This is a genomic window from Streptomyces sp. NRRL F-6492 (assembly GCF_001280125.1).
Lineage (GTDB): Bacteria > Actinomycetota > Actinomycetes > Streptomycetales > Streptomycetaceae > Streptomyces.
The window spans coordinates 54,247-108,171 of sequence record NZ_LGEG01000211.1; the positions used below are offsets into that span (position 1 = coordinate 54,247).

A 53,925-nucleotide genomic window follows, 5' to 3' on the forward strand; every position below is an offset into this window, starting at 1 on the left:
GAAGCACTGGGAGAGGGTGATGTCCATGTCCTCGACGCTACGGCGGGGACCCGGGACTCCGCTTCTCCGATCCTGACCGTTCGGGAAGGGACCCGGCCGTCATCCGTTCCTGACGGGCCGGGTGAGGACCTTCGCGACGCACGCGGGGATCTCGGCGCCCTCCTCGTGGTCACGGGCCCGGTAGGCGCTCGGCGTCTCCCCGACCAGCTCGGTGAAGCGCGAGCTGAACGACCCGAGCGAGGTGCACCCCACCTCGAAGCAGACCTCGGTCACGCTCAGGTCGCCCCGCCGCAGCAGGGCCTTGGCCCGCTCGACGCGGCGGGTCATCAGATAGCCGTACGGCGTCTCCCCGAAGGCGGCGCGGAAGCTCCGCGCGAAGTGCCCGGTCGACATCAGGGCCACCTTCGCCAGCGCCGGGACGTCCAGCGGCGACGCGTAGTCGCGGTCCATGGTGTCGCGTGCGCGCCGCAGCCGCACCAGGTCCTCCAGGTTCACCTTTCCAGCATGGCACGGCACGGGGGCCGCGGGCCCGGCCTTTCCCGCCGCGTACGGCGCCGACGTGACCGCACAACAACGGAGCCGGCGGCGGAACCTCCCGCCCCTTCCGCTCCTCTTCCTGGACGTCGACGGCCCTCTCATCCCCTTCGGAGGGCCGTCGACGCGCTCCCCGGAGGGCTACCCGACCTACCTCCCACCCGCCGGACGGCCGGACGAGGGCATGGACCCGTTCCTCGCGCGGGTCGACCCCGGGCTCGGGCCGCGCCCGGCGGCGACGGGGTGCGAGCTGGTGTGGGCGACGACGTGGATGGACGACGCCAACGCGTACGTCGTGCCCTGGCTCGGCCTGCCGGAGCTGCCGGTGGTGTGCCGGCCGGACGAGACCGACGAGGACGTGGCCGAGCGCGCGCGCACGGGCCTCCACTGGAAGACCCGCCCCTCGTCGCCCTGGCCGCCGGCCGGCCTTTCGTCCGGGTGGGCGACGAGATCACCGGGGCCGACCGGGCCTGGGTGGCCGCCCACCACTCCGGCCGGGCCCTGCCGCACCGCGTCGACCCCCGGGACGGCCTCACGGACGCGGACTTCGGGGCCCTGGCGGAGTGGCTGGACGGCCTCGCGCGACGGGTGCGCCGCGTTTCGGCGCGGGACGACCCGGGCGAGGACCGGCAGGTGGTCGCTGCCGGTGGCGGGCAGGGCGCGGATCCGGCCGACGGCCGCCGAGCGGGCCATGACCTGGTCGATGCGGGCCACCGGGAAGGCGGCGGGGAAGCTGAGGGCGAGACCGCGCCCGGCCACGTCCATCCGCGAGGTCAGCGGGTCGAGACCGCGGTCCTCGACGGTGCCGTTGAGGTCGCCGAGCAGGATCACCGTCTCCGTCGCCTCGGCGGCGACGGCGTCCCCGAGCCGCCGGGCGCTCTCGTCGCGCCGGGAGGACGCCAGACCGCCCGCCCCGATCCGCACCGAGGGCAGGTGCGCGACGTACACCGCGACGTCGCCGCCCGGCGCGCGGGCCACGGCCCGCAGCCCGCGCTCCCAGGGCCCCGTGATCCCCCGGGGCCTGATGTCCACCGGTCGCGCCCCCGTGAGCGGATGCCTCGACCAGAGCCCGACCGTGCCGTGGACGACGTGGTACGGGTACTCCGGCGCGAGCGTCTCCTCGTAGACGGACAGCGCCGGGGGCACCAGCTCCTCCAGGGCGACGAGGTCGGGCCCGGCGGCGGCCAGCGCGCGGGCGGTGCCCGCCGGGTCGGGGTTCTCGTCGCTCACGTTGTGCTGGACGACGACCAGCCCGTACGAGCCGCTCCCCGGCCCCTCCCCGGGCAGGAGCGGCCCGCCGAACGCGTGTGCCCAGGCCGCCGCCGGCAGGAGGAGCGCCGCCAGTGCGATGCCGGAGCGGCGCAGCAGCGCGAGCCCGAGCAGCACCACGACCACCAGGCCGAGCCAGGGCAGGAAGGACGCGAGGAGGCTCCCGGGGGGACCGGGCACGGCCCGGTGGAACAGCAGCAGGCCGGCGGTCGCCACCGCGCACCCGCCGATCACCCGCCCGGGCCTCCGGGCCTTCCCCCACCGCACCGCGGCCTCCGGTGTGCACACGCCTTCGGAGCGGCCCCCCGCTCCCCGTCGTTCCGCCCCGCCGGACCGCCCGGTCCGGCGGATCGCCCTCTCCTCCGCGGGCCCGCACGAGTATAGGAACGCGAACCGGCCCGTACGCGCCCGGGTGTGGACACGGGGGTGACTTTTGCAAGCGGTCGCTTGCAATAGTTAGCACGGGCTGGCATGGTCGGAGCATGGCATCGCTCAACGTCGGCAATCTCGGTGACTACCTCCGCGAGCAGCGGAGGACCGCGCAGCTGTCGCTGCGGCAGCTCGCCGAGGCCGCCGGGGTGTCGAACCCGTACCTGAGCCAGATCGAGCGGGGGCTGCGCAAGCCCAGCGCCGAGGTGCTGCAGCAGGTCGCGAAGGCGCTGCGGATCTCCGCCGAGACGCTCTACGTACGGGCGGGGATCCTCGACGAGAAGGAGCGGGAGGAGCTGGAGACGCGCGCCGTCATCCTGGCCGATCCCTCGATCAACGAGCGGCAGAAGCAGGTGCTGCTCCAGATCTACGACTCGTTCCGCAAGGAGAACACCGCCGAGGCCGAGGCCGCGGCCGCCTCCGGGCCCGCCCCGGCGCCCGCGCCCGTGCCCGATGCCGACGAACCGCCTTCGAGCTAGTACGTACGCCACATCCGGGAGGACCACCAGCATGGCCATCATCGACGAACTGCGTACCCCCCTCTACTTCGCCGCCGGCACCGCCGACCTCGCCGTGCGGCAGGCCCGGAAGGTTCCCGGCCTGATCGAGCAGATCGCCGCCGAGGCGCCCGCGCGCATCGAGGCCGTCCGGAAGACCGACCCGAAGGTCGTGCAGGAGAAGGTGACGACCCAGGCCAAGGAGGCCCAGGCCACCGCCCGGACGAAGTTCGCCGAGGTCGTCGAGGTCCTCGACACCGACCTCAAGAAGCTCGGCGAGACCGCCCAGGATCTCGCCCTGCGCGGGGTCGGCGTCGCCGCCGAGTACGCGGTCAAGGCGCGCGAGAAGTACGAGGAGGTCGCCGCCCACGGCGAGGAGACCGTCCGCGCCTGGCGCGGCGAGGCCGCCGAGGAGATCACCGAGATCGCCATCGCCGTCGAGCCCGACCCGGAGCCGAAGGCCGCCGAGACCTCCGAGACCGTCGGAACGGTCGAGGTCACCGACGCCCCCGGGGCCGGGAAGCCGTCCGCCAGGAAGACCACCGCCCGCAAGGCGCCCGCCAAGAAGGCGCCGGTCACCGCCGAGAAGGAGTAGGGGCGGGCCCCGTACGGGTGCACGGAGCGCCGTACCGGGTACCGTGACCGTGAGGCGCTCTCTCCCATCCCACTAGGCGGTGCTCAGCATGTTGCGCGCGGGATTCGATTCCCTCCTTAACCTGGTGATGTTCCTGGTCTTCACCGGCTTCGCCGTCGCCGCGCTCGTCTTCGCCGCCATGGCGCGCGAGGACGCCTACCGTGCCGCGGACAAGCAGACGAAGAAGTTCTGGCTGATCGTCCTGGGCGTCAACCTCGTCCTGAACCTGCTCCTGCCGATGCTGTTCCTGCAGATCGCCGGAGTGATCGCCGCCATCGTCTTCATGGTGGACGTGCGCCCCGCGCTCGCGCAGGTCTCGGGCGGCGGCCGCGGCCCCCGGGGCGGCGGCTCCAGCAGCGACGGACCGTACGGCCCCTACAACGGCGGCCGGTAGCGGACCGGGAGCGACGAGCGGGCGGAGACGGGGTCCGGGGTCATCCCCGGGCCCTGTCCCTTTCCAGGGCCAGGACGGCCACGTCGTCCGTCAGTTCGCCGCCGTTCAGGGACCGGACCTCCGTCACGGCCGCCTCCAGGAGCTCCTCGCCCCGCAGGCCCCCGGCCAGCTTCCGGTTCATCATCGCGACCATCCCCTCCTGGCCGAGGCGCGGCGAACCGGGCCCGGCCGAGCGGCCCTCGATCAGCCCGTCCGTGTACATGAGCAGGCTCCACGCCGCGCCCAGCTCCACCTGCCGGCGCGGCCAGCGTGCGCGCGGCAGCAGGCCGAGGGCCGGGCCGCCGTCCTCGTACGGGAGGAGCCGCGCGGCCCGGCCCTGCCGGGCGATCAGGGGCGAGGGGTGTCCGGCCAGGCACAGGCCCGCCCGGCGTCCGTCGGGCGCGATGTCGACCGTGCAGAGGGTCGCGAAGATCTCCTCGCTCTCCCGCTCGTGCTCCAGGACCTGCTGCATCGTCGAGAGCAGCTCGTCCCCGCACAGGCCCGCGAAGGTCAGGGCCCGCCAGGCGATCCGCAGCTCGACCCCGAGTGCCGCCTCGTCCGGGCCGTGGCCGCAGACGTCGCCGATCATGGCGTGGACCGTGCCGTCGGGGGTGCGGACGACGTCGTAGAAGTCGCCGCCGAGCAGCGCGCGGGACCGGCCGGGCCGGTAGTGGGCCGCGAACCGCAGGTCGGAGCCCTCCAGGAGCGGCGTCGGGAGCAGCCCGCGCTCCAGCCGGGCGTTCTCCTGGGCCCGCAGCCGGGACTCGGCCAGCTTCACCTGCACGGCGTCGGCCCGCTTGCGCTCCACCGCGTACCGGATGGCCCGGCTGAGCAGCCGCCCGTCGAGCTCCTCGCGGAAGAGGTGGTCCTGGGCCCCGACCCGCACCGCCTCGGCGGCCAGCTCCGCGTCGGCCGAGGCGGCGAGCGCGAGGACGGCGTGGCGGGGGGCGAGGCGCAGGATGTGCCGGAGCGGGGCGAGCGGGTCGTCCCCGGCGGCGGCCCGGGGGCCGGGCAGCGAGAGGTCGACGAGGACGCAGTGGACGTCGTCGGTGAGGAGCCGCTCGGCCTCGGTGAGGTTGCGGGCGGTACGGATGCGGACCCGGGTGCCGGCGGCGTCCGCCGCGTCGAGGAGTTCGGGCACGGCGAGGGCGCCCGCCGGGTCGTCCTCGACGACCAGGAGGGTCAGATCGGTGCGGTCGGTGCCTGTGACTGTGCCTGTCATAGCGGTGGCGTCCATGGCGGTGGCGTCCGTATCGGTGGCGTCCGTATCGGTGGCGTCGCCGGGGCCCGAGGCGGCAGAGACGTTTCTCTGACGCGGTGCGGATACGGGCATCGGTCCGGTTTTCCTTCCCTCCCCCCGGAGGCGGGCGGGGCGCCGGGTGGCACTCCGCCCGTCCCGGACCATAGCGGTAGGGCGGTGCGCAGCGGAATGGTGATCAGCTGTGAGTGCGCGCGTCGCGGTTGGCATATGCCGCGGAAGGGGAGGTACTCGCCCCCGTACGGCCCGTGGGGCGGGCCCGGGGGCAATGAGAAAGGTCACGCGGGCGGGGGCGGAGGCCCCGGTGACCGGACGTTTCTCCGTCACGTCGGGGGAGGCCCCGGAGCCCTGGGGGAGGGGTGGGTCACAGGGGCAGGGGCCCCTGGTTTCCCGGTCGCGCCGACGGACCGGCCGGGCCCGTCGACCGGCCGGGCTCACCGATCGGCCGGGCTCACCGGCCGACTGGGCTTACCGGCCGACTGGGCTTACCGGCCGACTGGGCTTACCGGCCGACTGGGCTTACCGACGGTCCGGGCTTACGGACGGTCCGGGCTCACCGGTCGGCCGGGCTCACCCATCGTCCCGGCCTCACCGATCGGCCGGGCTCACCGCTCCCGCCGGGCGGACGACGCCCAGGATCTCCATCGAGCCCGCGCCCGCGAGGGTGATGTTCCGCCCCGGACGCGGCGCGTGCACCATCATCCCGTCCCCGACGTACATCCCGATGTGGCTCGCGTCCTTGAAGTAGACGATCAGGTCGCCCGGCCGCATGTCCTTGACGTCCACGCGCGGCAGCAGCCGCCACTGCTCCTGCGAGGTGCGCGGGATCCCGAGGCCGGCCGCGCTCCAGGCGCTCTGGGTCAGGCCGGAGCAGTCGAACGAGTCGGGGCCCTCGTCGCCCCAGCCGTACGGCTTGCCGATCTGGGCCGTCGCGAACGCGACCGCCTTCAGGCCCTCCGCGGTCGCCTCCGCCTTCGACCCGGCGAGGGCGCCGGCGCGGAGCCAGGTCTTCTGGGCCTCCTTCTGCGCCAGTTCCTCCAGGCGGCGCAGCCGCTCCCGCTCCTCGGCGGCGAGCTCGGACTCCAGCTTCCTGGCCGCGTCGATCTTGGCGTTGATCTCCTTCTTCGCCTTGGCCTGGCGGACGCGGTTGGCCTCCAGCCTGGTCCAGTGGTCGCTCGCCTCCTTGGCGTAGACGTCCAGCGAGGCCTGGGTGCGGGTCATCTCGGCGAGGAGGTCCTTGGTGGCCTTCGCGCCGTCCTTGATGCGTCCCGCGGCGTCGAGGAAGAGCTGCGGATCGTTGGTGAGGATGAGCTGCGCGCCTTCGGGGAGCCCGCCGTTGCGGTACTGGGAGCGGGCGGCGACGCCGGCCTTGAGCTTGAGGCCCTCGATCTTCTCGCGGCCCTCCGTGAGCATCCGGTTGACCCGGACGATCTCGGCGGACTGCTCCTTGGCCTTCTCCTCGGCGAGGTTGTACGCGTCGGTGGCGCGGGCGGCCTGCCGGTACAGGCCGTCCATCTCCGCGCGCACCTCCTCCAGGCTCCTCTTCGGCGGCGGAGGCGGCAGCGGGGCGGCGGAGGCCTGGAGGGTCAGCGCGGGGGAGGCCAGCACGGCCAGGGCGCAGATCACGGTGATCGCGGCGGCACGGCGGCGTCGGTTCACGAGCTCCCCCTACTGGTGACCCACAACTGATTTACCGTCAGTAACCCGGCGGTGGCCTGGCGATAGTGCCATGCGAAACCGGGAAGTAACAAGGGAGAGCGAGGCCCGTCGGACGTGTTCCCCCTCTAGGTGACGTGTGGGGCGGGAGAGGCGTTCCCCGCGAGGGGGGAATTCACCGGGAGTCGGGAAGAAAGGGAGGGAAGCGACCGCTCGACCGCGAAGCACCCACTCCGGCCCCCGGCCCCCCGGCCGCCGCCGCCCGGTCACCCGCGGGGCGCCAACGCCTCCCACCGCACCGTCACTTCCCCCTGGCGCCACCGCCGCGGACCGTCCGTCAGGGGCCAGTCCGCCGCCAGGTCGCGCACGGAGCGGATCCAGCGCTGGCGCGCGCCGAGCGAGGCGTACGGGGCGGCCGCGGCCCACGCCCGGTCGAAGTCCCGCAGGAAGGCGTGCACCGGCTCGCCCGGCACGTTCCGGTGGATCAGCGCCTTCGGCAGCCGTTCCGCCAGGTCCGACGGCCGGTCGAGCGAGCCGAGCCGGGTCGCGAAGGTCACCGTGCGGGGCCCGTCCGGGCCGAGCGCCACCCACACGTGCCGGCGCCCGATCTCGTCGCAGGTGCCCTCCACGAGCAGCCCGTCCGGGGCGAGCCGCCCGCACAGACGCTCCCAGACGGCCGCGACCTGCTCCTCGTCGTACTGGCGCAGCACGTTCGCCGCCCGGACCAGGGCGACCCGGCCGGGCACCGGCACCTCGAAGCCGCCGTGCACGAAGGAGAGCCCCTCGTGCTCGTACGGCCGGGCGGCCTCGACCCGGGCGGGCTCGATCTCGACGCCGTACAGCCGGGTGCGGGGGTCGGCGGTGCGCAGCCGGGCGAGCAGCTCGACGGCGGTCCAGGGGGCGGCCCCGTACCCGAGGTCGACGGCGAGGGGCGGGCCGGGGGAGCGGCGCAGGGCGGCCCCGTGGACGGCGGCGATCCAGCGGTCCATGCGGCGCAGCCGGTTGGGGTTGGTGGTCCCGCGGGTCGGGGTGCCGACGGGGCGGGTGGTGCGCGGGGCCATGCCAAGAGCGTACGGGGTACGGGGGGAGGGGCCGGGCGGCCCGGAGAGCGCGGGCACGCGGGGAGCCCGGCTCCTCCGCTCCTCCGGCTCCTCCGGCCGCTCCGGCTCCTCCGGCGGCGAACCCAGCAGCGAGCCTCCGGTCACGGCCCCCGCCCGCGAACCCCGGACCCCGAGCCCCGGCGACGAACATCCCGCAACGACCCCCGCCCGCGAACCCCGCCCAAGGCCCTCCTCCTTCCCCTCCCCCGGCAATGAATTGGCAAAGCGCCCCCGCCCCCGGAAATGAAAGGGCTCATTCCGGTGTTGTCGCCGCCGGAGGACGTGCCACGCCCTCCGGACCGCCATGCCCGACCCAGCTCAGCCCGGAAGCCGGCAGACCGCGGGCCCAGGTCCGCGACCACGGACCGGCGCCCCGGCCCCGGCCCGAGGGCCCCCGAGCGGAAGGACCGCCGACGTGAGCCAGTACGTGTCCCGGTTCGCCGGTGCCCGGCACCGGCACCCGGCGCCGGCCCGGCTCCGGCTTCCCGGCCGGGCCCGCACCCCCCGCCGCGTGGCCATGCTCAGCGTCCACACCTCGCCGCTGCACCAGCCGGGCACCGGCGACGCGGGCGGCATGAACGTCTACATCGTCGAGCTGGCCAAGCGGCTCGCCGCCATCGACATCGAGGTGGAGATCTTCACCCGGGCCACCACCGGCGGCCTGCCCCCGGTGGTCGAGCTGACCCCGGGCGTGCTCGTGCGGCACGTCGACGCCGGTCCGTACGAGGGTCTGGCCAAGGAGGAGCTGCCGGCGCAGCTCTGCGCCTTCACGCACGGCGTGATGCAGGCGTGGGCGGGCCACCGCCCCGGCCACTACGACCTCGTCCACTCCCACTACTGGCTCTCCGGCCACGTCGGCTGGCTCGCCGCCGAACGCTGGGGAGTCCCGCTCGTCCACGCCATGCACACCATGGCGAAGGTCAAGAACGCCTCGCTCGCCGAGGGCGACACCCCCGAGCCCGCCGCCCGGGTGATCGGCGAGACCCAGATCGTCTCCGCCGCCGACCGGCTGATCGCCAACACGGCCGAGGAGGCCGACGAGCTCGCCCGCTTCTACGACGCGGACCCCGGCAAGGTCGCGGTCGTCCACCCGGGCGTCAACCTCGACCGCTTCCGTCCCGCCGACGGCCGCGCCGCCGCCCGCGCCCGGCTCGGCCTGCCCCCGGACGCCTTCGTACCGGTCTTCGCCGGCCGCATACAGCCGCTGAAGGCCCCGGACATCCTGCTCCGGGCGGCCGCCCGGCTCCTGGACCGGGACCCGTCCCTGCGCTCCCGCATGGTCGTCCCGGTGGTCGGCGGCCCGAGCGGCAGCGGCCTGGCCAGGCCGGAGGGGCTCCAGAAGCTCGCCGCCCGGCTCGGCATCGCGGACATCGTGCGCTTCCACCCGCCGGTGGAGCAGGACCGGCTCGCCGACTGGTTCCGCGCGGCCAGCGTCCTCGTCATGCCCTCGTACAGCGAGTCCTTCGGCCTGGTCGCCATAGAGGCGCAGGCGGCCGGCACCCCGGTCGTCGCGGCGGCGGTGGGCGGTCTGCCCGTGGCCGTACGGGACGGCGTGACCGGCTTCCTCGTGCAGGGCCACGACCCGGCGGACTACGCGCGGGCGCTCGGCCGCTTCGTGGCCGACCCGTCGCTTTCGGTCCGGATGGGCGAGGCGGCGGCGGCGCACGCCGGGTCGTTCGGCTGGGAGACGGCCGCCTCGGCCACGGCGGACGTCTACACGGCCGCCCTGCACGACCACAGGCTGCGCGACCACCGGCGTCGCGTACGCTCCCACCATGGCTGAGGACAGGACCGCCGAGGGCGTCCGGCAGATCATCGAGTCCACCTTCGACGAGGCGGAACTGGAGTGGGAGTCCCCCGAGCCGGGCTCCTACGTCGTCAAGCTCCCGGGCACGCGCAAGCTCTTCACGACGCTCTCCCTCCGCGCGGGCCGCCACTCCCTCTCCCTCAACGCCTTCGTCGTCCGCCACCCGGACGAGAACGAGGCGGGCGTCCACCGCTGGCTCCTCGAACGCAACCTGAAGCTGTACGGGGTGGGTTACGCGATCGACGGCCTCGGCGACGTCTACCTCACCGGCAAGCTCCCGCTCGCCGCCGTCACGCCCGAGGAGCTGGACCGGCTGCTCGGCTCGGTCCTGGAGGCGGCGGACGGCGACTTCAACACGCTCCTGGAGCTGGGCTTCGCGACGTCGATCCGGCGCGAGTACGAGTGGCGGGTCTCGCGGGGCGAGTCGACCCGGAACCTGGACGCGTTCAAGAACCTGCTGGAGAAGACGCCGACGAAGCCGACGGACTGAGCGCGGCCTCCCGTCCCTCCCGCGTTTCTCGGACCCCTCGCACTTCCCGTCCCACCCGGCCTTCCCGTTCCTCCCGGTACCGTCCCGGCGTGACCCCGAACTCGCGCCGGAACGCGTGCGAGAGCGCGTACGGCGTGCCGTAGCCGACGCGGCGGGCGACGGCGGCCAGCGGGTCCGTGCCGTTCCGGAGCAGCGCGGCGGCGCGGGTCAGCCGCCACCAGGTGAGGTACGTCATCGGGGCCCGGCCGACGCGGGCGGTGAAGCGGCGGACCAGGGTGGCGCGGGAGACGCCCGCCTCGGCCGCGAGCCGGTCGACGGTCCAGGGCGCGGCCGGGTCGGCGTGCAGCGCGCGCAGCGCGGCGGCGGCCACCGGGTCGCCGAGGGCCGCCGGCCAGATCCCGTCCGCGCTCCCGGCCATCCAGGACCGGACCATGTAGACGAGCAGCAGGTCGAGCAGGCTGGGCAGCGCGATGCCGGACCCGGGCCGCTCGCCCTCCGGCCCGCCCAGTTCACCGGCCAGCAGGCCGACGGCGGCGCGGAGTTCGGGGTGGGCGCCGTCGCGGTCCGGCAGGTGGACGAGGGAGGGGAGCTCCGCCAGGAGCGGGTGCGCGTGGCTGCGGTCGAGCCGGTACTTGCCGCAGAGCATCACCACCCCGGTCTCCCCCGGCCGGGGCGCGGGCACGGTCCCCCTCGCCGGGCCCTCGCCGCCCCAGCGGGCGAAGGGCTCGGCCCGCGCGACGGTCTCCGCGTCGGCGGGCGAGTCGGCGATCACGTGGCCGGTGCCGTGCGGGAGCAGCACGGCGTCCCCCGGCCCGAGTCCGACCGGGTCGCCGCCGTCGGGCAGCAGCCAGCAGGTGCCGTCGAGGACGACGTGGAACCCGGCGCCGTCGTACGGTTCGAGCCGCGCGCACCAGCGCCCGCCCGCCCGCACTTGGTGGGAGAAGGGCCGCCCGACGCGTACGGCCGAGATCGCGTCGCTCACCACGTCCATGGCGGCACCGTACCGCCGACTCCGCGTGAGCCGTACGCGTATCCACGGGAGCCACGGGAGCATTGAACGGCTCATCGGCGCCTCCCTAGGGTCGATGACATGAGCGACGAGACGAACGACGAGACGAACGGCGAGACGAACGACGGTACGAACGACGGCGTCGGCGGCATCGGCGGCGTCGGCGGCGAGAGCGCACAGCGCATGGTCCTGGGGGACGTCGAGGTCGTCCGGGTCGTGGAGTGGCGGGGTCCGTTCGGGCCCGCCCGCGACCTCGTGCCGGGGGCCGGGCCCGGCCTGTGGGAGGACAACCGGGAGTTGCTGGTGCCGGACCACTGGAATCCGGACGACGGCAGCGCGCAGATGGCGCTGCAGAGCTGGGTGCTGCGCAGCGGGGGCCTGACCGTGCTGGTCGACACGGGGGTGGGCGACGGGCGCGAGCGCCCGGAGGCGCCGCTCTTCCACCGGCGGCGGGACGACTTCCTCGGGAGCCTGGAGCGGGCGGGCGTACGGCCCGAGGACGTGGACGTGGTCGTGAACACCCACCTCCACGCGGACCACGTCGGCTGGAACACCCGGCCCGGCGACGCGCCCGGCGCGTGGGTGCCGACGTTCCCCAACGCCCGGTACCTCCTCCCGGCCGCCGACGACGCCCACTTCGGCCCGGAGAACGCGTACGGCGGCGGTCTGCGCGCGCAGGACCGGCTCGTGTACGAGGACAGCGTCGCGCCCGTGCGCCGCGAGGGCCGGACGGTGCTGTGGGACGGGGAGCACCGCATCGACGGGAACCTGACGCTGGAGTCGGCGCCCGGCCACACCCCCGGGTCGTCGGTGCTGCGCCTGGAGTCGGGGGGAGACCGGGCGGTCTTCGTCGGGGACCTCGTCCACAGCCCCGTACAGCTTCTCGACCCCTCGCACGGCAGCTGCTTCTGCATGGACCCGGCGCGGGCGGAGGCGAGCCGCCGCCGGATCCTCGAACGGGCGGCGGACCGGCGGGAACTGGTCGTGCCCGCGCACTTCGGCGGCGCGGGCGCGGCCGAAGTGCGCGGGGAGGGCGGGGGCTTCGTCCTGAAGAACTGGGCGCGGTGGACGGGGCGGTGAGGGTCAGGCGCTGACGGAGGAGCCCTCGGCGTCCTCGCCCTTCACGACGACGGGCGCGGGGGCGGGGGACGGCACGGGACCGGGGACGGGAACGGGCGGGGGCACGACGGCCCCGGTCTCCTCGTCCTCGGCGAGGGCCTTCCGCAGCCGGGTGGCGTAGCCGGCGGCGGCGAGGACGCCGATCACGGCCGTGGCCGCCCACAGGACGTCGGGGCCGGGCCCGCCGACGACCGCGCCGGCGAGGACCGGGGCGACGAAGCCGGCGACGGCCCAGGACATGCCCATCACGCCCTGGTAGCGGCCCCGGGCGTGCTCGGGGGCGAGGCGGGCGGTGGCGGCGGCGTTCGTCGGGACGTGGATCATCTCGCCGACGGTCCAGACGACCACGGTCGCGGCGAAGGCGACGGAGGAGCCGGCGAGGGCGGTGGCGCCGGTGCCGAGGGCGAAGAGGAGGGAGGAGAGGGCGAGGAGCAGGACGGGGGAGCGCTTGTCGGTGAGCCTGTTGACGAGGAGCTGGAAGCCGACGATGACGACGCCGTTGACGGCGATGACGACGCCGTAGGAGGAGGGGGAGAGCCCCTGGTCGGCCATGGTCAGGGGGAGCCCGATCCAAGGGGCGGTGAACACGAGGCAGACGAGGAGGTTGAGCAGCACGAGCGTCCGGAAGGGCGCGTCGCGCAGCACGGTGAGCGTGCTGACCTTCTCCTCGGCGACGGGCTTCCCCTCCTCCCGGGGCCGCCGCTCGGGCCGGGTCTCGGGGAGCCGCAGGAAGACGATGAGGGCGCACAGGACGGTGGCGACGGCGTCGACGACGAAGAGGGTGCGGTAGCCGAGGAAGGCCGCGGCGCCGCCGCCGATGGAGGCGATGGCGAAGCCGAGGTTGAGGGCCCAGTAGTTGAGGGCGTAGGCCCGGCGCACGTCGTGGGCGGGGACCATGTCGGCGATGGTGGCGTTGATGGGGGGCCGGACGGCCTGCATGGCGACGCCCATCAGCAGGACGACGACGGCGATGCCCCAGGCGCTGGTGACGAGGGCGAGGGCCCCGGCGCAGGCGGCGCCCGCGAGGTGCATGGTGACCATGGTGGGGCGGCGGCCCCAGCGGTCGGTGAGCACGCCGCCGAGCGGGGAGCCGGCGACGCCGCCGAGGCCGTGGAGGGCGACGACGAGCCCGGCGAACCAGGCGGAGTGCCCGAGTTCCAGGGTCAGGTAGAGGGAGAGGAAGGTGAGGACGAAGGCGCCGGTCCGGTTGACGAGGGTGGAGAGCCAGAGCCACCAGAAGCCGGGCGGGAGGCCGGAGACCGTCTCACGGGCTGATCGTCTGAGCGTACTGATGGACATGCGTGACCGACCCCTAGCTGATGTAAGCCCCTGTGTAGCCAGTCGTAACTTACGCATCTCTCATGCCGGACACCACTCAATTGACGACGCGCGTCAATCGTCGGAGGTCGATTAGGCTCGTACGCATGGCCGACGCACCGTACAAGCTGATCCTCCTCCGCCACGGCGAGAGCGAGTGGAACGAGAAGAATCTGTTCACCGGATGGGTGGACGTGAACCTCACCGCGAAGGGCGAGAAGGAGGCGACGCGCGGCGGCGAGCTGCTCAAGGACGCCGGCCTGCTGCCCGACGTGCTGCACACCTCCCTCCAGAAGCGCGCCATCCGCACGGCGCAGCTCGCGCTCGAGTCCGCGGACCGCCACTGGATCCCGGTGAACCGCTCCTGGCGCCTGAACGAGCGCCACTACGGTGCCCTCCAGGGCAAGGACAAGGCGCAGACGCTCGCCGAGTTCGGCGAGGAGCAGTTCATGCTGTGGCGCCGCTCGTACGACACCCCGCCGCCGCCGCTGTCCGACGACAGCGAGTACTCGCAGGCCCACGACGCCCGCTACCAGACGATCCCGCCGGAGCTGCGCCCGCGCACGGAGTGCCTCAAGGACGTCGTCGAGCGGATGCTCCCGTACTGGTACGACAACATCGTCCCGGACCTCCTCGCCGGCCGCACGGTCCTGGTCGCCGCCCACGGCAACAGCCTCCGCGCCCTGGTCAAGCACCTGGACGGCATCTCGGACGCCGACATCGCGGGCCTCAACATCCCGACCGGCATCCCCCTGTCCTACGAACTCGACGAGGACTTCAAGCCCCTCAACCCGGGCGGCACCTACCTCGACCCGGAGGCGGCGGCCGCGGCGATCGAGGCCGTGAAGAACCAGGGCAAGAAGAAGTAGCCCACGCGATCACGCCCCCCGCCCGCTTTCTCTCCGCAGGCGGGGGGCTGATTCGTTCCGCCGGCGGCAGAACGCCGACCGGAGCATGCCGGGGGTGTCCCCCTGGATCAGGACTCCAGGGAAGTCGCGGCCCGGCAGGCGCACGACAGCGTCGTTGCCGCCATCGGTGAACAGCTCGGCCTCTACCCGTTCCACCGAATCCGCCGCGCTGATCCACAGAGCGCGCGTGAACGCGGGTGAACAGTCTCGTACACCGGCTCCCACCGCACCAACGGACCGCGTTCCCGAAGAGGACGGAACGAGGCGTCGACCGTACGCGGGCGACACGTGCCGGGCAGCCGTACGAAAAGGTTCGGCAGGCCCTTGCCCCGGCCCTGGAGGAGGAAGGCGCTCGCCCGGGGGCGCCGCAGGTGGTCGACGAGCCGGCACGACGGATCTCCGAGGAGACCAACCGCTGATACGTCCCGCTGGTCGCCGGCTACCACCAGGTCGGTGACCGGAGTTCAGTCATCGAACACGTTCAGGAACTTGGTGGACGCCCACCGGAACTCCTCGTCGTCGTCGCGCGACTCCAGCAAGCCGGCTTCCACAAGCGCCAAGAGGGTGGCGTGGAGAGCTCGCCCGGCCGGATTGTCTACCCAGAAGATCCTCTTGCTCTTCGAGAAGGGGACGTCGGCCGTGAGCACACCGAGGCTCAACCCCAGCTCGTATGCCGCCTGGTCCCAGTCGGTCCAGTCCTCCAGCGCTTCCGAGAAGACCATGTCAGTCACTCACCCTTTCCTCGTCACGGTTCCATTCGGGTCCAGAGGTCGCTCGTCGGACCGTGGGTAACTCCCGGACCCATCGGCATCGATCATGGAACAGGTTCGCGCGGTGACTCCCGGAGCCGTCGACGAACGACTCCCATTCCGGCGGGCAAGGCCGGCCGTGGAACCGCGTGGTGCGCGGCGGCGTCCGTCCAGGCGTCGACGCGATCATGGACCCGACGGAGGACCCGCCCATGCCGGCAACAGCCGCCCGCTACCTGTACCTCGCGCGGCACGGCGAGGCCTCGCCGGACGAGAGCGCGCTGTCGGATAAGGGCCGCCGCCAGGCCGTCCTGCTCGGGGAGCGGCTCCGGGGGGCGCCGCTCACGGCGATCCACCACGGGCCGCTCGCGCGCGCGGAGCAGACGGCGCGGCTGGTCCGCGAGCAGCTCGACGGCGTGCCCCTGCGGCCTTCCGCACCGGCCGGCGACTACATCCCCCACCTGCCGAGCCGCGAGGAGCTGCCGCCGGAATCGGCCGACGCCATGCTCGGTCACCTCGCCCGGTTCCCGGCCGAGGAACGCGAACAGGGCCCCGGTCTGGCCCGGGAGGCCCTCGCGCTGTTCACGGGACCCGTCGCCGGCGACGAGCCGCGCCACGAACTCGTCGTCACCCACAACTTCCTCGTCGGCTGGCTCGTCCGGGCCGCCCTCGACGCCCCGGAGTGGCGCTGGATGGGCATCAACCAGGCCAACGCCGCGCTCACCGTCATCCGTTACGCGCCCGGCCGGGCCCCGTCCGTCCTCCTCTTCAACGACACCGGCCACCTCCCCGCCGACCTCCGGTGGACCGGCTTCCCGCCCGAACTCCACATCTGAGGGCCGTTCGGGAGCGGCGGTCGGCGTACGCGCGGACGTGTGAACCGCACGACGGATCCGTACGCCCCCGCTGACGTCCGGATCATGAGCAGCGCGTCCAGTACCGCACTCCGCCCGGAGAAGGTCACCCCGGCCGACGTCGGCGCCGCCCTCGGCCTGCGCGTCCACCCCCACCAGGAGCGGAACGTCCCGCCCGTCGCGCGCTCCCTCGCCGAGGCCCACGCCTTCGGGGAGGCCGCCTGGCCGCGGCTGATCCTCGACGGGGACCGGCTCGTCGGGTTCCTCATGGCCTTCCTCGACCTCCAGTGGAGCGAGGAGGACCCCGGCGACCGTCGCGGCGGCCTCCGGCGGCCCAACGTGCTCGACCTCCGGTAAAGCCGCCGGTGGGGAAGGGGTGCGGATCGCCGCACCCCTTCCCCGTACGCACGCGCCCGTACGCGTCAGCCCGAGCAGCCCCCGCACTGGCACGGCGCACCCGACTGGCAGCCGCAGCCGCAGCCCGAGCCGCAGCCGCAGGCGCCGAGGACGGGCAGCAGGACCGCCGCGCGCGGCGGCTCCGTCCCGGATTCGGTCGTCATCGGGGAATCGGCCATGGGGGTCCCTCCCTTTCGAGGCGCGGATCGCCTCCCCCCATTGCATGCCCACCCGGACCGGCGCATCAACGGCGCACCGGAGCCCGCACCCCCGTGCGCCCCCCGGAGAGGGCCTACGCCCCCTCCACCGGCGCGTCCGCCGCCTGGAGCTCGTCCGCGTGCTCGCCCGTCACCAGGTAGACCACCCGCTTCGCCACCGACACCGCGTGGTCCGCGAACCGCTCGTAGTACCGGCCGAGCAGCGTCACGTCCACCGCCGTCTCGATGCCGTGCTTCCACCGGTCGTCCATCAGGTGCCGGAACAGCGTCCGGTGCAGCAGGTCCATCTCGTCGTCGTCCTGCTCCAGCTGGAGCGCCAGGTCGACGTCCTTCGTGATGATGACCTCCGCCGCCTTCGCCATCAGGCGCTGCGCCAGCTGACCCATCTCCAGGATGGTCGCGTGCAGGTCCCGCGGCACCGCCGACTCCGGGAACCGCAGCCGCGCCAGCTTCGCCACGTGCTGCGCCAGGTCGCCCGAGCGCTCCAGGTCGGCGCTCATCCGCAGCGAGGTCACCACGATCCGCAGGTCCGTCGCCACCGGCTGCTGGCGGGCGAGCAGGGCTATGGCCCGCGCCTCCAGGTCGTGCTGGAGGTCGTCGACCTTCTGGTCCGCCGCGATCACGGTCTCCGCGAGCTTCAGGTCCGCGTCGAGCATCGCCGTCGTGGCGCGCCCGATCGCCGACCCGACGAGCCGGGCCATCTCGACCAGGCTCTCTCCGATCGAGTCCAGTTCCTCGTGGTACGCGTCCCGCATGGATGTCCCTCTCTACGCAAAGCTGCAAAGCTCCGGAGGCTCTGGGGGCTCCGGAGGCCCCGGGGTACGGGTGGGGTCCGAACCCCACGCTCCCACGTTCGGCTCCCTACGCGTCCGGTTCCACCCCCTCGTGTGAACCGCCCCCGTCCCCCAGGTGAACTCTGGGCGACGCACGCCACCGCGCCCGCCGGGGCAAGTGAACCGGCCGCATCTCCACGGTGAACTCTGGGCGACGACTGTTCGAGCAGCCACTCGGACGGCTGGGAGAGTGTCCGGAAGCCCGCATAACCTTGAGGCATGGACGTGAACGCGGCGGTCGCCGCATTGGCAGCGATCGCCGGCGTGTGCACCGGCGTGATCGCCATGCTGGCGTTCCGCTGGAGCGAACGCGACCAGACGCGACCCACCCGTACCTCGCTGCACACCGACGCCGTGCTCCCGCCCGGCGTCGACACCGTGCTGTCCGTACTGCGCTCCTCCGCGGTCGTCCTCGACGAGAGCGACTCCGTGGTGAAGGCCAGCTCGGCGGCGTACGCGCTCGGTCTGGTCCGCGGCGGCAAACTGGCCGTCGAGCCCATGCTCAACATGGCCCGCGACACCCGCAGGGACGGGGAGATACGGCAGGTCGAACTGGACCTGCCCCGGCGCGGCACCGGACGCGGCGAGGCCCTCGCCGTCTCCGCCCGGGTCGCCCCCCTCGGCTCCCGGCTCGTACTGCTCCTGGTCGAGGACCTCACCGAGGCCCGGCGCATCGAGGCGGTGCGAAGGGACTTCGTCGCCAACGTGAGCCACGAGCTCAAGACGCCCACGGGCGCGCTCTCCCTGCTCTCCGAGGCGGTCATGGACGCCTCGGACGACCCCGAGGCGGTCACCCGCTTCGCCGGCCGGATGCAGATCGAGGCGACCCGTCTCACCAACCTCGTACAGGAGCTGATCGACCTCTCCCGCGTGCAGAACGACGACCCGCTGGAGGACTCCGAGCCGGTGTCCGTGGACGAGCTGGTCGCCGAGGCGATCGACCGCTCCCGGCACACCGCCACCACCAAGCAGATCACGATGGTCTCCGGGGGCGCCGCCGACCTGCGGGTCTGGGGGAGCCGCGGCCAGCTCGCCGCCGCCCTCGGCAACCTCGTCGAGAACGCCGTCAACTACTCACCCGCCCACACCCGCGTCGGCATCGCGGCCCGCAAGATCGCCGCGCCCGGCGGCGACCTCATCGAGATAGCCGTCACCGACCAGGGCATCGGCATCCCCGACAAGGACAAGGAGCGCGTCTTCGAGCGCTTCTACCGCGTCGACCCCGCCCGCTCCCGTGCCACCGGCGGCACGGGCCTGGGCCTCGCCATCGTGAAGCACGTGGCCGCCTCGCACGGCGGGGAGGTCACCGTCTGGAGCACCGAGGGTCAGGGCTCCACCTTCACCCTGCGGCTGCCCGAGGCGGGCTCCGCACGGGACCGCCGGCCCGCCTCTCCCACCCCCGATCTCATGACCGAACCGCTTCCCGCCCCGGAGGTCCTTCCGTGACCCGAGTGCTCGTCGTCGAGGATGAGGAATCCTTCAGCGACGCCCTGTCGTACATGCTCCGCAAAGAGGGCTTCGAGGTCGCCGTCGCGGCGACCGGGCCCGACGGCCTCGACGAGTTCGAGCGCAACGGAGCCGACCTCGTCCTCCTCGACCTGATGCTTCCGGGCCTTCCCGGTACCGAGGTGTGCCGCCAGCTGCGCGGCCGCTCGAACGTCCCGGTGATCATGGTGACCGCCAAGGACAGCGAGATCGACAAGGTCGTCGGCCTGGAGATAGGGGCCGACGACTACGTGACCAAGCCCTTCTCCTCGCGGGAGCTGGTCGCCCGCATCCGCGCGGTGCTCCGCCGCAGGGGGGAGCCGGAGGAGGTCACCCCGGCGGCCCTGGAGGCCGGCCCGGTCCGCATGGACGTCGACCGGCACGTGGTGACGGTCTCCGGCGGCAAGGTCGACCTGCCCCTGAAGGAGTTCGACCTCCTGGAGATGCTGCTGCGCAACGCGGGCCGCGTCCTGACCCGCATGCAGCTCATCGACCGCGTCTGGGGCGCGGACTACGTGGGCGACACCAAGACCCTCGACGTCCACGTCAAGCGCCTCCGCGCCAAGATCGAACCGGACCCGGGCGCGCCGCGCTACCTGGTGACGGTCCGGGGCCTGGGCTACAAGTTCGAGCCGTAGGCCGTCGAGCGGGCGGCCCGGCGGGGCCGGACGGAGTCCGGCGCGGCGCCCCGAGGCCCGTGAGGTCCCCCGGGGGCCGAGCGGTGCGGGGGGCGCACGCGGAACGGTGCTCGAACCGGACCCGGGCGCGCCGCGCCACCTGGTGACGGTCCGGGGCCCGGCCCGCAGGTTCGAGCCGTGGGAACCGCCGTGCGGACACGGGAAAGGGGCGCCCCCACCGGGGGGCGCCCCTTTCCCGTGCGTACGAGGGTCAGTGACCGGCCTCGTGGCTCGCCTCGCCCGACGGGGCCTCGGCGTCGCCGCCGTGCTCGGCGCCGTGCTCGGCCTCGCCCGACGGCGTCGCCGAGGCGGTCGGCGTGGCGCCCGGGGGAGCGGGGACGACCTCCGGGCCGAACTCCGTGAAGTAGCTCTTCGCGGGGACGACGAAGGCCTCCAAGCCCACCTCGCCGGTCTTGCTCAGCTTGAAGACGACCTGCTGCGCGTCGCCGAGACGGGCGGACTCGGTGCCGTTCTCGATCACGGCGGTGGCGTTGCCCGCGCCGCCGATGACGACGGAGCCGCCGGCCGGGACGGTGACCGCGCCGGTGCCGCCGGCCGGCGTCAGCTTCACGCTGGCACTCGAACCCGGCAGGGTGATGGCGTCGAGGGTCTGCGGCTGGGAGCCGTTGTTGAAGACCGTGGCCGAGACGGCGGCCGGGCCCTTGACGCCGATCTCGGGCTGCGTGATGACCACGGCGTTCTGGATCTTGACGTCGTCCACCGTGACGGCGGCGTTGTCGGGCCGGACGCCGAGCGTCTGCGCGTCGTTGCCCGCGCCACAGGCGGACAGCGCGGCGATGGAGAACACGATGGCAGTAGCGGCGAGGGCGCCGCGTCGAAGGCTGCGGCTCACGGCGGCGGCATCTCCTAGGACGTACGGACGGGCTTGGGTGTCAAAGGCCAACCAAAGGCGTGTCAGCGCGCTTAGGTTACCGAGCCGCACTCTCCGTCCCGCACCCGACCCGCCCCTAACCGGCCGCGCCCGTCTCCCGCCTTTCCGGGGGCGCTCCCGGGGGCGCTCCCCGCGGCCCGACCGGGCCGCTCCCGGGGGCGGCTCCCCGGGGAGACCGGGCGTGGTCGCTCCGCGTGGCCGGATCGCGACCCATTGACCTGTTGTTCACATAACCGCCTTGATCAATTCGCGGGCCGCCGCGCATTCCCCGGAGCCGCCCCTCCGGGAAATCCCCGACCGGTGTCGGCCGATCTCGGCTGATCAATTTCGGGAATCGTCCCGTGATGCATCCGTACGAGTGACCGATCCTCGAACGGAGTACGTGAAGAAGGCCACTCCGAACCAGACAAAACGGGACATCGCACGCTCTTCGTGGAGGCCCGAGTAGGTGTAACGTGCGCGTTTCTCTCCGTCCGTACAGCCGCTCCGACCTGCGAATACCCCCTTCCGGAACCTCTCCGCAGCACGCCCGCGTCGCTGTTGTCAAGCCCTGAGATATGCCCTGACCTGCGAAAACGCCATTCAGAAGAAGCCGAATCCGTGTTACTCTGGATAGCCACGGAAGGGGTACCTGTCACATGACGTTCAAGGTTGGCGACACCGTGGTCTATCCCCATCACGGGGCCGCGCTGATCGAGGCCATCGAAACTCGCCAGATCAAAGGCGTGGACAAGACCTACTTGGTGCTCAAGGTCGCGCAGGGTGACCTGACGGTCCGCGTGCCGGCGGACAACGCGGAGTTCGTCGGGGTCCGCGACGTGGTCGGGCAGGACGGGCTGGACCGGGTCTTCGAGGTGCTGCGCGCGCCGTACGCCGAGGAGCCGACGAACTGGTCCCGTCGCTACAAGGCGAACCTGGAGAAGCTCGCCTCCGGCGACGTCATCAAGGTCGCCGAAGTGGTGCGCGACCTGTGGCGGCGCGAGCGCGAGCGGGGTCTCTCCGCAGGTGAGAAGCGCATGCTCGCCAAGGCCCGGCAGATCCTGGTCAGCGAGCTGGCCCTCGCGGAGAACACGAACGAGGACAAGGCCGAGGCTCTCCTCGACGAGGTCCTCGCGTCCTGAGCGTGTTCCGGCCACACCGGAGCGCGTTTCTGAAGTGAAGCGATGCCGCGGTGCCCGCTGGCGTGCTGTGATCCACACAGTGCTGTCGCCGGGCGCTGCGGCATGTCCGCGTACGGGCCACGTGCGCGGGCGCACGAAAGCCTCCCCGATCCGAACACCGACCCGGACCAGGATCCAGAACCAGGACCCGACGGGGGCGTCCCCGCGCGGAAATCCCCCGATCCGTCCGAACCCACCCGTGCCGGGCGGCGACACCTCGACCGTCGTCACGGAAAGGGCCCGGTCAAGGCGGTGCGTCCGGCACGGTGAGTGCCATACCCATGTCGGCCGCGGAAACAAACCTGCCGGAGTGCAACCGATGTCAGACGAAGCGCGTCCCAGTCGTACCGCCGTCGTGATCCCGGCGGCCGGACGGGGCGTACGCCTCGGCCCGGGCGCCCCCAAGGCGCTGCGCGCGCTGAACGGCACCCCCATGCTCGTCCACGCCGTCCGCGCGATGGCCGCCTCCCGCGCGGTCTCGCTCGTCGTCGTGGTCGCACCCCCCGAAGGCGCCGCCGAGGTCAAGAACCTCCTCGACGCCCACGCCCTCCCCGAGCGCACCGACTACCTGGTCGTGCCCGGCGGCGAGACCCGCCAGGAGTCCGTGCGCCTCGGCCTCGAAGCGCTCCCCGAGGGCGTCACCACCGTCCTCGTGCACGACGCGGCCCGCCCGCTGGTCCCCGTCGACACCGTGGACGCCGTCATCGAGGCCGTACGGGACGGGGCCGTCGCCGTCGTCCCCGCGCTGCCCGTGGCCGACACCGTCAAGGAGGTCGAGCCGGCCCAGGGGCCCGGCGACCCCGAGCAGGTCGTCGCCACCCCGGTCCGCGCCCGCCTCCGCGCGGTCCAGACCCCGCAGGGCTTCGACCACGACACCCTCGTGAACGCCCACGCCACCGTCGCCCTCGCCGGAGAGGGCGCCACCGACGACGCCGGCATGGTCGAGAGGCTCGGCGCGCCCGTCGTCGTCGTGCCCGGCCACGAAGAGGCCTTCAAGGTGACCCGCCCCCTCGACCTCGTCCTCGCCGAGGCCGTACTCGCCCGCAGGAGGGCCAACGATGGCTTCTGAGCCGAAGAACCTGCCCCGTACCGGGATCGGCACCGACGTCCACGCCTTCGAGAAGGGCCGCGAACTGTGGTGCGCGGGCCTCCTCTGGGACGCCGCCGAGAACGACGGCTACGGCCTCGCCGGGCACTCCGACGGCGACGTCGCCGCCCACGCCGCCTGCGACGCGCTCTTCTCCGCCGCCGGGATCGGCGACCTCGGCGCCCACTTCGGCACCTCGCGCCCCGAGTGGTCCGGCGCCTCCGGCGCCACCCTGCTCGCCGAGGCCGCCCGGATCGTCCGCGCCGAGGGGTACGAGATCGGCAACATCGCCGTCCAGGTCGTCGGCGTCCGCCCCAAGGTCGGCAAGCGGCGCGACGAGGCGCAGAAGGCGCTGAGCGAGGCGGCCGGCGCGCCCGTCTCCGTCTCCGGCACCACCACCGACGGCCTCGGCCTCACCGGCCGCGCCGAGGGCCTCGCCGCCCTGGCGACCGCCCTGGTCTACCCCGTACGGAAGTAGGGGCGGCGAAAAACGTGCCCCGTGGCCGGGAATAGGTCGCGGGGCACCACCACACGCCCACTACCCTGGAGGGGTGACTATTCGCCTGTACGACACCAGCGCCCGGCAGATCCGTGACTTCACCCCGCTCACGCCGGGCTGTGTCTCGATCTACCTCTGTGGCGCCACCGTCCAGGCGGCCCCGCACATCGGCCACATCCGGTCGGGGCTGAACTTCGACATCATGCGCCGCTGGTTCGAGTACCGCGGCTACGACGTCACGTTCGTCCGCAACGTCACCGACATCGACGACAAGATCATCACGAAGGCGGCCGAGCAGGGCCGCCCCTGGTGGTCCATCGGGTACGAGAACGAGCGCGCGTTCAACTCCGGCTACGACGCCCTCGGTTGCCTGCCGCCGACCTACGAGCCGCGCGCCACCGGGCACGTCCCCGAGATGATCGAGATGATGCGCGGGCTCATCGAGCGCGGCCACGCCTACGAGGCGGACGGCAGCGTCTACTTCGACGTGCGCTCCTTCCCGGGCTACCTGGAGCTGTCCAACCAGGACATCGACGACTTGCGCCAGCCCGACGAGGGCGTCTCCGGCAAGCGCGACCCGCGCGACTTCGCCATGTGGAAGGCGACCAAGCCGGGCGAGCCCGACTGGGAGACCCCCTGGGGCCGCGGCCGTCCCGGCTGGCACCTGGAGTGCTCGGCGATGGCCCACAAGTACCTGGGCGCCGCCTTCGACGTCCACGGCGGCGGTCTCGACCTGATCTTCCCGCACCACGAGAACGAGATCGCCCAGGCCAAGGCCTTCGGCGACGAGTTCGCGCGGTACTGGGTGCACAACGCCTGGGTCACCATGAGCGGCGAGAAGATGTCGAAGTCGCTCGGCAACAGCGTGCTGGTGTCCGAGATGGTGAAGAACTGGCGGCCCATCGTCCTGCGCTACTACCTGGGCACCCCGCACTACCGCTCGATGATCGAGTACAGCGAGGAGTCCCTGCGCGAGGCCGAGTCGGCGTTCGCCCGCATCGAGGGCTTCGTCCAGCGCGCCACCGAGAAGGCCGGGGCGCCCGTCGCCCCCGCCGCCGAGGTGCCGCCGGCCTTCGCCGAGGCCATGGACGACGACCTGGGCGTGCCGCACGCGCTCGCGATCATCCACACCACCGTCCGCCAGGGCAACAGCGCCCTCGCCGCGGACGACAAGGACGAGGCCATCGCCCGCCTCGCCGAGGTCCGCGCCATGCTCGGCGTCCTCGGCCTGGACCCCCTCGACCCGCACTGGGCCGAGGAGTCCGGCGGCGGCGAGGAGCTCCACGGCGTCGTCGACACCCTCGTACGGCTCGTGCTCCAGCAGCGCGAGTCGGCGCGCGAGCGGAAGGACTGGGCGACCGCGGACGCGATCCGCGACCAGCTCAACCAGTCCGGCCTCGCCATCGAGGACAGCCCCGACGGCCCCCGCTGGACGCTGGGCAACCGTTAGAAGACGTGCCGCTCGGACCTCCGGGCGGCACACTTCAGTTACAGACTTCGTACGTCAGCAGAGGAAACAGGTAGTCATGGCCGGGAACAGCCAGCGCAGGAACCGCCGCACGTCGAACAAGAAGGGTGCGACGGTCGGCAGCGGTGGCCAGCGGCGCAAGGGCCTCGAAGGCAAGGGCCCCACGCCCAGGGCCGAGGACCGCAAGGGCCACAAGGCGTTCCGCGTCTCCAACGCGATGGCCCGGCAGGCGGCCAAGCGCAAGCCCGTCGCCCGCCGCGGCGGCAAGGGCCAGTCCGAGATGGTCGTCGGCCGCAACCCGGTCTTCGAGGCCCTGCGCGACGGCGTGCCCGCCACGACCCTGTACGTCCAGCAGTTCATCGACAACGACGAGCGCGTGCGCGAGGCCCTGAACCTCGCCACCGGCCGCGGCAACATCCACATCATGGAGGCGCCGCGCCCCGAGCTGGACCGCATGACGAACGGCCTGAACCACCAGGGCCTCGTCCTCCAGGTCCCGCCGTACGAGTACGCGCACCCCGAGGACCTGGCCGCCGCCGCGTTCGACGACCACGAGGACCCGCTGATCGTCGCCCTCGACGGCGTCACCGACCCGCGCAACCTCGGCGCCGTCGTCCGCTCCGTCTCCGCCTTCGGCGGCCACGGCGTCGTCGTCCCCGAGCGGCGCGCCGCCGGCATGACCGCCGGCGCCTGGAAGACCTCGGCCGGCACCGCCGCCCGCACCCCGGTCGCCCGCGCCACCAACCTGACCCGCTGTCTGGAGCAGTACCAGAAGGCCGGCGTCACGGTCGTCGGCCTCGCCGCCGACGGCGACCGCGAGGTCCACGAGCTGGAGGAGCTGGGCGGCCCGGTCGTCATCGTCGTCGGCTCCGAGGGCAAGGGACTGTCCCGGCTCGTCGGCGAGACCTGCGACTTCCTCGTCCGCATCCCGATGCCGGGCGGCGCCGAGTCGCTCAACGCCGGTGTCGCCGCCGGCGTCGTGCTCTACGAGGCGGCCCGCCGCCGCATGGCCTGACACCGGCCGGAGCGGTACCCCGGCCCCTGCCGTGGCGTGATCTTGACGGGTCTCGGACATTTGCGGACCGTCAAGGCAGTGTCCTAAACCCAGATCACTCGGTTAGATGAGTGTGGACACCAGAACGCCCCGGCCGGGGTTCGACGATCAGCCCGCGCTGAGCATGGTCAAGGTGGATTCCGATCCCGCCCAGGTGATCGTGAACCACGCCAGCTTCCGTGTGCGGCTCGCGCCGGCCCCGCAGCCGAGGTTCGCCGCCGGCGCCCGTACCGCAGCCCTGTCCGGAGCCGGCGCCCGAGCGGGCGGCGGTCCGCGCCGGCGCCCCGTCGTGTGGACCGGGAAGTCCACGCCGGGCGCGACCGGCCTCCTCCAGGCCGTGCGCGAGTCCTCCGTCGCCACCCTCGACCCCGTCGGCGGCCCCGACGCGGGCGCCACCCAGGCGATCCCGCGCGTCGGCGACACCATGCCCACCCCCGTGGTGCCCGCCGGCGCCGCGCCGCTGCTGCCGCCGATGCGGCGCGCCGAGGGCGCCTACGACGACCTGTACGAGCCGCGGCCCGAGCCGGAGGACGCGTACGGGGACGAGGAGGCGCGGCCCGGCCGGGCCGAGCGGCGGCACGGACAGGACTCCGTCCGGCACGCCTACTACCCCGGCCGCCGGATGAACCTCGGCGTCGTCCTCCTCCCGCTCCGCGTCTTCCTCGGCCTCATCTCCGTCTACGCGGGCATGGGCAAGCTCTGCGACCCCGTCTACTTCGACGGCGGCGAGCGCGGCTCCATGGTGAAGTGGCTCAACTCCCTCCACCCCTGGGCCCTCGCCGAACCGCTGCGCGACTTCGCCCTCCAGCACCCCGTCGGCGCGGGCCTGACCGTCGCCTTCCTCCAGGTCGTCGTCGGCGTCCTCACGATCCTCGGCCTCTGGCAGCGCGTCGCCGCCGTCGTCGGCGCCCTGCTCTCCGCCGCGCTGCTGCTCACCGTCAGCTGGAAGAGCGTCCCGGTCTACGACTCCGCCGACATCATCTACCTGGCCGCCTGGTCGCCGCTGATCATCGCGGGCGCCCCCGTCTACTCGATCGACGGCCGCCTCGCCGGGGAGGCCTGGCGCACCCTCGGCCCCCGCGCCGACCTCCTGGACCTGCGCCGCCGGGTGCTGCGCCGCGGCACCCTCCTCGCCGCCGTCGTCGTCGGCCTCACCCTCCTCGTCGGCTCCGTCCTCGGCGGCGCGGTCCGCTCCACCGAGATGGTCACCGTGCCGGGCCCCAACGACGACCCGATCAACCACCTCCCCGGCCGCCCGCTCCAGGAGCCGATCGGCGACGCCCCCTCCCGGCCGGCGTCCACCCCGCCCGGCCCCGCCGCGACCACCGGGGCGACGACCGAGGCCCCGGCGAAGAGCGAGCGGACCCGGGAGGCGACGGAGCGCCCGACCGAGCCGACCCGCGAGTCCACCCGCACGCGGGAGCAGCGCCCGACCGCCACGCAGGGCACCGGCACCGGGACCGGCGGCTCCGGCAGCCGTACGCCCACCCGGTCGGACCCGGAGCCCCCGCCGTCCACCAGCGACACCCCGAGCGGCACGGGCGGCACGTCGAGCGGCGGCTCCACGGGCTCGACCGGCTCGACCGGCACCCCGTCGGAGAGCGGTTCGACGACGAGCGGCGGCGGGGACGGCGGCGCCCGGAACCCGATCGGCGGCCTGCTGGGCTGAGACCGCGTCCGTACGGACGGGAAAGGGCGGCACCGCTTCGTGCGGTGCCGCCCTTCTCCGTGTGCCGGGCTTCTCCGTGTGCCGGGGCCCTCCGGGGGTGTCAGGCCCTCTGGGCGGCGAGCTCCTTGGCGGCCTCGGTGAGGTCCTTGGCGGTGTCGATGGCCCGCCAGTACGCCCCCTGGGGCAGCGGGAAGCCGGCCAGGCGCTGCTCGCGGGCGAGCCGGGGGAAGGTGGTCCGCTCGTGGTCGCCGAGGTCGGGGAGCAGCTCGGTGAAGTCGGCGGAGAAGACGTACACGCCGGCGTTGATGAGGAACGGCGACGGCGGCGCCTCGATGAAGTCGGTGATGTGCCCGAAGGTGTCGGTCTCGACGGCGCCCCACGGGATGCGGGGGCGGGCCAGGGCGAGGGTGGCGAGGGCGTCGCGCTCGGCGTGGAAGGCGGCCATCTCGCGCAGCGAGAAGCGGGTCCAGATGTCGCCGTTGGTGGCGTACCAGGGCTCGTCGGGCGAGGGCAGGCGCGCGGCGGCGTACTTGAGGCCGCCGCCGCGCCCCAGGGGCTCGGTCTCGACGACCGTGGTCACCTGGAGGGGGAGGTCGGCGGTTCCGAGCCACTCCTGGAGCACTTCGGCGAGGTGGCCGCAGGAGACGACGGCGTGGGTGACGCCCTCGGCGGCCAGCCAGGAAAGCTGATGGCCGATGATCGGGGTCCCGGTGCCCGGGATCTCGACCATCGGCTTGGGGCGGTCGTCGGTGTAGGGGCGCAGCCGCGAGCCCTGGCCGCCCGCCAGGATCACGGCCTGCGTCGGAGTGGAGTGCATACGGGGAACGATAGGCGCCCGGCGCTCCGTCACCGCGGTACGGGGCGGGGCCCTGCGGGGTCGGGCCGGTCGCCCGGCCCGGTGCGGGGTTCGTCAGCCGGCGCGCATGACCCCGGTCGCGTACGAGGTGTCGCAGACCGGCCGGGAGAAGGACTGGGCGCGGGCGGGGCCGTAGCGCTGGACGGCGGCGCGGCCGAGGTCGCGGGCGATCGACACGCAGTGCCGGGCGAGGGAGGGCCGGTTCTCGACCTCGCGCTGGAGGTGCGTGAGGGCGGTGCCGGGGTCCTTCGCCCGGAGCTCGGCGAGGAGCTGGTCGCGCAGGACGTCCTGCGGGGCGCGGGACTTGGCCGGGACGGAGACGTCCTTGGCGGACGCCGTCAGCTGGGTCGCGGAGTCCTGGCCGGCCCACGGAACGGCGGACACCGCGAGCGTTCCCGAGAGCACCAGGACGACGGGCAGGACGAGGGCGAGGGAGCGGCCGATTCGGCGGGCAGAGTGGGTCACGCAGGCGAGCGTAGCGGGAGGTAGTGATATGGCGACATTTAGTCACTCTCGCGGGGGATGGTTCGAAGCGGCTTTTCGAATTACGTGTTGACGCCGCGGGCGCCGCGGTGGCGGGGCGGGCCCGGAATGCCGGGGTTTCCCACCGTAAACCCCTCGGGGGAGACCGAATGGCCGAACGGCCCCGCGTCCGGGAGGGACGCGGGGCCGTTCGGGTGATCCGTCTTGCGCTGTCTGTCCTGCTGTCCTGTGCCGTCTACCGCGCGAGGGTCAGTCGCTGAGGCGGGCGCCCGTGGAGGTGGAGAAGACGTGCAGCTCGCCGGCGCGGGGCACGACGTGGAGGGTGGAGCCCTTGGCGGGGACGTCACGGCCGCCGACGCGGACGACCAGGTCCTTGTCCTCGCCGCCGACGCGGGTGGAGCCGTAGACGAAGCCGTCGGAGCCGAGCTCCTCGACCACGTTGACGGTGACGGCGAGGCCGTCCTTGCTCGTCGGGCCCGAGACGTCGAAGTGCTCGGGGCGGACGCCGACGGTGACGGTGGTGTCGCCGTTGGCGGAGGCGGCGGCGATGGCGTCGCGGGAGACCGGGACGACGCTGTTGCCGAACTTCACGCCGCCGTCGGTGATCGGGACCTCGACCAGGTTCATGGCGGGGGAGCCGATGAAGCCGGCGACGAAGAGGTTCGCGGGCTTGTCGTACATGTTGCGCGGGGAGTCGACCTGCTGGAGCAGACCGTCCTTGAGGACGGCGACGCGGTCGCCCATGGTGAGGGCCTCGGTCTGGTCGTGGGTGACGTAGACCGTGGTGATGCCCAGGCGGCGCTGGAGGCTCGCGATCTGGGTGCGGGTCGAGACGCGGAGCTTGGCGTCGAGGTTCGACAGCGGCTCGTCCATGAGGAAGACCTGCGGCTCGCGGACGATGGCGCGGCCCATGGCGACGCGCTGGCGCTGACCGCCGGAGAGCGCCTTCGGCTTGCGGTCGAGGTACTCGGTGAGGTCGAGCATCTTCGCGGCCTCTTCGACCTTGGCGCGGATCTCGGCCTTGTTGACACCGGCGATCTTGAGCGCGAAGCCCATGTTGTCGCCGACGGTCATGTGCGGGTAGAGCGCGTAGTTCTGGAACACCATGGCGATGTCCCGGTCCTTGGGCGGCAGGTGCGTGACGTCGCGGTCACCGATGCGGATGGAGCCGGCGTTGACGTCCTCGAGACCCGCGAGCATGCGCAGGGAGGTCGACTTGCCACAGCCGGAGGGACCGACGAGGACGAGGAACTCGCCGTCGGCGATCTCGATGTCGAGCTGGTCGACGGAGGGCTTGGTGGCACCGGGGTAGATCCGGGTCGCCTTGTCGAACGTGACGGAAGCCATGGTGATGTGTCCCTTCACCGGCAGGAACGTGCCGGACGATCCGAGTAAAGGAGTGATTGAGGTCTAGTCCACCTGGGTGAACCACGGGTGACGCTACCTCCCACGGGGTCATCTGTCAGCACTCCCCGCCCCGCGGGATTCCCGACCACCACGGGACCGTCGTTGGATACACTGCACGGGCTGCCTCCTTAGCTCAGCTGGCCAGAGCACCGCTCTTGTAAAGCGGGGGTCGTCGGTTCGAACCCGACAGGGGGCTCTGTAGGGAAAGTGCCTGCTCAGAGTGGGTGCACATGAGACTGCCCGCCAAGATCACCTTGGCGGGCAGTACGCATTCCGTACACGCTGGATCTTCGGGCCCTACGCGGCGAGCACCGCTCCCCGCCGCTCCAGTGCGGCGAGACGGCCCTTGTCGAGCGCATCCGCGACCTCGTCGAGCCGGTCCGGCCACAGGTGCCCGTACACGTCCAGCGTCATTGCCGCGGACTTGTGACCCAACATCGTCTGCACCACCTTCACGTCGGCGCCGGCCGCGATCGCGAGCGAGGCCGCCGTGTGCCGGAGCTTGTGCGGCGTGATGCCGAGGTCCCCGAGACCTGCCTCGACGACGGCCTTGTCGAACGCGCGCTGCCGGAAGTTCCGGTAGCGCAGCGGCCCGCCCTCGGGTGCGGTGAACACGAGGTCCTCGCGCTTCCGTCCGTCCAGGAGAGGGCGCAGCTCCTCGGCGAACGACCGCGGCACCGGGACGGACCGCTTCTCGTGGTTCTTCACCGGCCCGGCTTCCAGCTTGCCCTTCACGTCGGAGTACGCCTGGACGATCCGGATGCGGCGCGTGTCCATGTTGAGCCGGGCGGCCTTGATGGCGATGGCCTCGCCCCAGCGGATGCCGCTGTACGCGAGGACGAGGACGAGCAGCCGGTACGGGCCGGACGCCTCGGCCAGGGCCTCGACCTGGTCGTGCGTGAGGTAGACGTGCTCGTCTTCCTCGGACGGCCGGGGCAGTGTGTGCTCGCTCGCCGGGTTGACGGCGATCCGGTGCGTCTTGATCGCGTGCTTCATCACGCCGCCGAAGACGTAGAACGTCTTGGCGATCCGCCCGGGGCTCAAGGGCTTGCCGGACGCGCCGGGTTTGTTGATCAGGTCGTCCACCCATGCGGACACGTCGTCCCACTGGATCGCCGCGACCTGCCAGTCGCCCCACTTCGGGATCACGTACAGGTCGAGCAGCTCGCGGTAGTCGTTCTTCGTCCGCCGGGACTGCTTGCGGAGGGTCTTGAACCACTCCTCAGCCACGAGGGACGTGGCGGCCTTTCCCGAGCGGGGGTCGCGGTACGAACCCTTGTCGAGCCGGGCCGTGATCGCGTGCACCTCGGCCTCGGCCTGGGGCAGCTTCCCGAACGTCTTGGCCTTGCCCTTGCCGTCCGGGCCGTACCAGCGGACCCGCCAGCGGCCGGGCGGCTGCCGCTTACTGCCGGCGCGCTTCGCTTCCTGCCACTTGGCCATGGACTCCCGGTAGTCCTCGTGGTTCTCCCGGTCCTCGATCCAGACCCTAGCCATCCCGCCCCCCGTCGTCCGGCTTCTTCCGCACGACCAGCTTCCCGTCCTCCTCGCCCGCCAGCTCCAGGCCCAGAGGCTCAAGGAACTGCCCCAGCGGCACCGGTCGGGACGCGGGACCGACCGGACCACCGGCCTGCCGCTCAGCCTCGGCCGTGACGAGCCGGCTGTACTCGTCGCCCTGCTCGTCTTCCATCTCGATCAACCAGTGCGGCCGGCCGTAGAGGCGGTATTCCATGAGGGCGCGCATGTAGGCGCGGCCGCCCTGGACTCCCTGTCCGAGCGTGGACAGGGGGGCCTTCCCGTCGGCCCACTGCCACGCGGCGTACGCGGTCACGGGGGTGCTGCCGGTGATCTGCACCTCGTCGTGCAGCTCGACGTCGACGGGCAGGAGCAGCGCGGACGGCGAGACGCCGAGAACGACCGCGAGGGCCGCCAAGTCGTCTGCGGTTACCTGTCGCTCCTTCTTCTCCATGCGGGTGATGCCTGAGGCGGGGATGGGCCGACCGTTCTGCTCCAGGAGCGCGGACAACTGGCGGGTGGTCAGTCCGCGGGCCTTCCTGAGGCGCGCCAAATTGGTGGCTACGGCCTGTCCGGTGGGGCCGGTCTCGATCGCTCGTCGTCCGCGCTGCTGCTCAGTCATAGGACTCAGCGTAAGCACCGGTGGAGCGTTTGTTTCGCAGCGGGGATGCGCTACTCTCAGCTTCATGGGTGCAGCATAGGACCATGTGGTCCTTGTTAGCAACGAACGTTCCCGGAAGGGTGAGAACGTGGAACAGAAAGCCAGTCACGCCAATGACCTCCTGACCCCCCGCCAGGTATGCGAGGAGTACCCGATCTTCGGTACGCCGGGGTCTCTGGCGGAGCGCCGTTGGAGGGGAAGCGGCCCCGCCTACATCAAGACCGCGGCCGGACGAGGAGGGCGGGTCTTTTACCGCCGGAGCGCTATCGAGGGGTGGCTGAACGAGCGCACCGTGAGTGGAGGCGCGGCAGCGTGACGACCAACGAAAAAACCCCCGGCCTGCGGGAACAGGACGCGGGGGAAAGTGACTACCTGGCGGGCGAGTCACCTGACATCGTGCCACACGGACAGCTCTGGGTGAACGCCCTCGCCGACGCCACCGAAGCACAGCGGCGCGACCTCCTGTCCTTCCCGATCGGCCGGACGAAGATGCCCGCGATCCGCTCCCCCCACCGGGACGACCCGCGCGGCACCCCGAAGTGCCGCGGCGAATGCGGCCGCCCCGGACACGGCGTGCACGACGCCACCAGCGACCCCAGCAAGCTCGCCAAGCTGTTCGCCGCCGCGCCGCACGCCACCGGCTACGGCATCGCCTGCGGCCGCGGCGAGCGGCCCCTGCTCGGGGTCGACCTCGACCGGAAGAACGGCGTGGACGGCGTCGCCTCCCTCCGCCAACTCGCCGAGCAGCACGGCTTCGAGGTGCCCGAGACGATCGTCATCGCCACCCCCTCCGGCGGCATGCACCTGTGGTTCACCGGACCGGCCGCCGCCACCGTGCCCAACAGCGCGGGCAAGCTCGGCCCCGGCATCGACATCCGCGGTTATGGCGGCTACCTCGTCGGCCCTGGCTCGTGGACCAGGAAGGGCACGTACCGGGTCGCGGCACCCCACCCCGTCGCTCCGGTGCCCGCCGGGCTGCTCGCCCTCATCATCCCCAGACCCGTACAGCCGGCCGTGCCGTCCAGCACGCTGCGCCGGATGCCGGTACGGCAGCGCTCTGCCGTTCTCACCGGACTGGTCAAGTTCGTGCTCCAGGCGCCCGACGGCGAGCTGAACAACCGTCTGTACTGGGCCGCCTGCCGCGCGTTCGAGACCAACGTCGACCCGATCGCCGTCACCAATGCGCTCATCGACGCCGCCGTCGCGGCCGGTCACCCCGAATCTTCCGCCGCGGGCACCGTCGCCAGTGCCCGCAACGCACCTTCAAGGACCCGTGCATGACCAATCGCGATGACGAGAAGGCCCGGGAGATCCTGGAGGCGAACGGCATCCTCGATGTGCCCCCGCAGCGGCAGCTTGTCCTGACCCGTGCGTCGGACATCGAGCCCGAACCCGTGGACTGGGCGTGGGTCGACGACGGCGAGGGCCGCGTACCGGCGGGCGCCCTGTCCGTGGCGGCCGGTCGCGAGGGTACCGGCAAGTCGTCCTTCGGCATGTGGATGGCCGCGCACATCACCCGTGGCACCCTGCCGGGTAACTTCTTCGGGCGGCCCCGGGCGGTGTTCTACGTCGCCGTCGAGGACTCGTGGAAGCAGACCATCGTTCCCCGACTCATCGGCGCCGGCGCCGACCTCGACCTCGTATACCGCGTCGAGGCGGTCGAGGCCGAGTACGGCGAGACGACCCTCAGCCTCCCACAGGACAACTCCCTCATGGAGGCGGCCGTCAAGGAACACGGCGTCGCCCTGGTGGTCCTCGACCCGCTCATGTCGTGCATCGGCAAAGGCATCGACACCCACCGCGAACGCGACGTCCGTACCGCCCTCGATCCCCTCGCCCGCATGGCCGACCGCACCGGCGCTGTCCTCCTCGGTATCGCCCACTTCGGCAAGGGAGCGGGCACCGACCCCGCCTCCCTGATCACCGGCTCCGGGGCGTTCAAGAACGTGCCCCGGGCCGTGTTCGGGTTCGCCCGCGACGAGGACAACGACTGCCGGGTCATGACGCAGGCGAAGAACAGCCTGGGCCGGTCCGACCTCCCGTCGCTCGCCTACAACATTGAGTCGGCCGAGGTCCCCACCAAGAAGGGCCTCGCCTTCGTCGGCCGGTTCGTATTCCTCGGCCAGGCCACCCGCAGCGTGCAGGACATCCTCGCGCAGGGCAGCGACCCCGACCGCGGCGAGCGTGACGAGGCCGCCGAGTGGCTGCGCGGCTACCTCATGGACCAGGGCGGCGAGGCGCCCGCGAAGGACGTGAAGAAGGCCGCCGCCGCCGACGACATCTCCGAGCGGACCTTGCAGCGTTCCATGCGGAAGGCCGGCGTCGTCTCTGCCCGAGCAGGGTTCGGCAAGGGTGCCGTCTGGCGCATCGAGTCCCTAACCGCCGACACGGAGAGTGAAGACGCTCCCGCAGTCGCGCCACAGTCGCGCCATTCGCGCCAAGCCTCAGTCCCTGGCGCGAATGGCGCCAATGGTGGCGCGACTGCGCTCGACACCTTCGAACCGTCACCGAATGTAACCGCCGAAACGGGGCGCTGCACGGTCTGCCGGTTCCCTCTCGACCCCGTTCACGCCATCAGCGGCGAGACCGTCCACCCCAACTGCGACCCCGCAGTCTGATCACGAAGGGCACCACCATGACCGACACCACCACCGAGCGGGACCCGTTCGCCATCGCCCGCAACGCCATCCCCGGACTCCGCGACCACCTCGCCGCCGACACCGTCCTGCAGCAGCGGATCGCCGAACTCCGGTCCGCCGACAGCCTCCCGGCCGTCGACCTCGGCGCCGAGACGTTCCAGGCGCTCACCTCGGGCGGGTCTCTCCCGGAGAGTATCGGTCGCCGCGCGTGGGAAGTGCAGCAGGCGCAGGTGTTCCGCGAGGCCGAACTGCGGGTCCTCCTCGGCGTTGAGAAGCGGATGAAGAACAGCGGCGAGAACCTCGCGAAGGCCGGCGTCGACAAGGGCCTGCGCGCGCTCCGCCCCGTCCTCGCCGAACTCCTCGACCAGGCCCGGCCCATGGTGGCCGCGCTCCGCGGTGTGCACGACGCCCAGACCGCCATCGACCGCGGCCCCGACGCCATCGCCGCATGGACCGGAATCGGCGACGTCGTCTCCCAGTACGCCGAGATCCGCAGCGCACAGCACACGCTCACCCGGCTCGCCGCCGGCCAGGACTTCCGCACCGAGTTCGGGCACCTCGGCTTCAACGCGGTGTACCAGGTGTGGTCCGAGATCGAGAACGTCACCGAGGTCTGGCCCGAGTGGGCCCCCGGGGAGCAGGACACCGGCGCCCCCTGGCCGATGGTCCACCGCAGGCGCCCGTTCGAGGTGAAGCACGACCGTGAGTGGCTGCTGTGGCTGCTGACGAACCCGAAGGTGCGCCTGTGGGTGCCGACCCTCGGCGAACTGGTCAAGGCGTATGAGGGCCAGCGCAAGGCCGCCATTGAGCGCCGCGACCAGAACGAGCAGAAGCCCAGGACCGGAGAACGGCGGCACCGCCCCGTGCTCGTGTCCGACGGCACCGCCGTACACACCTACTTCGAGCGGATCGAGGACTGAGACATGACCGACAAGAGCAAGCGGGGATCCCTCGCCGACGGCGCGAAGCTGTACCGGCACCTCTTCGGCTCCGTGACGACCAAGACCGACGAGGAGCAGTTCGCCGCACTCAGGGACACGCCCCTGAACCGGGGCCAGCTCGCCTACTACGTCCAGCAGGGCGGCGAGCTCGGCAAGGCCGCGCGCGCCCGGCTTGCCGAGTGGGAGTCCAACGACGGCCCGCCGGCCGCCTGACTACGAACCGACAAAGCCCACAGCGGCCTCGATCACTTCCGTGGCAGTGCGGAAGTGATCGAGGGATCGAGCCCCACCACCGGGAAGGTGGTGGGGCTCTTCCGCGCGTGTAACGCCTATAGTCCGCTCACCTGCGGAAATGCGAGACAGGGCGACACGCCGAAGCGGTACGTCCCCGTGCGCCAGATCGGGGGTCAGAACAGCCCACGAGACCCGTGAACGCCCGCCTGCGGGTGCTCCAGGACCCGGGAAGGCCAGAATCCCCAGACCCGTACAGACCGACAGCCGCAGCACCTCCCGGGCCCCAGACGGGCCGGGGGAGGGGAGTCACCCCCCACCCTGAGCCTGCTCGGCGGACATCAAAGTTCAGCCTCCAACCCCATTAGCCCGCCCATACACTGCCGCGATGGATAAGGGGTGGATGGCCGTATGGCCGGTGGCAGCGTTCTTCCTGGGCGGCTTGGCTACTCAGCTAACGGGCTGGCTGACGCACCGGCGGCAGCAGAAAGAACGCCAGCAGGACGCGGCGGCGGCTCTCCACGAGCGTCGGGAGACGTTCGAGCTGGAGCACCTACAGAGGCTTAACGAGGCGCTGCAGGTGCTTAGCAGGGCTACGGCGCAGGCGCACCACGCAGACATGATGGCGAGCCGTGAAACCCGCCTTTACGGCGGGGAGATGCTTCCTGACGAGCTGGACGAGGCACTCCGCGTAGCAAACCAGGATGTGTACATGTTGGCGGGCCTGGTGCTCGATGACGAGCTGCGGGAGCAGGTGAAGGCGGCCAGGTCATCGCTCAATCAACTCGCGGGCATGATACGCGTGGATCCCAGCGAAGCGGACGCGGTGTTCATGGCTGGTTACCAAGAGGTCTGGGAAACACAGGACCGGATAGCAGCCCGGATCCGTGAGATCTACCTGTCGTCGGCTTCTGATCTGACGCCCGCTCGTCGTGCGTGATGGTCGGGTCATGACGTACGAAAGCCCCTGCCGCAACTCTTCTGTGGCAGGGGCTTTCTACTCCGCCTTAGGTCAGTCAACCTGGCGCCCCCGTCCGCGCAGGGCGCTCTGGTGTAGGCCGCGAACCGGGGTTACCGTCCCGGCACACCACGACCCGAGGGGAACCCATGGCACGACACCTGCGCAAGGTCGGTACGAACTCCGGGAACAACGGCTGCCCCACCCTGTACGAGACCGAGGCCGGCGCCTACGTCGTCCAGGGCGACCGCGTCACCGATCCGGCTGAGCTTGCCCAGCTCGACAACCTCACGGCCGAGGAGGACGCCGTTGTTGTCCCGCGCGAGCTGCTCGCCAACTTCGGCCCGAAGGAGCCCGTGCACGTGCCGCAGCGGATCGGCTTCGACGAGTTCGACGGCATGTTCACCACGGTGAAGCATTCCGCGTGGCGGCTGGAGACCCGCCGCCGGTACGCCTGGGACGAACGGCAGGACACCTACCGCGCCTTCGCGGCCGGCGAGCCCATCGAGTGGGACCTCGACGACCCGTGGTGCCGCGAGCGCCGCGAGCAGACCGCGCTCGGCAAGCGCTTCGAGCGCGTCCGCCTCCTCGACGAACCGCCCACCCTGGGGCAGCTGTACCTCGCCGACAACGCCGTCCGGAACCGGGCCGTCGGCGAGGACATCCGCACCCTCACCCGGGCGCGCGCGGACGAGCTGCGCCTGCCCGCCGAGGACTTCTGGCTCTTCGACTCCCGCGTCGTCGCTCTCCTCCACTTCGACCACGGCGACGAGATGACCGGCGTCGAGCTCGTCACGAACCCCGTGGACGTGCTGCGGTACTGCCAGATCCGCGAAGCCGCCTGGCACCACGCGGTACCGTCCGGAGGGTGACGACCGACTTCCAGCAGTCCCGCGTCGCCCTCGGCGCGCGGCTCCGCGAACTCCGCGGCCTGGTCTCGGGCCGCGAGTTCGCCGCCCGCCTCGGCTGGACCCAGTCGAAGGTTTCCAAGCTGGAGACCGGCCGCCAGACCGCCACCGTCGCCGACGTCCGCGCCTGGGCTGAGGCCGCCCGCCAGCCCGAAGCCGCCGCCGAACTCGCGGCCCGTGTCCAGGGCCTGGAATCGAGGGTCCGCTCGTGGCGCCGCCAGCTCGCGGCCGGACACCGGCCCGTGCAGGACGCCCTCACCGTGGAGTACGAGCGGTCCACGCACCTGCGCGCCTGGGAGGGGGCCATGGTCGTCGGGATACTCCAGACCGCCGACTACGCCCGCGCCGTCTTTACCCGCTACAGCGACCTGCACCAGTCCGTACGGGACACCGACGACGCCGTCCGCGCCCGCCTGCACCGCCAGGCCCTGCTGTATGAGCCCGGCCGGGTCTTCGACATCGTCCTGTGGGAGGCCGCCCTCCACGCTGCCGTCTGCCCGCCGCCGGTCCTCGCCGCCCAGCTCGACCGGCTCGTCGGAGTGATCGGCCTGGACACCGTCCGCCTCGGCATCGTCCCCCTCGGCGCGCCCCTCGCCCTGCCGCCGGCGGGCGGCTTCTGGGCCTACGACGAGCGCCTCGTCATCGTCGAGGACTGGCACGCCGAGCTCTGGCTCGACGACGCCGACAGCATCGACCTGTACGGGCGGATCTGGGAACGGCTCCAGCAGACGGCCGTCTACGGGGCGTCCGCGCACCGGCTCATCGCCCGCGCCCGGGCCGCGCTCACCGCGGCCTGAGCATCGCGGGGAATCCCCGAGGGGTCCGCGAGAATCATGGAGAATCGCGCGGCACCGTGATTCTCCAGCCCTCCTACGGTCGGCTCATGGCGACGTCCATTCCCAGCTCGCACGCATGCAACTGGTGCCCGCAACCGGGCGCTGACTGCTGCATCCGCGTACACCCGTCCCCCGACGGCGGCCTGCACATCTACGCCCACCGGATCTGCGCAGCGGTCCGGGGCGTGACGTGGCTGTACCGAGTCCTCGCACCGGGGTCGGCCCGGTGACCGCGGCGACGGGCGGCAAAATCATCAAGCCCGCCTGCCAGTTCGAGGAGCACACCTGGTGCAAGACCGAAGCGGTCTACGTCCGCGGCTACATCCGTGTCCCGGCCGATACCCCCGGTGCTCTGTTGGTGTTCCCCGAGGAACGCTGTGACTGCCCCTGCCACACGGAGGCGAGACGATGAGGCGCTGCCAGACCTGCGGGCATCCGATCACCGGAGAGGTCCGGACGATCACCCCTGACGCGTCGTCCGGCGCCCGGCCCACGATGTACGTACACGTGGACCTCAGGGCCTGCGGGGCTGCACGGCAGGCTGCCCGCCGGAGCCGTTGAACTCCTGCTCGCCCGCGGTCACGGCGGCCACGGTCGGGCAGGCAAAAGGCCCCCGAGAGCGTTCATGTGTCCGCTCTCGGGGGCCTTTTGCAACTAGGTGCACAATCGGGTCAGTGGCCGCAGTTCGGCTTGGTCCACCATCCGCAGTCGGGGCAGTACTCCATCACGCCACCTCCCTCGGCGGGACCTCGACGCGCTTTGGGTGGATGATGCACACAACCCCTTCCGGGCCCCACTCCACTCGGTCGACCTCATCGCTCTCATCTGCGTAAACGTCACCGAGAGGGACTATGGGAAGCGGTGGGGGAGTGGCGGACGAATCGGACACGCGCCATGCCGCGAGCAGCCACACGACGGGCACTAGGACGACCGCGGCGGGCGCCTTCTGGAGCAGCGTTCCGGTGAACCAGCAGCCGCCCAGCGCTCCGCCCGTGCGGAGCAGGAGGGGTCCGCAGCCGCCCGGGGAGAGCGCGTCTCCGGTCCCGTGCAGGAGCAGTCCGGTGCCGAGGGCCAGGCGCCGCCCGGCGGCCGACACGTGGCCGCCGAGCGCGCGCAGTTCTTCCCGGGGAGTCACAGCAGGCCCACGATCGCGTCGCCGGCCGTGGAGACCGCCGGGGACAGGACGTATCCGGCGACGCCCGCGATGCCGCCGGCGAGACCGAGGCAGATCCCGCAGAGCACGGCGCGGACGAGCATCCAGTTGATGCCCCGCCGCTTGAACCAGACGGCGACCAGGCCGACCGTGGCGACGATGACGAACCCGTGCCCGCCCGCGGTGAGGGCGAGGTTAGAGGTGCGGGTGACCTCGGGCGAGGTGCCGCCCGCCCCGTACTCCAGGACGGCGTCACCGATCTCCGAGGCGCCCCACAGGGACCAGTCGGCAGCCAGGCCGAGGAACCCGCCAGCGGACAGGATCAGCAGCATCCCGTACAGCCAAGCCAGGGCGAACGGCAGCAGCTTGAGCAGGTGCTTGGGCTTGGTGGCCGACTTGGTGCCGGGCCACCAGGTGACGATCTCCCAGACGAGGAGGGACAGGCCGACGACGACGCCGCCGAGGGACACGATGTTGTGCGGGGTGATGTTCACGGGGTCCTCAGTGAAGGAGGGCCACGCCGAGCGCGGCGAGAGTCAGGATGAACGCGCACGTCCCGAGGACGGGCAGCGCGTACAGGTCGCGGGCGCGGGCCGGGCCCGTGAGGCGGAGCCCCACGAACCCAGCGAGCGTGGCGACCGCGAAGAACGCGGTGAGCACGGCGGGCTCAGGCGTTGGTGAGGGCCGCGCGGCGGACGCGCCGGCCGTAGGTGTCGGACTTCCCGAGGCGCTGGCCGATCGCGGTTCCGGTCAGTTCCGGGTCGGCCGCGAGCCAGTTCCGGGCGTCGGCTACCTGCCGGTTGAAGGTGGTGTTGCTGGTGTCCTCGGAGACGATGTCGGCGGCGGAACCGGTGGGCGGAACCGGCGGAACCGGGGGCGGTTCCGGGTGCTCCTCGGCCTGCTCGCTGGCCGCCTGCAGGCCTTCGGGGTGCCCCGAAGCGTGCAGGTCACGGCTGGTTCCGGCCGGTACCGCGAGGAGTTCCGCCACGGGCGTCCACGGACCCAGGACAGGCAGCGCGGGCACGGTCGGCAGAGGCTCGGCGGCGGGCACCGGACCCTTCTCCAGGGACACCGGTTCCGCCTCGACGGCAGCCGGTTCCGCTGGAACCTCGGGCACGGCAGGTGTGGTCTTGGACCACACCTCGGGGGCCGCCTCAAGCTGGATAACATCCGACTTGAAAGCCTCGGGCGCGGCAGGTGACTCAATCTGAGTCACCTCGGGCGCCGGGCTGACGTGGATAACATCCACATCATCGTGACCGGCGAGGGCCTGGTGGATCTGTCGCATGAGGGCGCCGAACGCGAGGAGCGCGGCCGTGGGCGGCACGGCGGCTACCACGTAGTCGAGGACCGGAACCGTGCCCGGGTCGCGGGTGCCAGTCACCCCGGCAACGTTCAGGACGATGGAGCCGACCGATCCGACCGCCGTCAGGGCGATGGCCCAGCCGTCCACTCGCTTCGCCAGGGCGGCCCGCAGCATGAGCAGCTCGCCCGCGACGATGAACAGGTCCAGGGTGGCCGGCCACGCCCACGCGCGGGCCGGAGCCTGCCGCAGGCCGTGCCCGAGGGCGACCTCGGCCAGGTGCGCGTAGGACAGCCAGAACGCGGCACCAGTCAGGGCGACGATGACGACGCCGGCGCCGATCGCGAGGGCCTTCGAGGGAGAGGGGAGCTTCACCGTCCGCCCTCCTCGGCCTGGATGACGGCGAGGTCGTCGGCGAGGCGCCGCAGGTGCATGGCGTGCACGGTGAGGGTGGCCGCGAACTGGCGGACCTCGGCGGGGTCGAGGGTGCCGGAGAAGTCCGCCAGCTCTACGTACAGGCCGGTGCGGCGCCGCTCGGCAACGGTGGCGAAGGGGTCCTGGGACAGCATGGCGACGAGGAGGGTGTTGCCCTCGAAGGTGAGGTCGTGCTGCGTGCCGAAGTGGGTGAGGTCGACGCGGTACCCGGGGATGTGGCCGGCGTGGCCGGTGCACCATCCTGGCTCGGGCAGGGTGACGTCGCCGTGGTCGATCGTCGGCAGGGTGATGAGGTGCTTCACCGGGTCACCTCGGCGGTGTCGATGAGCTTCTCGACGGTGTCGAGTTGGGCCCGGAGCTCCGCGAGCCTGGTGCGGGCGTTGGCGGGGGTGAGGTCGTCGTTGAGGAACCCGACCCGGACGCCCTTGTCGCCCCAGTGCGTGATTCCGGCGGCCAGAACCTCCCCGCAGTCGACGTCCAGGAAGTCGGGCTCGACGCTCTCCCCGGTGTGCTCGACGTGCTGGCCGGTCTCGATGCACCAGGTGTGGCGGGGGCAGCGGCCCTCGGGGTGGTCCTGGTTGTAGGACCGCTCGAACAGCTCGGTGACGGCGGACAGGACGCCGTCCACGTCGCCGGTCTCGTCGATGTGGTCGAGGAGGATGGTGAAGATCTCGCGGCTGGCGGGCACGTCGGTGTCGCGGGCCAGCTCGACGAGCTTGTCGACCTTCTCGCCCTCGGTGAAGGCGGCGAAGATGCCGAGGGCGAGGCGGGCGTCGAGCGAGGTCATCTCGGCCGGGTCGTACCCGACGCGGAGGGTGGTGGCGTCGACCTTCTTGTAGACCATCTTGACGCCGAGGTCGAAGGTGGCCCGCTCGAAGCGGGCGGTGTGCACGGTCCGGTAGAGGGCCGTCGCCTCGTTGCAGCCGTCGCACAGCCAGTACGTGATGCCGGTGGCGCCGGTGTGCTGGTAGGGCGCCGGCTGCTTGCAGTACGTGCAGCGCTCGCCGGGGGTCGCGGCGACCGGGAGGGGCTTCGGCTGGGCGGGGATGCCGTTCAGCAGGCAGGGCAGCCGGCCGGTGCGGGTGAGGTCGATTGCGGGGACGTGGGCGGTTTCCTGGTGGCGGTACGGCTGGACCAGGCCGCCGGAGGGCTTGAAGCAGGACGGTACGGTGATGGACATGGTTCGGTCCCTTCGAGAGAGGGTCGATCCGTAGGCCCTGAGCAGGTGGTGACACACCCGCTCGGGGCCGCCTCGTTTGCGGAGGCGATTGGTCCTATATAACAACATGCGGTGCTGGATAGCAACAGACTCGGATGAGGTGATCTCCGTCGGGCGGTACGTACCCCGTACACATGAGACTGAGATACGGGCTAATACCTGCTGTCATCAGCAAACAGTAAAAGGGCAGGTCAGGAGCCTGTCTGCGCGGCAGGGCAGGTCACGCGGGCGCTCCGTACGGACTTGTAAAGCGGGGGTCGTCGGTTCGAACCCGACAGGGGGCTCCAGGTGGGACACGCGAAGACCCCCGACCGATCATGGTCGGGGGTCTTCGCGTGTCCACGGGTGACATCAACGGGGGCGGTCAGGGGCGGTCGGACCTTGGATGCCGTCGTGTGAGGGGCCGCTCCATCGAGCTAGCTCAGCGGTCATCCCGCGGTTCGTTCACTCCGCGATCCGGGAGGCGGCCGTCTCCCACGGGGTCGGCTCCGCCACGTCTTCGTACTCGTCGGCGTCTTCCCGGTACCACCCCGTTCCCGCGAGCCAGGTTTCGAGCCACTCGGCCAGGCTCCCGGCGTCGACGAACCAGGCGGCGGCTCCGTCGTCCGTCATGGCGTTCGGCTCGAAGAGAAGGACCGTGGCGGTCTCGCTGAGGCAGTCCACCGCGGCGTACATGGCGCAGCCCCAGTCGAGGATCGGCAGCACCCCCGCCGGCCAGTACGGTGTCTCGTCCTCGGCCGAGGCGGATCGTTCGGACCGGTACTCGCTCAGCGCCGTACGGCCTGCTCCAACCAGTGGAAGGAGTTGGTAATCGGGGCCGAAGCCACCGTTGGCCACCTCCCGGTACAGGCTCGCCAGCAGGGACGGGAGGGCGAAGCCGAGAGCTGCCTCCGCCTCGGCGACATCCTCGGCAGTGGCGGCGGGGGGCAAGGCCGTAGAAGTGGCCTTGGCCTTCGCTGCTACGCGGGAGATGAGATCTTCGATCGCTATCACGTTCGGGATCTTGTCAGGCACCTATGACAGAGGGCGTCGCCCTGTCGGGTCTCCCCCTGCAGGTGCCGTCAGACGCAAAACACCCTGATCGGGGGAGAGGCGCGAGGGGTGACGCGAAGGACCCCAACCGATGGTGCTGAGGGTCTTGGCGTGAAGCGTCACATCAACGGTGGCGATGGGGCCGCTCGCCGTCGTGTGGACGAGCTTCGGGAGGAGGCCGACCGGATCCATGCCGAGCTGGCCGCGGCAGAGCGGGAGTGGAACGAGTGGGTCATTGCCCGCTCGCGTGTCGATGAGGTGCTGGCCCCGGACGGGAACACCGTCGGCCCGGATGCCTCCGAGAACCTGCAAGATCCCGGTCAACGGCCGGTGCTGCCCGGGCCGGCGGCGAAGCCGAAATCGGTGGTGCCGATGTGGCGCGCGGGGCTGGCCTGGTCGGTGCTGTCGGTGGACTACCAGCGTGTCCTGCAGGCTCTCGCGGGCCGGAGCCGGCTCGGTCAAGGACCTTTGACCTGCCAGGAGATGGCCGCTTGCTTCGGCCTGGACCCGGTGCCAGGGAAGGTGGAAGCGCTGTGGTCGAAGGCGAAGCGGCTGGTGGTCCGGGGCTGGCTGGTCGAGTCGGCGCCGGTCCGGTTCACGCTCGCGAAGGGCGTGGCCGGGCAAGGCGGCGGGTCATGAGCGTCGTCATCGACCAGTGGACCATCGCCTCCGCACTGCTGATGGATCGCTCGAAGTCACGCACGAGGCGGCAACTTTGCATCAGGTGGGCGAAGAACCGCTCGACGATCCAGCGCTTGGGCAGCACAACGAAGCCGCGCATGTCGTCGCTGCGCTTGACGATCGCGAGGGCCAGGGCCAGGGCCAGGGCCAGGGCGAGGGCGAGGGCGGCGAGGCTGTACTCGACGAGGCTGCCGGTGTAGCCGCCGTCGGCCCGGACCAGGGCCAGCAGGTGGTGCGCGGCGGCGACTTGGGCGAGTAGGACCTGGGCGGCGGCGCGGTCGCCGACATCGGCCGCGGTGACCATCACCGCGAGCAACAGGCCGAGGGTGTCGACCACGACGTGCCGCTTGCGCCCGTTGATCGGCTTGCCGCCGTCGAAGCCGCGGCTGTCGGATCCGACGACGGCGTCGGCCTTGACCGACTGGGAGTCGATCACGCCCGCGCTCGGCTCCGGATCCCGCCCGGCCTGCTCGCGGACCCGGCGGCGGAGCCGGTCGTGGGACTCCCGGATCAGACCGCGGTCACGCCAGCGTCGGAAGAACGCGTAGACCCGGTCCCACGGCGGGAAGTCGCCGGGCATGGCCCGCCACTTGATCGCGTTGTCGACCAGGTGGCGGATAGCGTCCAGCATCGCGCGATGGCAATACACCTCCGGCTGCCCGCCATGCCCCGGCGACCAGCCCGGCGCCGGCAACAGCGGCCGGATCACCGCCCGCTCGGTGTCCGGCATGTCGGTTGGATAGCGGCGCTCACGCCCCCGTGGTCGCTGGCGTTCCCGAACCGATGAGCCAGGCAGTCACACGCGAGGGTGGCCGAGCTGGACTCCGACTCGTCGACAGCGCAAAAATGCGGCAACAGGGCATTCTGGACAGCTCGTTGGCGTAGACACCCTTCCAGCTACCTAGAGGCCCTGTTCTCATGCACGGCAGCCGCCGCAGTCACCCGATTGACCGACACCCCTCGAGGTCGGAACGACGACAGTCGCCTCGCTTCCAAATCGCTGGGATGGGCAAAGTGGCCTTGCCATACTGGTGGGATGTGCTTTCGTGGAGGGACTCCGAACCGGCATTACGTGTGCTTGCCCTGCCGTTCTTCGTTCAAGAAGCGCGGCACGTGGGCAAGCCGATGCCCGCGCTGTGGTGGAGAGTTGATCGACGCGGGCCAGGACCTCGCTGTGCCGAAGCGGAGGGACACCGCTGGGTGGCGGACGTTGACTGCCCTACTGAACGCGGGTGTCACGTTCCACTCTGGCTGCTGTGATGGGCCCGGCTGGCGGCCTCGAACACCGCGCGAGGTACGCGAGCGGCTGGCCGCCGCGGCCGGCACCGGCGTGCCGCTGAGCGTAGCGCTGACAACGGTCGACACTGACGAGCTCCGTTCCAGGCACACCGCACGCTGAGCCGTCGGCATGGCCCGTCCCGTACTCGGCAACGCGCGCCTGAATGAGACCTTCGTTCGACTGCCACACTTCAAGATCGGAAAGACAACAGCTTCTGACATCAACGACGGTGGACAACAGCAGTCGCACCCGGTCGGCCACAGCAGCTATCAGCAACCATCCTTCCCCGCCCAGTGTCACCCGATCGAACTTGTAAAACGGGGGTCGTCGGTTCGAACCCGACAGGGGGCTCTGTGGGTGAAGGGCCGGCGCGGGGCATGATTCCCCGGTGCTGGCCCTTTCGCATGATCGCGGCCGTGTCACCTACGTGCCGGGAGGTCCGTCCTTGCGGGCTTGGCGGATCATCTCGCCGAGCTTCCCCGCGATGTGCTGATCGCGGGTGTTGCTCGTTGTGCGCGGGCGGAGAGGTGTGGTCCAGGGGGTGGGACCGCGTGAGCCCGCTGCGGGGAGCCCGGGGGCGGCGGGAACTGCTACAAGTTTCTCTACCTCATCAAGACCGTGTACGGATGGACGTTCCCAAAGCGTCGAGTGCGCCCACGGCCGCGTGGATATGAGCCGGGCCGCGACGTGACCGTTCTCCCGCGCACCACCAGGACAGTCGCTCTTCCGTGTCCTCCCTTGGATGCATGCCCAGGCCATGCTCGGGGCACAGGGGCCACGCCTGCCACAGAAGCTCCATGACGGTCTCCTGCGCGGCATCGGCGACGCTCGCCAGCGCGGGGGCAAGGCTGTCCTGTGAGTCCGGGTCCAAGTGGTTGCCGTGCCACTCGCCGTTGGCCATGGCGACGTAGACGTTCTCCGGCTCATCCGCATCGTAGGACGGAAGCGCCAGCAGCCGCAGGGGTTCCAGCTGGGGAAGCGTCACCGCCAGGTCCCGGTTCAGAAGGGCGAGAGCCTGGTCCCACACGGGGTACTCGCCCGGCGAGACGCGGCGAGGCTCAGGGGGGTCGAAGAGAGCGCACATGAGCACCATCCTCCGCCATGCCGGGGACAGCCCCAATCGCTCAACGGCGTCGCCGCCCTGCATAGACCGCGTGCGGGGGCTGACATCAGCGGCTGGCATCAACGACGCCGGACGGGTGCGTACACCAGTACCTCTGCCCGGCCGTCACGCCAATCGCCGAAAGCCGCCGCAGCGGGCCCGGATCGAACTCGTAAAGCGGGGGTCGTCGGTTCGAACCCGACAGGGGGCTCCAGGTAGGAACGTCGAAGACCCCCGACCGATCATGGTCGGGGGTCTTCGGCATCCACGGGTGACATCAACGGCTGCGGTCGGCCGAGGGCGGCCGCGAGTGCGCGGTGCGAAATGCGGATGCTCGCTCCCGGGCCCGGCAGGCAGGATCACGGCATGTCGACCGACGTCAGTGAAATGATCGAGTGCCGTCCGGGGGCCCGGCTGTGGGGTCCGGACGACGAGGACACGGTCTGGGAAGCGGGCATCGACCTCTTCCTGTTGAACAGGAGCAATGCCTACGACGGCCTGGCGTGCCTCTTCGGAATCCGCAACTCCTTCGGTTTCCGCCCGCTCGCTGAGGGCCGCGGTTTCCCGGACGACGCGTCGGAAGGGCTGCGGCGTGAGTTCGCCGGCTACGGCGGCCCCCCAGACGTGCACGGGGCGACATGGGTGACCTGGGCCGAGCTGTACGCCGCTGACTGGCGGGAGACGGACGCCTCCGGCACACGAAGCCATGCGTCAGTCGCGGGGACCGACACCGACTGGGGCCGGGTCTGGAGCGTCATGCGCACCCTCAGTGAAGTCCACGGCGCGGAGAACGTGCGTCTCGTCGTGTGGTTCCACTGACCTGACCCCATGCCGAGAGGGGGGGCAGGCCAGACCGCGGTCAAGGCACCCGGCTCCGCCGGGGCGCCGGCGAAGGGTCGGGACGGGGGCGTGATCCACCCGGGCCTGCCCTTCCGTATGATCCGGTTCGCGCTGTCCCTGCGTGCCGGAAGGCGGGCCGCTCCCGTCGCGTACGGGTCCTCCGGTCGTCCGCGGTTCTGGCTCTGGCCGACCCGCCGTGGCAGCGGGACGTCTGGCTCGATCCGACGGAGTCCGAGGGTGTCGATCACGTCTTCCGATCTGGGCGTGCCGAGTCGCGCCATCCCGGAGCAAGGGCCCCGGCCGGCCGCTCACGGACCCTGTGGCCACTGAGGGCGGACGAGAAGTGAGGTGTGGCGATGACGTTCTTCCGGTGCCGTGGCTGTCGCCGTGCGGTGACTCCGACGGTTGTCGAGCAGCCCTTGCCGAGCCATGGTTCGGATGAAGGGTGGTATCGGCCGGAGGCCACCGATCCAGACGAAAGCGGGCATTGCGGCGATCCCATCGTGCGAATGCCCCCGGGCGGATTCGCCGTTGATCCCGATCCGTCCGGGCCGCCCTACGTACTGGACGCGTCGTCCGGCTTCCTGGTCGAGTCCGGCCCCAGCGGCACCATCGTGCTCAACCCGGGCGACGGCCTAGGCCTGGAGGAGCATCCCGACATCGCGATGCGGCGCGGCCACTGCTGCGGGATGGACGGCGAGTGGGGACCCAACCTGGTGTGCGCCTGCGGCGCGGTCGTCGCCACCGTCTACTCGGACTGCTACCAGGTCCAGGAGCTGAGACTGCAACCCGGTGCCGTTGAGCGTTGCGCTTGATCTCCAGGCACAGGGCGAGCCCCCATCGTCTGCCGATGGCGCCCCGCAGGACGTGGGCGATCTCCTCGGGCTTGAGGTCGATGCCGTCGAGCCCCTCCACGGTCAGCTGGATCTCCTCCAGCGACCTGCTCCAGCGACCAAGGGCGACCCGTCGAGACGGCAGACATTGTCGTACCCACCGCACTGTGCGAGATCGTCTACGAGATCCCCATCAACCGATGACGGGGCCGCGATCGACTCGGGAGGGATGAAGGTGGCGGGTGATCTCCAGTTCACCTGGGAACTGGTCGGCGTCGGGGGCGTCACGTACCGGATCGACGACGGCGTTTCGGAGCATGAGACCCATATCGGCTATTGCACGGACGCCCTGGCCGACCTGCTGTACGCCATGACTGGACTCTACGGGGACTCGTCCGGTGAACGCTTTTCGTTCGACCGCGAACCCATGGAGACGAGGTGGCTGCTTCGGCGCCAGGGGGTGGATGTGGCCGTCGACGTCTTCGAGTTCCCGGACGGGGCGACGAGCTGGGGCTCGCTCGACGAGACGGGCGGCGTCCTTCTCTGGAGCTCCACCCAGCCCCGCAGCGTGCTGTGTCACGCGGTGGTGGAAGCGGTCGAGGTCGTGCTGCGGGAGCATGGTGAGACCGGGTACCAGGAGAAGTGGGTGCGGCACCCGTTTCCCGTTGCCGCGCTGCAAGACCTTCGACGGCTCCACCGGCGAGACGACGAGTGCGGGCGATGCCAGAGCACACCTGATTCCTGACATCCACGGCTGACGTCAATGACGGCGACGGTCGCGCCCGGTCAGTCGCAGCAGCCGTCAGTAGCACCCGCCCCTTGCTCAGGACCGCCCGATCGAACCTGTAAAGCGGGGGTCGTCGGTTCGAACCCGACAGGAGGGCTCCGGGCAAAGGGCCGGCTCAGGGGCACGATTCCCCAGTGCTGGCCCTTTCGCATGATCACGGGCGTCGCTCGTCGTGCGCGGGTGCAGGGGTGCGGTCCAGGGGGTGGGGGCGAGTGAGTCTGCTGCGGGGAGCCTGGAGGCGGCGGGAACTGTCACGAGTCCCTCTCCCTCATCCAGGGTGGCCGAGGCGGCATACGCGTGCGGCTCAGGACGACGCCTCCGGCGGGGACGCTCATGCTCCGGGACGGGAGCCGAGGCGAGTGGTGGCTGATGTGGGCGTACTAGCTCACGGCCGGGCTTCGGCGTTCGATCAGGACCACGTCCCGCCAGGTTCCGTGGAGGCGTCCGAGGCGCTCGCGCGTTCCGACCGTGCGGAATCCGGCCCGGTGGTGGAGGGCCAGACTGGTGGTGTTCTCCGGGAAGACGCCGGATTGGACGGTCCAGATGCCTGCCGCGTCGGTCGAGGCCAGCAGGGCCCTCGGCAGGGCGAGGCCGATGCCCTGACCGCGCGCGTCGGGGTGGACGTAGACGGAGTGTTCCACGACGCCCGCGTATGCGCAGCGATCCGAGACGGGTGACACGGCGGTCCGGCCGACGACGTCGTCCGCGTGGTCGAGGGCAACGAAGCGGTGCTCTGGCAGGCGAGAGGCGTCGAACTCCGCCCAGGTGGGTGCACCGGTCTCGAAGGTGGCGTGCCCGGTGTCGATCCCGAACTGATAGGTCTTCAGGATCTGTTCGGCGTGTTCGGGCCGCATGCCGGCGATGTGCGCGCTGGTGCTCATGGGCGCGGCTCGATGCCGAGTTCGGCCAGCAGGCCGCGGATGCGCCGCTCGATGGCGTCGCGGATCGGGCGGACGGCGTCCACGCCCCGGCCGGCGGGGTCGTCGAGCTTCCAGTCGAGGTGGCGCTTGCCGGGGAAGTACGGGCAGGCGTCGCCGCAGCCCATGGTGACGACCACGTCGGAGGCCCGTACGGCTTCGGTGGTGAGCACCTCGGGCGTCTTGGCGGAGATGTCGATGCCGACTTCCGCCATGACCGCGACAACGGCCTGGTTGACCGTCCCGGCAGGGGCGGAACCGGCTGACCGGACCTCCACCCGATCGCCGCCCAGGTGGGCGAGGAAGGCGGCGGCCATCTGGGAGCGGCCCGCGTTGTGGACGCAGATGAACAGTACGGATGGAATCGTGGACGTGGACACGGCCGGACTTTCTGTGTCGAGGGTGATTCAGCGGTCGGCGGTGGTGAGTTCGGGCTCACCGGTCGCGGTGGGCGCCGTTGCGGGGGCGGTCGCGGAGCGGCCTAAGAGGGCGACCGCCAGGGCGACGCCGAAACCGGCGCCGATGAGCTGGGCGGCGATGAACGGCGACACGGAGCCCGGGGCGATGCCCGCGAAGGTGTCGGAGAAGGTCCGCGCGATCTTCACGGCCGGGTTGGCGAAGCTGGTGGACGAGGTGAACCAGTAGGCCGTGCCGATGTACGACGCCACGAGGACCGGGCCGAGCCGCTGTTGGGCCGTGCGTCCCAGGCCGAGGACCAGGAGGACCAGGCCGGTGGTGGCGACGATCTCGCCGAGCCAGAGGTGACCGGCCGACCGGTCGTGTGCGGAGAGCCGAGCGAGAGGTTCGGCGAACATCGCGTTCGCCAGTACCGCACCGCCGGTTCCGCCGGCGATCTGCGCGGGCACGTACGCCGCCGCGGCCCGCGGTTCCAAGCCGTCCCCGTCGCGGCGTCCGGTCCACCACACGGCCAGGGTCACCGCCGGGTTGAAGTGGGCTCCGGAGACCGGGCCGAGCAGGGCGATGAGCGTGCCGAGGCCGAAGACCGTGGCCAGCGAGTTGGCGAGCAGTCGGAGGGCCACGTCGTCGGTCAGTTCGGTGGCCTGGATGCCGGAGCCGACCACGATCGCGACGAGGGCGGCGGTGCCGATCAGCTCGGCCAGGGCGCGACGCCCCAGGGAGGGCGTCATCCGACCACTCCGGCCGGTACGGCTTCGGCCAGGGTCTGGAGGAGGGAGGAGAGCCGGGCGAGGGCGGCGGGCAGCACCCAGTAGTAGACCCAGGTGCCCCGCCGTTCGGAGCCCACCGGACCCGCTTCCCACAGCACCTTCAGGTGGTGGGAGATCGTCGGCTGGGACACGTCGAACGGGCCGGTCAGGTCACACACGCAGGCCTCGCCGCCCTCGTGCGAGGCGATCAGCGAGAGCAGGCGCAGCCGGATCGGGTCCGACAGGGCCTTGAACGTCTTGGCCAGGTCGACAGCGGCTTCTTCGCCCAGCGGCTCACGGACCATCGGCGAGCAGCACGCCGTCTGGTCGTCCTGCCCGATCACCGGCAACGCCGACTTCGCCGTGGCCGAGCCGTCCCTGAAGCTCGTCCTCATCGAGGGGAGGCCGACGAGGACACCCGGCTCGACCACCTCGGCGTGGAGGTCGAGAGCGCCGAACAGGTCGCCGCGGCCACCACCCGCCTCAAGAACGCCGGGCTGGCCACCTTCCAGGAGAACGACACGTCGTGCTGCTACGCCCTCCAGGACAAGGTCTGGGTCACCGGCCCGGGCAAGGAGCCCTGGGAGGTTTACGTGGTCAAGGCCGATGCCGACACCCTGACCAAGGACACCGAGGCCGCTCCCGGCGCCTGCTGCGGCACCACGGCATGCTGTACCCCCGGGGAGCAGGTCCTCGACTCGGCCCGGATGCCGGAGCGGGCAAGGGCGGCGGCCGGCTGCGCGTGTGGCGTCTGAACCCTGGGTCGTGCCACATCCGTGCCGGATCCCGCGGGGACTCACGGGGAACGAGGACGCCCGCGGAGCCCGCTCGGTGGACCAGCCAGATCAACAACTGTGCAGGTCAGGTCGGTGATCACCCTCCCGCTCTGATAGAGCGGGGCCATCTGTTCGAGACCGGCAGGAGGGCTCTCGGGCGCGAAAGGTCGGTGCGGGGCGTCTCCCTGATGTCGGCCTTCGGCGTGAGGGCCGTGTCGTTCGTGGGCCGGCTGTGGGCGCTGCCAGTTGTAGGAGACCCCTTCCCGGGCGTCCCCTTCGCCGTAGCGGCAGTTTTTGGTGTCCGTAGGGCCTGGCAGGTCGGGGCGGAGCCGTAGCGAACCGTAGGCGCCCCGGAGCGGGCGTGGCGGTCAGAGGAAGTCCCGCCAGAAGGGGACGGTCGCCTTCGGGTCCCAGGTGTCGTCCGTGGTGTCGTCCGCGTCTTCCCGGCGTTCGTCGAACTCCCGGTGCACGTAGTCGACGAGGTTCAGGCCGTAATAGATCATGTCCGTCTGCCAGACCGAGAGCACCGGGTGGCCGGAGGTTCCCCGGCCGGCGGGGAGGTAGCGGTGGGCGTAGACGGGGACGAGCCGCGGGACGTCCGCGAGGTTGCGGCTCGCCGTGGTGAGGGCGGCCGTGGGGTCGGTCGGGCGTTCGCCCCAGGTCTCGTGCCAGAACGCGTTGCGCTCGACGTCGTGGAGCACGCCCTCGACCGGCCATTCGAGCTGCTCGCGCAGGTCGTCCGGGTCGCCGCGCCACTCGGGCCAGGGCTTGGGCCAGGCCTGGCCCTCCTCCGGAGGGACGTTGACGGGGAGGCCGGCCGCGAGGAACGCGCGGTGGTCGTCCGCGAACTCGAAGCCGTAGTCGTGCTCGATGCGCGAGAACTCGGCATCCGTCAGGCCGGGTTCGAACGCGTAGAGCCCCGTCCGTGCCAAGTGCCGCGCGGCCTCCGCGCCGAGGCGGGCTCCTTCACTGGTGATCACAGCGGCACGCTAGTACCGACCGGGTCGATCCGTCACCTGAGTTGGGCGCGTCTTCTCCGACCGGGGCGTTCACGGCTTCGTGGTGCGGAGGCCTGGCGGACTCGGTCGCATGGCCGAACAGCTTTCCGGTGCGGTGCCGGGTGACGCGGCGCGTCCGATGCGTCCGTACGCGACGCCCCATCCCGAGGTGGTGCGGGCGGGTTCGCTGCGGGACGCCCTGCGGGAGGCGGTCGGCCGCGCGGGGTACGGGTTCGCGGTCGAGCCGACGTCCGCGCCCGGCTGGCGTCACGTGGCGGCGCGGGCGGCCGTCGGGGGGCGCGGGTCCTGATGGCGAAGGAGGAGCGCCGGTTCCTCGTGGACTGCCGGGCCGACGGGGTCGGGGCGGCCACCGGCGGGACCGGCGACCTGGCCGGGGCCGCCGGGGCGCTCGACTCCTGGCTGCGGCCCCCCGGGTACGCGATCTCGTGGAGCGGTGGCCCTTCCTGAGGA

Annotated in this window: 60 protein-coding genes, 2 tRNA genes and 4 pseudogenes (1 of these 66 only partly in view); 35 read left to right on the forward strand and 31 right to left on the reverse strand. The window is 71.8% G+C overall.

Annotation, left to right across the window (positions count from 1 at the left end; all coding sequences use genetic code 11):
- Window positions 1–27: the 5' end (the start) of a VOC family protein gene (locus ADL08_RS16250; RefSeq protein ID WP_053643472.1), read on the reverse strand. The gene continues 390 nt to the left of window position 1, outside the view; only the first 27 of its 417 coding nucleotides appear in the window; the start codon lies at window positions 25–27; the stop codon falls past the left edge of the window.
- A gap of 72 nt (window positions 28–99) precedes the next feature.
- Window positions 100–495 carry a helix-turn-helix domain-containing protein gene (locus ADL08_RS16255; protein ID WP_053643474.1) on the reverse strand — a complete coding sequence of 132 codons (396 nt, stop codon included), beginning with the start codon at window positions 493–495 and terminating at the stop codon, window positions 100–102.
- 64 nt (window positions 496–559) lie between these two features.
- Between ADL08_RS16255 and ADL08_RS38215 the strand changes: the two are divergent.
- A pseudogene (locus ADL08_RS38215) lies at window positions 560–1,104 on the forward strand (hypothetical protein); the annotation flags it as partial.
- Between the two features lie 42 nt (window positions 1,105–1,146).
- Here the strand turns inward: ADL08_RS38215 and ADL08_RS16260 are convergent.
- Window positions 1,147–2,037 (reverse strand): annotated as a pseudogene (locus tag ADL08_RS16260) (endonuclease/exonuclease/phosphatase family protein); the annotation flags it as partial.
- A gap of 248 nt (window positions 2,038–2,285) precedes the next feature.
- On the opposite strand from ADL08_RS16260, the gene ADL08_RS16265 reads away from it, so the two are divergent.
- The 3 genes from ADL08_RS16265 (at window position 2,286) to ADL08_RS16275 (ending at window position 3,757) form a co-directional block, all read left to right on the forward strand.
- A complete protein-coding gene (locus ADL08_RS16265) occupies window positions 2,286–2,711 on the forward strand; it encodes a helix-turn-helix domain-containing protein (RefSeq protein WP_053643476.1) in 426 nt (141 codons plus the stop codon).
- Between the two features lie 31 nt (window positions 2,712–2,742).
- Complete coding sequence (locus ADL08_RS16270) at window positions 2,743–3,324, forward strand: hypothetical protein (RefSeq protein WP_053643478.1); 582 nt, start codon at window positions 2,743–2,745, stop codon at window positions 3,322–3,324.
- Between the two features lie 88 nt (window positions 3,325–3,412).
- Entirely contained in the window at window positions 3,413–3,757 is a 345-nt protein-coding gene (locus ADL08_RS16275; RefSeq protein ID WP_053643681.1) for a DUF2516 family protein, read from the forward strand.
- 40 nt (window positions 3,758–3,797) lie between these two features.
- On the opposite strand, the gene ADL08_RS16280 is transcribed toward ADL08_RS16275, so the two are convergent.
- The 3 genes from ADL08_RS16280 to ADL08_RS16290 form a co-directional block, all read right to left on the reverse strand.
- A complete protein-coding gene (locus tag ADL08_RS16280; protein ID WP_053643480.1) occupies window positions 3,798–5,033 on the reverse strand; it encodes a PP2C family protein-serine/threonine phosphatase in 1,236 nt (411 codons plus the stop codon).
- A gap of 609 nt (window positions 5,034–5,642) precedes the next feature.
- A complete protein-coding gene (locus ADL08_RS16285; RefSeq protein WP_053643482.1) occupies window positions 5,643–6,713 on the reverse strand; it encodes a C40 family peptidase in 1,071 nt (356 codons plus the stop codon).
- Window positions 6,714–6,976: 263 nt separating this feature from the next.
- On the reverse strand, window positions 6,977–7,771 hold the full coding sequence (locus ADL08_RS16290; RefSeq protein WP_053643484.1) for a methylase: 795 nt from the start codon (window positions 7,769–7,771) through the stop codon (window positions 6,977–6,979).
- 454 nt (window positions 7,772–8,225) lie between these two features.
- Here ADL08_RS16290 and mshA point away from each other — a divergent pair, with 454 nt between their 5' ends.
- Complete coding sequence (gene mshA, locus ADL08_RS16295) at window positions 8,226–9,593, forward strand: D-inositol-3-phosphate glycosyltransferase (protein WP_053643486.1); 1,368 nt, start codon at window positions 8,226–8,228, stop codon at window positions 9,591–9,593.
- Window positions 9,586–10,107, forward strand: a complete 522-nt coding sequence (locus ADL08_RS16300; RefSeq protein ID WP_053643488.1) for a YbjN domain-containing protein — start codon at window positions 9,586–9,588, stop codon at window positions 10,105–10,107. The genes mshA and ADL08_RS16300 overlap by 8 nt, the downstream gene beginning before the upstream one ends.
- Here the strand turns inward: ADL08_RS16300 and ADL08_RS16305 are convergent.
- Window positions 10,064–11,098 carry an AraC family transcriptional regulator gene (locus ADL08_RS16305; protein WP_078968026.1) on the reverse strand — a complete coding sequence of 345 codons (1,035 nt, stop codon included), beginning with the start codon at window positions 11,096–11,098 and terminating at the stop codon, window positions 10,064–10,066. The two genes, ADL08_RS16300 and ADL08_RS16305, sit on opposite strands and share 44 nt — an antisense overlap.
- 201 nt (window positions 11,099–11,299) lie before the next feature.
- Here ADL08_RS16305 and ADL08_RS16310 point away from each other — a divergent pair, with 201 nt between their 5' ends.
- On the forward strand, window positions 11,300–12,196 hold the full coding sequence (locus ADL08_RS16310) for an MBL fold metallo-hydrolase (RefSeq protein ID WP_053643683.1): 897 nt from the start codon (window positions 11,300–11,302) through the stop codon (window positions 12,194–12,196).
- 3 nt (window positions 12,197–12,199) lie between these two features.
- Here the strand turns inward: ADL08_RS16310 and ADL08_RS16315 are convergent, their stop codons facing one another.
- Window positions 12,200–13,534, reverse strand: coding sequence for an MDR family MFS transporter (locus ADL08_RS16315; RefSeq protein WP_078968028.1), 1,335 nt, complete (start codon window positions 13,532–13,534; stop codon window positions 12,200–12,202).
- Window positions 13,535–13,659: 125 nt separating this feature from the next.
- On the opposite strand from ADL08_RS16315, the gene ADL08_RS16320 reads away from it, so the two are divergent.
- Window positions 13,660–14,421: a phosphoglyceromutase gene (locus tag ADL08_RS16320; protein ID WP_053643490.1), complete on the forward strand. Its 762-nt coding sequence runs from the start codon at window positions 13,660–13,662 to the stop codon at window positions 14,419–14,421.
- A 9-nt stretch (window positions 14,422–14,430) separates the two neighbouring features.
- Here the strand turns inward: ADL08_RS16320 and ADL08_RS39205 are convergent, their stop codons facing one another.
- Window positions 14,431–14,850, reverse strand: coding sequence for a DUF6959 family protein (locus ADL08_RS39205; RefSeq protein ID WP_420709569.1), 420 nt, complete (start codon window positions 14,848–14,850; stop codon window positions 14,431–14,433).
- Between the two features lie 74 nt (window positions 14,851–14,924).
- Window positions 14,925–15,191 carry a hypothetical protein gene (locus ADL08_RS16325; protein WP_053643492.1) on the reverse strand — a complete coding sequence of 89 codons (267 nt, stop codon included), beginning with the start codon at window positions 15,189–15,191 and terminating at the stop codon, window positions 14,925–14,927.
- A gap of 230 nt (window positions 15,192–15,421) precedes the next feature.
- Here ADL08_RS16325 and ADL08_RS16330 point away from each other — a divergent pair, with 230 nt between their 5' ends.
- Complete coding sequence (locus ADL08_RS16330; protein WP_053643685.1) at window positions 15,422–16,045, forward strand: histidine phosphatase family protein; 624 nt, start codon at window positions 15,422–15,424, stop codon at window positions 16,043–16,045.
- A 39-nt stretch (window positions 16,046–16,084) separates the two neighbouring features.
- A complete protein-coding gene (locus ADL08_RS16335) occupies window positions 16,085–16,420 on the forward strand; it encodes a hypothetical protein (RefSeq protein WP_420710540.1) in 336 nt (111 codons plus the stop codon).
- A 65-nt stretch (window positions 16,421–16,485) separates the two neighbouring features.
- Here ADL08_RS16335 and ADL08_RS37650 read toward each other — a convergent pair whose 3' ends face one another.
- Both ADL08_RS37650 and phoU read right to left on the reverse strand, forming a co-directional pair.
- On the reverse strand, window positions 16,486–16,638 hold the full coding sequence (locus ADL08_RS37650; RefSeq protein ID WP_199837023.1) for a hypothetical protein: 153 nt from the start codon (window positions 16,636–16,638) through the stop codon (window positions 16,486–16,488).
- Between the two features lie 113 nt (window positions 16,639–16,751).
- Complete coding sequence (gene phoU, locus ADL08_RS16340; RefSeq protein ID WP_053643494.1) at window positions 16,752–17,432, reverse strand: phosphate signaling complex protein PhoU; 681 nt, start codon at window positions 17,430–17,432, stop codon at window positions 16,752–16,754.
- A gap of 297 nt (window positions 17,433–17,729) precedes the next feature.
- Between phoU and ADL08_RS16345 the strand changes: the two genes are divergently transcribed.
- Window positions 17,730–18,956, forward strand: coding sequence for a sensor histidine kinase (locus ADL08_RS16345; protein ID WP_053643496.1), 1,227 nt, complete (start codon window positions 17,730–17,732; stop codon window positions 18,954–18,956).
- Entirely contained in the window at window positions 18,953–19,633 is a 681-nt protein-coding gene (locus ADL08_RS16350; protein ID WP_017242433.1) for a response regulator transcription factor, read from the forward strand. Before ADL08_RS16345 ends, ADL08_RS16350 begins: the two co-directional genes overlap by 4 nt.
- A gap of 250 nt (window positions 19,634–19,883) precedes the next feature.
- On the opposite strand, the gene ADL08_RS16355 is transcribed toward ADL08_RS16350, so the two are convergent.
- Window positions 19,884–20,525 (reverse strand): hypothetical protein, encoded by a 642-nt coding sequence (locus ADL08_RS16355; protein ID WP_053643498.1) that lies wholly within the window; start codon window positions 20,523–20,525, stop codon window positions 19,884–19,886.
- Window positions 20,526–21,202: 677 nt separating this feature from the next.
- On the opposite strand from ADL08_RS16355, the gene ADL08_RS16360 reads away from it, so the two are divergent.
- From ADL08_RS16360 to ADL08_RS16385, 6 genes are all read left to right on the forward strand, one after another.
- Window positions 21,203–21,685, forward strand: a complete 483-nt coding sequence (locus tag ADL08_RS16360) for a CarD family transcriptional regulator (RefSeq protein ID WP_003953493.1) — start codon at window positions 21,203–21,205, stop codon at window positions 21,683–21,685.
- Between the two features lie 358 nt (window positions 21,686–22,043).
- The gene (ispD, locus tag ADL08_RS16365; RefSeq protein WP_053643500.1) at window positions 22,044–22,793 is read left to right on the forward strand and encodes a 2-C-methyl-D-erythritol 4-phosphate cytidylyltransferase; all 750 of its coding nucleotides are present in this window, start codon (window positions 22,044–22,046) and stop codon (window positions 22,791–22,793) included.
- A complete protein-coding gene (gene ispF / locus ADL08_RS16370) occupies window positions 22,783–23,289 on the forward strand; it encodes a 2-C-methyl-D-erythritol 2,4-cyclodiphosphate synthase (RefSeq protein ID WP_053643503.1) in 507 nt (168 codons plus the stop codon). The genes ispD and ispF overlap by 11 nt, the downstream gene beginning before the upstream one ends.
- 73 nt (window positions 23,290–23,362) lie before the next feature.
- A complete protein-coding gene (gene cysS, locus ADL08_RS16375) occupies window positions 23,363–24,760 on the forward strand; it encodes a cysteine--tRNA ligase (protein ID WP_053643504.1) in 1,398 nt (465 codons plus the stop codon).
- A gap of 76 nt (window positions 24,761–24,836) precedes the next feature.
- Window positions 24,837–25,793 (forward strand): 23S rRNA (guanosine(2251)-2'-O)-methyltransferase RlmB, encoded by a 957-nt coding sequence (rlmB, locus tag ADL08_RS16380; protein ID WP_053643507.1) that lies wholly within the window; start codon window positions 24,837–24,839, stop codon window positions 25,791–25,793.
- A gap of 106 nt (window positions 25,794–25,899) precedes the next feature.
- A complete protein-coding gene (locus ADL08_RS16385) occupies window positions 25,900–27,501 on the forward strand; it encodes a DoxX family protein (protein ID WP_053643509.1) in 1,602 nt (533 codons plus the stop codon).
- 100 nt (window positions 27,502–27,601) lie between these two features.
- Here ADL08_RS16385 and ADL08_RS16390 read toward each other — a convergent pair whose 3' ends face one another.
- The 3 genes from ADL08_RS16390 to ADL08_RS16400 all read right to left on the reverse strand — a co-directional run bounded on the left by ADL08_RS16390 (window position 27,602) and on the right by ADL08_RS16400 (window position 30,187).
- Window positions 27,602–28,318 carry a nucleotidyltransferase family protein gene (locus ADL08_RS16390; RefSeq protein WP_053643511.1) on the reverse strand — a complete coding sequence of 239 codons (717 nt, stop codon included), beginning with the start codon at window positions 28,316–28,318 and terminating at the stop codon, window positions 27,602–27,604.
- Between the two features lie 93 nt (window positions 28,319–28,411).
- A complete protein-coding gene (locus ADL08_RS16395) occupies window positions 28,412–28,822 on the reverse strand; it encodes a hypothetical protein (RefSeq protein ID WP_053643513.1) in 411 nt (136 codons plus the stop codon).
- 267 nt (window positions 28,823–29,089) lie between these two features.
- Window positions 29,090–30,187, reverse strand: a complete 1,098-nt coding sequence (locus ADL08_RS16400; RefSeq protein WP_053643515.1) for an ABC transporter ATP-binding protein — start codon at window positions 30,185–30,187, stop codon at window positions 29,090–29,092.
- A 182-nt stretch (window positions 30,188–30,369) separates the two neighbouring features.
- Here ADL08_RS16400 and ADL08_RS16405 point away from each other — a divergent pair.
- A tRNA-Thr gene (locus ADL08_RS16405) sits at window positions 30,370–30,443 on the forward strand.
- A 101-nt stretch (window positions 30,444–30,544) separates the two neighbouring features.
- Here ADL08_RS16405 and ADL08_RS16410 read toward each other — a convergent pair.
- Together ADL08_RS16410 and ADL08_RS16415 are read right to left on the reverse strand one after the other, a co-directional pair.
- Window positions 30,545–31,741 (reverse strand): tyrosine-type recombinase/integrase, encoded by a 1,197-nt coding sequence (locus ADL08_RS16410; protein WP_053643517.1) that lies wholly within the window; start codon window positions 31,739–31,741, stop codon window positions 30,545–30,547.
- Window positions 31,734–32,381, reverse strand: coding sequence for a helix-turn-helix domain-containing protein (locus ADL08_RS16415; RefSeq protein WP_053643519.1), 648 nt, complete (start codon window positions 32,379–32,381; stop codon window positions 31,734–31,736). Before ADL08_RS16415 ends, ADL08_RS16410 begins: the two co-directional genes overlap by 8 nt.
- Before the next feature lie 432 nt (window positions 32,382–32,813).
- Here ADL08_RS16415 and ADL08_RS16420 point away from each other — a divergent pair, with 432 nt between their 5' ends.
- The 7 genes from ADL08_RS16420 (at window position 32,814) to ADL08_RS16450 (ending at window position 38,894) form a co-directional block, all read left to right on the forward strand.
- Window positions 32,814–33,701: a bifunctional DNA primase/polymerase gene (locus ADL08_RS16420; protein ID WP_053643692.1), complete on the forward strand. Its 888-nt coding sequence runs from the start codon at window positions 32,814–32,816 to the stop codon at window positions 33,699–33,701.
- Window positions 33,698–35,038: an AAA family ATPase gene (locus tag ADL08_RS16425; protein ID WP_053643521.1), complete on the forward strand. Its 1,341-nt coding sequence runs from the start codon at window positions 33,698–33,700 to the stop codon at window positions 35,036–35,038. The genes ADL08_RS16420 and ADL08_RS16425 overlap by 4 nt, the downstream gene beginning before the upstream one ends.
- A gap of 17 nt (window positions 35,039–35,055) precedes the next feature.
- On the forward strand, window positions 35,056–35,979 hold the full coding sequence (locus ADL08_RS16430; protein WP_053643524.1) for a hypothetical protein: 924 nt from the start codon (window positions 35,056–35,058) through the stop codon (window positions 35,977–35,979).
- A gap of 3 nt (window positions 35,980–35,982) precedes the next feature.
- Window positions 35,983–36,213 (forward strand): hypothetical protein, encoded by a 231-nt coding sequence (locus tag ADL08_RS16435; RefSeq protein WP_053643526.1) that lies wholly within the window; start codon window positions 35,983–35,985, stop codon window positions 36,211–36,213.
- 421 nt (window positions 36,214–36,634) lie between these two features.
- The gene (locus ADL08_RS16440) at window positions 36,635–37,171 is read left to right on the forward strand and encodes a hypothetical protein (RefSeq protein WP_053643528.1); all 537 of its coding nucleotides are present in this window, start codon (window positions 36,635–36,637) and stop codon (window positions 37,169–37,171) included.
- A gap of 167 nt (window positions 37,172–37,338) precedes the next feature.
- Window positions 37,339–38,061, forward strand: coding sequence for a DUF6879 family protein (locus tag ADL08_RS16445; protein ID WP_053643530.1), 723 nt, complete (start codon window positions 37,339–37,341; stop codon window positions 38,059–38,061).
- Window positions 38,058–38,894: a helix-turn-helix domain-containing protein gene (locus ADL08_RS16450; RefSeq protein ID WP_053643532.1), complete on the forward strand. Its 837-nt coding sequence runs from the start codon at window positions 38,058–38,060 to the stop codon at window positions 38,892–38,894. The genes ADL08_RS16445 and ADL08_RS16450 overlap by 4 nt, the downstream gene beginning before the upstream one ends.
- Window positions 38,895–40,064: 1,170 nt before the next feature.
- On the opposite strand, the gene ADL08_RS16465 is transcribed toward ADL08_RS16450, so the two are convergent.
- The 6 genes from ADL08_RS16465 to ADL08_RS16485 form a co-directional block, all read right to left on the reverse strand.
- Window positions 40,065–40,580: a hypothetical protein gene (locus ADL08_RS16465; protein ID WP_053643539.1), complete on the reverse strand. Its 516-nt coding sequence runs from the start codon at window positions 40,578–40,580 to the stop codon at window positions 40,065–40,067.
- 7 nt (window positions 40,581–40,587) lie between these two features.
- Window positions 40,588–40,746: a hypothetical protein gene (locus ADL08_RS37190; protein ID WP_159043001.1), complete on the reverse strand. Its 159-nt coding sequence runs from the start codon at window positions 40,744–40,746 to the stop codon at window positions 40,588–40,590.
- Window positions 40,747–40,753: 7 nt separating this feature from the next.
- On the reverse strand, window positions 40,754–41,764 hold the full coding sequence (locus ADL08_RS35615; protein WP_107091979.1) for a DUF2637 domain-containing protein: 1,011 nt from the start codon (window positions 41,762–41,764) through the stop codon (window positions 40,754–40,756).
- Entirely contained in the window at window positions 41,761–42,126 is a 366-nt protein-coding gene (locus ADL08_RS36660; protein ID WP_053643541.1) for a DUF6907 domain-containing protein, read from the reverse strand. The genes ADL08_RS35615 and ADL08_RS36660 overlap by 4 nt, the downstream gene beginning before the upstream one ends.
- On the reverse strand, window positions 42,123–43,004 hold the full coding sequence (locus ADL08_RS16480; protein ID WP_053643543.1) for a hypothetical protein: 882 nt from the start codon (window positions 43,002–43,004) through the stop codon (window positions 42,123–42,125). The genes ADL08_RS36660 and ADL08_RS16480 overlap by 4 nt, the downstream gene beginning before the upstream one ends.
- A gap of 483 nt (window positions 43,005–43,487) precedes the next feature.
- A complete protein-coding gene (locus ADL08_RS16485) occupies window positions 43,488–44,057 on the reverse strand; it encodes an SMI1/KNR4 family protein (protein ID WP_053643545.1) in 570 nt (189 codons plus the stop codon).
- A gap of 129 nt (window positions 44,058–44,186) precedes the next feature.
- Here ADL08_RS16485 and ADL08_RS16490 point away from each other — a divergent pair, with 129 nt between their 5' ends.
- The gene (locus ADL08_RS16490) at window positions 44,187–44,714 is read left to right on the forward strand and encodes a hypothetical protein (RefSeq protein WP_234352156.1); all 528 of its coding nucleotides are present in this window, start codon (window positions 44,187–44,189) and stop codon (window positions 44,712–44,714) included.
- On the opposite strand, the gene ADL08_RS16495 is transcribed toward ADL08_RS16490, so the two are convergent.
- Window positions 44,671–45,486, reverse strand: coding sequence for an IS5 family transposase (locus tag ADL08_RS16495; protein WP_078968034.1), 816 nt, complete (start codon window positions 45,484–45,486; stop codon window positions 44,671–44,673). The genes ADL08_RS16490 and ADL08_RS16495 overlap by 44 nt on opposite strands.
- A 1,159-nt stretch (window positions 45,487–46,645) precedes the next feature.
- Window positions 46,646–47,119, reverse strand: a complete 474-nt coding sequence (locus ADL08_RS16500) for a hypothetical protein (RefSeq protein WP_053643696.1) — start codon at window positions 47,117–47,119, stop codon at window positions 46,646–46,648.
- 162 nt (window positions 47,120–47,281) lie between these two features.
- Here ADL08_RS16500 and ADL08_RS16505 point away from each other — a divergent pair.
- The 5 genes and pseudogenes from ADL08_RS16505 to ADL08_RS16520 all read left to right on the forward strand — a co-directional run bounded on the left by ADL08_RS16505 (window position 47,282) and on the right by ADL08_RS16520 (window position 49,555).
- Window positions 47,282–47,351, forward strand: a tRNA-OTHER gene (locus ADL08_RS16505).
- 152 nt (window positions 47,352–47,503) lie between these two features.
- Window positions 47,504–47,956 (forward strand): hypothetical protein, encoded by a 453-nt coding sequence (locus tag ADL08_RS16510; protein ID WP_053643549.1) that lies wholly within the window; start codon window positions 47,504–47,506, stop codon window positions 47,954–47,956.
- A gap of 371 nt (window positions 47,957–48,327) precedes the next feature.
- Window positions 48,328–48,792, forward strand: a complete 465-nt coding sequence (locus tag ADL08_RS37195) for a hypothetical protein (protein WP_159043002.1) — start codon at window positions 48,328–48,330, stop codon at window positions 48,790–48,792.
- A 123-nt stretch (window positions 48,793–48,915) separates the two neighbouring features.
- Window positions 48,916–49,014, forward strand: a pseudogene (locus ADL08_RS35630) (GntR family transcriptional regulator); the annotation flags it as partial.
- A gap of 31 nt (window positions 49,015–49,045) precedes the next feature.
- On the forward strand, window positions 49,046–49,555 hold the full coding sequence (locus ADL08_RS16520; protein WP_107091982.1) for a hypothetical protein: 510 nt from the start codon (window positions 49,046–49,048) through the stop codon (window positions 49,553–49,555).
- A gap of 422 nt (window positions 49,556–49,977) precedes the next feature.
- On the opposite strand, the gene ADL08_RS16525 is transcribed toward ADL08_RS16520, so the two are convergent.
- From ADL08_RS16525 to ADL08_RS16540, 4 genes are read right to left on the reverse strand one after another with little or no spacing between them, the layout of a single operon-like run.
- A complete protein-coding gene (locus tag ADL08_RS16525; RefSeq protein ID WP_053643557.1) occupies window positions 49,978–50,478 on the reverse strand; it encodes a GNAT family N-acetyltransferase in 501 nt (166 codons plus the stop codon).
- Window positions 50,475–50,894 carry an arsenate reductase ArsC gene (locus ADL08_RS16530; RefSeq protein ID WP_053643559.1) on the reverse strand — a complete coding sequence of 140 codons (420 nt, stop codon included), beginning with the start codon at window positions 50,892–50,894 and terminating at the stop codon, window positions 50,475–50,477. Before ADL08_RS16530 ends, ADL08_RS16525 begins: the two co-directional genes overlap by 4 nt.
- Before the next feature lie 27 nt (window positions 50,895–50,921).
- Entirely contained in the window at window positions 50,922–51,662 is a 741-nt protein-coding gene (locus tag ADL08_RS16535; protein WP_053643561.1) for an aquaporin, read from the reverse strand.
- Window positions 51,659–51,985 (reverse strand): ArsR/SmtB family transcription factor, encoded by a 327-nt coding sequence (locus ADL08_RS16540; protein ID WP_053643698.1) that lies wholly within the window; start codon window positions 51,983–51,985, stop codon window positions 51,659–51,661. The genes ADL08_RS16535 and ADL08_RS16540 overlap by 4 nt, the downstream gene beginning before the upstream one ends.
- A 40-nt stretch (window positions 51,986–52,025) precedes the next feature.
- Here ADL08_RS16540 and ADL08_RS16545 point away from each other — a divergent pair.
- Window positions 52,026–52,435, forward strand: a pseudogene (locus ADL08_RS16545) (ArsI/CadI family heavy metal resistance metalloenzyme); the annotation flags it as partial.
- A gap of 389 nt (window positions 52,436–52,824) precedes the next feature.
- On the opposite strand, the gene ADL08_RS16550 reads toward ADL08_RS16545, so the two are convergent.
- Entirely contained in the window at window positions 52,825–53,436 is a 612-nt protein-coding gene (locus ADL08_RS16550; RefSeq protein ID WP_053643564.1) for a hypothetical protein, read from the reverse strand.
- Between the two features lie 109 nt (window positions 53,437–53,545).
- Between ADL08_RS16550 and ADL08_RS16555 the strand changes: the two genes are divergently transcribed.
- Entirely contained in the window at window positions 53,546–53,764 is a 219-nt protein-coding gene (locus ADL08_RS16555) for a hypothetical protein (protein ID WP_053643566.1), read from the forward strand.
- Window positions 53,764–53,922, forward strand: a complete 159-nt coding sequence (locus ADL08_RS37200; RefSeq protein ID WP_159043003.1) for a hypothetical protein — start codon at window positions 53,764–53,766, stop codon at window positions 53,920–53,922. The genes ADL08_RS16555 and ADL08_RS37200 overlap by 1 nt, the downstream gene beginning before the upstream one ends.
- The last annotated feature ends 3 nt before the right edge of the window (window positions 53,923–53,925 follow it).

Excerpts from the sequence above, each read along its gene's own strand:
- ADL08_RS16275 (WP_053643681.1), top strand. The coding sequence starts at position 3,413 with ATGTTGCGCGCGGGATTCGATTCCCTCCTTAACCTGGTGATGTTCCTG.
- ADL08_RS16435 (WP_053643526.1), top strand. The coding sequence starts at position 35,983 with ATGACCGACAAGAGCAAGCGGGGATCCCTCGCCGACGGCGCGAAGCTG.
- ADL08_RS16480 (WP_053643543.1), bottom strand. The coding sequence starts at position 43,004 with ATGTCCATCACCGTACCGTCCTGCTTCAAGCCCTCCGGCGGCCTGGTC.
- ADL08_RS16535 (WP_053643561.1), bottom strand. The coding sequence starts at position 51,662 with ATGACGCCCTCCCTGGGGCGTCGCGCCCTGGCCGAGCTGATCGGCACC.
- ADL08_RS16290 (WP_053643484.1), bottom strand. The coding sequence starts at position 7,771 with ATGGCCCCGCGCACCACCCGCCCCGTCGGCACCCCGACCCGCGGGACC.
- ADL08_RS16430 (WP_053643524.1), top strand. The coding sequence starts at position 35,056 with ATGACCGACACCACCACCGAGCGGGACCCGTTCGCCATCGCCCGCAAC.
- ADL08_RS16495 (WP_078968034.1), bottom strand. The coding sequence starts at position 45,486 with ATGCCGGACACCGAGCGGGCGGTGATCCGGCCGCTGTTGCCGGCGCCG.
- ADL08_RS16445 (WP_053643530.1), top strand. The coding sequence starts at position 37,339 with ATGGCACGACACCTGCGCAAGGTCGGTACGAACTCCGGGAACAACGGC.
- phoU (WP_053643494.1), bottom strand. The coding sequence starts at position 17,432 with ATGCGGGACGCGTACCACGAGGAACTGGACTCGATCGGAGAGAGCCTG.
- ADL08_RS37200 (WP_159043003.1), top strand. The coding sequence starts at position 53,764 with ATGGCGAAGGAGGAGCGCCGGTTCCTCGTGGACTGCCGGGCCGACGGG.
- ADL08_RS16390 (WP_053643511.1), bottom strand. The coding sequence starts at position 28,318 with ATGCACTCCACTCCGACGCAGGCCGTGATCCTGGCGGGCGGCCAGGGC.
- ADL08_RS16500 (WP_053643696.1), bottom strand. The coding sequence starts at position 47,119 with ATGTGCGCTCTCTTCGACCCCCCTGAGCCTCGCCGCGTCTCGCCGGGC.
- ADL08_RS16320 (WP_053643490.1), top strand. The coding sequence starts at position 13,660 with ATGGCCGACGCACCGTACAAGCTGATCCTCCTCCGCCACGGCGAGAGC.
- ADL08_RS16525 (WP_053643557.1), bottom strand. The coding sequence starts at position 50,478 with ATGAGCACCAGCGCGCACATCGCCGGCATGCGGCCCGAACACGCCGAA.
- ADL08_RS16385 (WP_053643509.1), top strand. The coding sequence starts at position 25,900 with ATGAGTGTGGACACCAGAACGCCCCGGCCGGGGTTCGACGATCAGCCC.
- ADL08_RS16330 (WP_053643685.1), top strand. The coding sequence starts at position 15,422 with ATGCCGGCAACAGCCGCCCGCTACCTGTACCTCGCGCGGCACGGCGAG.
- ADL08_RS16300 (WP_053643488.1), top strand. The coding sequence starts at position 9,586 with ATGGCTGAGGACAGGACCGCCGAGGGCGTCCGGCAGATCATCGAGTCC.
- ADL08_RS16315 (WP_078968028.1), bottom strand. The coding sequence starts at position 13,534 with ATGTCCATCAGTACGCTCAGACGATCAGCCCGTGAGACGGTCTCCGGC.
- ADL08_RS16510 (WP_053643549.1), top strand. The coding sequence starts at position 47,504 with ATGTCGACCGACGTCAGTGAAATGATCGAGTGCCGTCCGGGGGCCCGG.
- ispD (WP_053643500.1), top strand. The coding sequence starts at position 22,044 with ATGTCAGACGAAGCGCGTCCCAGTCGTACCGCCGTCGTGATCCCGGCG.
- ADL08_RS16555 (WP_053643566.1), top strand. The coding sequence starts at position 53,546 with ATGGCCGAACAGCTTTCCGGTGCGGTGCCGGGTGACGCGGCGCGTCCG.
- ADL08_RS16360 (WP_003953493.1), top strand. The coding sequence starts at position 21,203 with ATGACGTTCAAGGTTGGCGACACCGTGGTCTATCCCCATCACGGGGCC.
- ADL08_RS16415 (WP_053643519.1), bottom strand. The coding sequence starts at position 32,381 with ATGACTGAGCAGCAGCGCGGACGACGAGCGATCGAGACCGGCCCCACC.
- ADL08_RS37650 (WP_199837023.1), bottom strand. The coding sequence starts at position 16,638 with ATGGCCGATTCCCCGATGACGACCGAATCCGGGACGGAGCCGCCGCGC.
- ADL08_RS16270 (WP_053643478.1), top strand. The coding sequence starts at position 2,743 with ATGGCCATCATCGACGAACTGCGTACCCCCCTCTACTTCGCCGCCGGC.
- ADL08_RS16425 (WP_053643521.1), top strand. The coding sequence starts at position 33,698 with ATGACCAATCGCGATGACGAGAAGGCCCGGGAGATCCTGGAGGCGAAC.
- ADL08_RS16310 (WP_053643683.1), top strand. The coding sequence starts at position 11,300 with ATGGTCCTGGGGGACGTCGAGGTCGTCCGGGTCGTGGAGTGGCGGGGT.
- ADL08_RS16265 (WP_053643476.1), top strand. The coding sequence starts at position 2,286 with ATGGCATCGCTCAACGTCGGCAATCTCGGTGACTACCTCCGCGAGCAG.
- ADL08_RS16280 (WP_053643480.1), bottom strand. The coding sequence starts at position 5,033 with ATGGACGCCACCGCTATGACAGGCACAGTCACAGGCACCGACCGCACC.
- ADL08_RS16440 (WP_053643528.1), top strand. The coding sequence starts at position 36,635 with ATGGCCGTATGGCCGGTGGCAGCGTTCTTCCTGGGCGGCTTGGCTACT.
- ADL08_RS16540 (WP_053643698.1), bottom strand. The coding sequence starts at position 51,985 with ATGGTCCGTGAGCCGCTGGGCGAAGAAGCCGCTGTCGACCTGGCCAAG.
- ADL08_RS16410 (WP_053643517.1), bottom strand. The coding sequence starts at position 31,741 with ATGGCTAGGGTCTGGATCGAGGACCGGGAGAACCACGAGGACTACCGG.
- ispF (WP_053643503.1), top strand. The coding sequence starts at position 22,783 with ATGGCTTCTGAGCCGAAGAACCTGCCCCGTACCGGGATCGGCACCGAC.
- ADL08_RS16400 (WP_053643515.1), bottom strand. The coding sequence starts at position 30,187 with ATGGCTTCCGTCACGTTCGACAAGGCGACCCGGATCTACCCCGGTGCC.
- rlmB (WP_053643507.1), top strand. The coding sequence starts at position 24,837 with ATGGCCGGGAACAGCCAGCGCAGGAACCGCCGCACGTCGAACAAGAAG.
- ADL08_RS16305 (WP_078968026.1), bottom strand. The coding sequence starts at position 11,098 with ATGGACGTGGTGAGCGACGCGATCTCGGCCGTACGCGTCGGGCGGCCC.
- ADL08_RS16345 (WP_053643496.1), top strand. The coding sequence starts at position 17,730 with ATGGACGTGAACGCGGCGGTCGCCGCATTGGCAGCGATCGCCGGCGTG.